Here is a 40924-nt window from a genome sequence, read left to right as displayed (position 1 = left end):
ATCTCGACGGCGTCGTTCGCTGGCGTCTGTGCGATCTGGCGCAATGGCTGTGGGAGGAGTTTCGCGTTTCGGTGAGCATATCAAACAGGGATTTGTCCAAACCATGAGCGACAAGGCTCAGGCGAGGGCGAACGAAGGCGGTGCGCTCTGGCGTTTGCTCCGATCTGGAGAAGCTGCAGAACCAACGGAAGGAAGCACGATCATCCAGAGCTTCAGCCCGTTTCATGTCCGACAGGTCCTACCTGATTGACACAGGGCGGTTACGATGCCTCCAGCTCCACCCGCTGGTAGCGCTCTTCCAGGAGAGAGAACAACCGGTCATGATCGACTTCCGTCATGACAAGGCAGTTCGGTGCCCGTCCTGCAAGCTCCCGCTCGGTCAAGCTGACGACGCTTTGGCCGATTGCGAGCGACGATACGCAATCCACCTCGACGAAGCCTTCGACGCCGGAGAAGATCTCCGGCTCGATGAGATAGGCAATGACGCAGGGGTCGTGCAGGCAGGGGTCGCCCGCACCGTAGGCGTTCAGCATGTCGGCAATGGTGCTGCCGATCCTGCCAAGGCGCTTCAACCGTTCCGTCCGTTCCTGTGTGATGATCGCCTTGTGCGTGACATCGAGACCGAACATGACCATCGGGATGCCGGACGCCATGACCGCCTGGGCGGCGTGGGGATCGAAATAGAAATTGAACTCCGCGCGTTCCTTGATATTGCCCGGGCAGAAGGCGGCACCGCCCATGAAGACAATGCGCTTGATCAGAGGCGCTATGCCGGGGTCGACCGAGAGCGCCACCGCTATATTCGTCATCGGACCGAGCACAGCCAGGGTCACATCGCCCGGCGCAGCATGAACCTGATCGATGATGAACTGGACGGCGGTGCGTGCAGCCGGCGCCGAGGCGGGCTTCGGCAAGCCGATATCGCCCAGTCCATCCATGCCATGCACGGTGACACCGGCGCGGGCCGGGTAGAGGAGCGGGCGCCCGCAACCCTGGAAGACGGGAATATCCGTCCGGTTGGCAAGCTCGCAGATCAGCCGGGCATTGGCCTCCGTCTTTTCGAGGGGGATATTGCCGGCAACCGCTGTGATGCCGAGGATCTCGACTTCGCTCGACCCGAAGGCCAGCAAGATAGCGGCCGCATCGTCAACGCCAGGGTCGCAATCAATGATAATACGTTCGGTCATTCAACGCTCTTTCGTATAAGGTATGCCGCCGGCCTTTGGGGGGATGGCGCGGCCCATGAAGCCGGCCAGCAGAACCACCGTAAGGACATAGGGGAGAGACTGGACGATTTGTGTCGAAAGCTCCGGCCCCAACCCGAAATCGAAGGCCTGGAAGCGGATCGAGAGGGCTTCCAGGAAGCCGAAGAGAAGGCAGGCGAAAAGGACGGGGACGGGACGCCATTTGGCGAAGATCAATGCCGCCAGCGCCATGTAGCCCTTCCCCGCCGACATTTCCCGGACAAAGCCCGCAGACTGGGCAACTGACAGATAGGCTCCTGCAATGCCGCACAGGATCGCACCGCAAAGCAGGGCCCTGTAGCGAAGCCAATCGACGGAAATGCCGGCCGTATCGACGGCCGCGGGGTTTTCACCGACGGCGCGCAGGCGAAGGCCGAACCGCGTGTGGTGGAACACCCACCATGTCACGGGCACCGCGGCGAAAGCGACATAGACAAGGATGTTATAGCCGGAAATCAGATCGGCATAGATCGTACCGATGACGGGAACCGAACGCATTTCTTCGGCAAATGGAAACACGATCGTGGGGAACCGCGCGCCCGGCTGCAGCTGCGGCGTCCTGCCGCCAAGCGCAAACCACCCTACCGCCAGAAGGACGGTCAGTCCGGACGAAATGAAGTTGATCGCGACCCCGGAGATTATCTGGTTGCCGTGATGCGTCACGGAGGCGAAGCCGTGAACAAGACTGAGAAGCACGGCAACGAGGATCGCGAAGAACAACCCCGCCCAGGCGGAATCAAACTGGTAGGCTGCGGCGGCGGCGGCAAAAGCCGCAAACAGCATTTTTCCCTCAAGACCGATATCCCAAACGCCCGAACGTTCGGAGAAGAGACCGGCCAGCCCACACAGAATGAGCGGCACGGACAGACGAAGCGTAGAACCCAGGAGAAGAATGACCGTGGACATGAACTCCTGCATCGCTCAGGCCTCCGGCTTCGAGAAACGAAGGAGATCGACCAGGGAATAGACCGAACTCCGGAACATCAGGCTCAAGGCCCCGGCAAAGAGAATGACGAGCCCCTGGATGAGCATGATGAGCTCGCGCGTGATGTTCGGCATCCAGAAGGAGATTTCCGCACCACCCTGATAGAGGACGCCGAAAAGAACCGACGCGACCATGATCCCGACCGGGTGGCCGCGGCCCATCAGGGCGACAGCGACCCCGACCAGGCCGATGCCTGCCGGGAAATCGAGCTGAAGCTTGCCGAGATCGCCCATCAGGATATTGATGCCGGCGAGCCCCGCGAGAGCCCCGGATATCAGCATGCAGACGATGGTGATCTTGACGTAGCTGATGCCTGCATTGCGGGCGGCTGCCGGATTTGCACCCGTCGCCCTGATCTCGAAACCCAGCTTCGTCTTCCAGATAAGCACCCAGACGAAAACCGCCGCGGCGATGGCGATGAACAGGCTGACATTCAGCGGCGCGGTTCCGATATTGACGGGCAGGACGTCGCCCAGCTTCGGCACAAGGCCACCGCTCTCGAAGAGGCGCGTCTGCGGCGCCATGCTGCCCGGTTCCTTGATCACGTTGACGAGCACGTAGATCATGATCGACGAGGCGATGAAGTTGAACATGATTGTCGTGATGACGAGATGGCTGCCGCGCTTGGCCTGGAGATAGGCAGGAATGAATGCCCATGCGGCGCCAAACAACATTCCGGCTGCGGCCGCCGGCACAAGTGTCACATACCAGGGGACGACGCGGTCGAGCGCCAGGCACACAAGCGCAATGCCGAGACCGCCGAGATAGGCCTGCCCCTCGGCACCGATCGTGAAAAGCCCGGCATGGGACGCTACCGCCACTGCAAGCCCGGTAAACATGAAGCTGGTGGCAAAGTAGAGCGTGAAGCCGATCCCTTCGCCCGAGCCCAGCGCACCACTGACGAGATAGCCCACCGCCTCCAGTGGGTTCTGCCCAACGAAGAGCACCACCAGCCCCGATATCAGCAGGGCGACGGCGACATTCATGAGCGGCAGGACCGCGAAATCGACGATCTGCTTTATGTTGAAAACGCTGGCCACCTAGGCTCTCCCCTGATCTTCTTGCGTGACACCGGCCATGAGCAGTCCCAGTTCGCGCTCCGAGGCATCCGGGCTCGCCTCCCCGACAATCGCACCATCGAACATGACGAGGATGCGGTCGGAGAGCGCTCTGATCTCATCGAGTTCCACGGACACGAGAAGGATCGCCTTGTTCTGCTCGCGCAACTCGATCAGCCTGCGATGGATGAATTCGATGGCACCGATATCGACACCCCGTGTCGGCTGGCCGACCAGCAACATTTCGGGATCGTGCTCGATCTCGCGCGCCAGCACGATCTTCTGCTGGTTCCCGCCTGAAAAGAGCGAGGTGCGAAGATCGGGATTGGGCGGACGGATGTCGTAGTCGGAAATGTAATCCTGCGCGTAGTGCTGGAGCTGCGACCGCTTCAGCATCGGATTCGTGCCGAATTCCGGGCGCCGATGATAGCCGAGACTCGCATTCTCCCGCAGCGGGAACGACAGGATGAGACCGATGGCATGTCTGTCCTCGGGCACATGGGCGACCCCAGCTGCACGGCGCTTGAACGGGTCGGCGGCAATCTCCCTGCCGTTGAGAAGGACCGTACCGGAATCCGGCACACGGTTGCCCGCCAGCGCTTCAAGAAGCTCCGTCTGGCCATTGCCGGCAACCCCCGCAATGCCGACGATTTCCCCGGCACGGACTGAAAGCGAGACATCCTTGACCATACGCACGCCGCGCTGATCGCGAACGTTCAGTCCCTTCACGTCGAAGACAACCTGTCCCGGCCTGGAAGGTGATTTGTCGACACGCAGGAGGACCCGCCGGCCGACCATAAGCTCCGCGAGGCTCTCCTTGGTCATGGTTGCAGTCGGGGCGGTGGCGATCAGCTCGCCACGCCGCATCACCGACACCGTGTCCGTCGCATCCATGATCTCGCGCAGCTTGTGCGTGATGAGGATGACACTCTTGCCCTCATCGCGAAGCCGCCGAAGGATCCGGAACAGATGATCGGCCTCGCTTGGCGTCAGCACACCCGTCGGCTCGTCAAGGATCAGGATTCTCGCCTGGCGATAGAGCGCTTTCAGGATTTCCACACGCTGCTGGACGCCGACGGGAAGGTCTTCCGTGATAGCCTCGAGATCGACCTGCAGCTCGTATTCCCTTGCAAGGCGCTGAAGTTCGAGGCGCGCCTTACGCCGGCTGGAGGGCAGAAAGGGACCCTCTTCCGCACCGAGGACAATGTTCTCCAGAACCGTGAAGTTCTCGACGAGCTTGAAATGCTGGTGGACCATGCCGATGCCATGGGCGATCGCCGCACGGCTGTCGGGAATCCCGACGTCCTTGCCATCGATGCGGATCGTACCGGAATCGGCCTGATAGAAGCCGTAGAGAATGGACATCAGGGTCGACTTCCCGGCGCCATTCTCGCCGACGATGCCATGAATGCTGCCGGTCTTGACCGAAAGGGTCACATCCTTGTTCGCAACGACCGAGCCAAAGCTCTTGGCGATACCGATGAGCTCCAGAACATTCTGCGCGGAGCTGATTTCTGCCTTCATGACTCCCTCCAGACGGCCTCGACCGGGCGAGCGCCGAGGCGCCCGCCCATTGCCCCTTAAAGGGGGCACTTGTCGTCCGACATGTAGTCGTGGACCTTGAGGGTGCCGGCGGCGATGTCTTCCTTCGCCTTCTTGGCCGCAGCCTCGACATCCGCAGTGATCAGGCCGCGGTTGTGCTCGTCCAGCGCCCAGTCGACACCGTTTTCCGCCAACCCCAGCGAGTGCACCCCGCCAGTGAACTTGCCGTCCTTGGCATCCTTCAATGCGTTGTAGACCGCAACATCGACACGCTTGACCATGGAGGTCAGCATGACGCCGGGATGCATGTAGTTCTGATTGGAATCGACGCCGATCGCGAACTTTCCGGCATCCGCGACCTTCTGGAGGACACCGATACCCGTTCCGCCGGCCGCAGCGAAGATCACATCCGCCCCCTGCCCCATCTGAGACGCCGCGATTTCGCCGCCCTTGACCGGGTCGTTGAAGGCAGCATTCGTCGTGCCGGTCATGTTGCGGATGATGTTCGTCGCACCACCGGCGGCCGCGCCCTGCGCATAGCCGCAGCCGAACTTGCGGATGATCGGGATATCCATCCCGCCGATGAAGCCCACCGCCTTGCTCTTGGAGGAAAGCGCCGCGATCAGGCCGACCACATAGGAGCCCTGCTCTTCCTTGAAGGTGATGGAGCGAACATTGGGCAAATCCACAACATCGTCGAGCATCACGAAATCAGTGTCGGGGAACTCCCTGGCGACCTTGGCCAACTGGTCCTTGTAGCCAAAATTCGTGACGATGACCGGGCTGAAGCCCCGGCTTGCGAAGTTGCGAATCCCCTGCTCCGCCTGGGAGTCCGCCTGCGCTTCGAAATCGCGATAGCTGGAGCCGGTGTCCGCCTTGAATTTCTCCGCACCTGTATAGGCCATCTCGTTGAACGACTTGTCGAACTTGCCACTCGTTCCGTAGACGATGGCCGGATTGAAGTCGGCAGCGATCACGCCGGTCGTCATTGCCGCCAATGCGACCGTCACCATCAGATGTTTCAGCATTGTCATTCCCCTCCCTGGAGGCCGGAGCATGCAGCACCGGCGAGGCTGATCGTAATGTCTATACAAATGACGACCAGGATATCTGTTGTCAATCAGATTCTGGTCGTTTTCGCTTTAGTTAAACGTGTACCTAAGCGTAGGTAAACGTGTACTTTGATGAAACCCGCCTCGTCAAGGTCTCCCAAAGCGCACGCTAAACAACCTTGTCTGGAACGGGAGAACGGCACGATTTCGCATTCGCCGCGGCCTGCACGGCGCCACCTCGGAACGGCTCCTGAACGCCGTCTCGATCTCCTGTACTTTCGGCTATGTCGTGGTCCGGCTGACGACCGTGGGCATGATCGTTATGGCATCGCCCTTGCGGTCCGGATTGTCGAGGAAATCGATGAGGGCATTGGTGGCGACGCGCCCGGAATGTGCGATGCGCCTGTCCACCGTCGAGAGCGGATGCTCAAGCAGCGGAGAGAGGTAGATGTTGTCGAACCCGATTACCGCGCAATCTTCCGGCACGCGCCTGCCGCGCTCACGCAATGCCACCATCGCACCAATCGCCAGCATGTCGTTCATGCAGCAGATCGCGGAGAAATTGGTGCGATCAAGCAGATCCAGCGTCGCCTGATGGCCAAACCGATGCTGGAATTCCTTACAGCGGATAAGTTCCGCATCGAAGGGGATGCCGGCCTCGGCCAGCGCATCCTTGTAGCCCGAAAGGCGGATCTGCGTGTTCGACCGATGCGGCGCGCCGCTCAGGAAGGCGATGCGGGTATGACCTTTCTCGATCAGATGGCGTGTCGCCTGCAATGCGCCGCTCCGATAGTCCGTATCGACCGTCGCAACGAGCCGCGCCACCGGACCGATCTCCCGGTCCATGCAGACAAAAGGGATACGAAGGGCATCGAGAAGCTCTGTATCGGGAATGACGTCGCTGGCAGCAAGCAGCACCCCATCCACACGATGCCCACCGAAGGAGGTCAGATGCGCCGTCTCGATTTCCGCTATGCCCTCGGAATTGCAAACGAGAGTCGTATAGCCGCGCAGGCGGGCCGCATCGTCGCACGCCCTCACCAGTTCGGTGAAATATGGATTGAGGATATCAGGAACGATGATGCCGATGACATGCGATTTGCGCGTGACGAGCGAACGCGCTAGCGAATTCGGCGTATAGTTCAGCTCCCGCGCAAGCGACAGCACTTTCTGGCGTGTCTCGTCCCCGATCACCGAATCCTTCCGGTTCAGGACCTTCGACACCGTCGCCGTCGAAACGCCGGCCTGCCTAGCAATGTCCTTGATCGTAACTGCCACGTGCCCCACCGCTGCCGGCCTATCGCATCCGCCATCGACGAATCCAGACACCCCGTCTAGCCCGCGACCGGCTTGAATGTCCAGCCGTAGGAGCGGCGACTGCGCTGGCAGGAACCGAAATGCTGGAGGCCGGTCCATCGCCGTCGGCAAGACGAAGGCGAGCTTCCGGAAGAGCCCGTGCTTCCACAGCCAGCGACCTATCGAGACAGGAACGCAACCTGGATTGCTGCGAGATTGGCGCACATCACGCTGGCGACATCGGCGGCCGCTGCCCCGGCAGTCGAAAGCCGGAGCGCCCCAAGCTCTTTCGCGACCTATGAAAGCCCAGGCTCCGGCTCGACATGAAGCGACACGCCTGGCACACCATTATCCTTCAGCCAGATTGTCACCACGTCCCGGGGAGGCAAGCAGCATTTGAAACGATGGAGGCGACCGCGCGAGGCGATGGAGCGCTATTCCACGAACACCCGGCCGTCGGAAAGCTTGCGAGCGGTACGCAGGAACGAGCACTCGCCCAATCCTCCGGGAGCCTTACCGTCCAGCCGCAGGAGAATTTCCATATTGCCGCTCGGGTGCTCGACGGCAACTGTCTTGGCGTCCCCTTCTGGCAGCACGGCAAGGGCGGCGGCAGGGCTTTCGGGGAACATGCAGGCCGTTGCCACGCTGAGTGCGCCGAACACTCCGATGGACGCATGAACGCGGTGGGGAATGAAGCTGCGCGTCATGATGGCTCCGCCACCCGTCGGCGGAGCGACGAGCGTCATCTTGGGTACGGACTTCTTTTCGACATCGCCGAGATTCATCAAGGGACCTGCGGCGAGCCGGATGCGTTCGATACGTGCTTTGGCGTCCACGTTCGCCTCCAGTTCCTCGCGGCTTTCATAACCCGTCAGGCCGAAATCCGCGGCACGCATCACGACGACGGGCATGCCGTTGTCGATTAGCGTGCAGGTGACGCCGTCGATTTCCGTCGCGGCCGAGCCGGTCGGCAAAAGGGCCCCACAGCTCGAACCGGCGGCATCCGTGAAGGCAAGGTAGACGGGTGCCGACGATCCCGGCACGCCGTCGATGCGCGCGTCGCCGGCATAGACGGGCCGGCCGGCCTTCGTGCGGATGCGCGCCACGGCGGATTGCGCCGTGTTCTCCATGTAGATGTGAACGGTGGTTTCACCTTCGTCGGCCTGCACCAACCCGCGCTCGACGGCAAAGGCGCCGACGCCGGCGAGGATGTTGCCGCAGTTCTGGCTGTCGCTGACGAGCGGCTGGTCGACAAAGACCTGAAGGAACAGGAAATCGACATCGAAGCCCGGCCGCGCCGAGGCCCGCACCACGGCCACCTTGCTGGTCAGGGGATCCGCACCGCCGATGCCGTCGATCTGGCGGGGATCGGGCGAACCCATGATGCGCAGAAGCAGCCGATCGCGCTCCGCCGGGTCCGAAGGCAGGTCATCGGCAAGGAAGTAGGCCCCCTTTGACGTGCCGCCTCTCATCATCATGCAGGGGATGCCATCCGGCGTCATGTCCGTTTCTCCTATCGGTCGAGGGCATCTCCAGCCGGAGCGGCACCGCTTCGGCGTCGGAGAATGCGGTAAAAATCAAGGAACCGGAGCACGCCCGGTCAGGGAAGCGGCAGCTCCAGCAGTTTGCCGAACAAGCCCCAGGCGATCAGCCAGAAGCCGCCCCCCGTCGCAACCGCCCGCACCAACGGCTTTTCACCGGGGAAAAGCAGTGTCGCAACGCCTGTGCCGATGCCGAGACAAAGGGCGAGCCCGATCCAGTTCGCGCTGAGCACCGCTGCGACGAAGAGGCCGAGCAGGCCTGTCACGCGCGCTATGTCGATCCGCTCGCTCGCCCCGCCGAGATCCACGCCGCGCAACACCTGCACGAGATAGACCGCCGAGACGACAAGACCGAAGATAGACACCTGCATCGGCAGCGAACCCGGCCCGACATCGCCCCGCGAATGGCCGGCCGGAAGCGCAAGGCTCATGAAGAGAAAGCCCGCATTCCACGCCAGTGACACACAAGCGGCCACGAGGTTCTGCCAGAAGTGCCGGCGGGGCGCCTCTCCCCCCGATGCGGGGGAGAGGTTCGAGCCCGGAACAACCGAAGCCTGGTTAGTCATTGGGCGTATCCGTTCGCCTTGAGGAATTCGAGCTGGTTGGCGAGATCGCTTTCCGCGCGCTTGGTGAATTCCTCCTCCTTCCAGTCGGGGCTATCCTGGAATTGTTCGGTCTGGAACTTCTTCCAGTCCTCGGAGGCCGTAACCTTGTCCACGGCCGCTTGGATCGTATCGACGACGTCATCCGGCGTTCCGGCCTTCACGGCGATACCGCGCCAGACCGCCCCCTCGATGTCGTAGCCGAGCTCCTTGAAAGTCGGCACGTCGGGCAGGAAGTCACTGCGCTTCTCGGTGGAGATGCCCAGAAGCTTGATGTCGCCGCTCTTGACCTGCGCCAGGCCGGTCGAGGGGGTCATCATCGCCGCGTCGATGTGTTTGCCAAGCAGGGCGAGCGTCACCTTGCCGGAAGCGTCGTGCGGGATCCAGCCACTCTCGAAGCCGCCCGCCTTCATCAGCTGGTAAAGCATGTACTGGTGGAAGCCGCCGGGCGCATGGCCGCCGACCTTCAGCCCGTTCGGATTGTCCTTCATGTGCTTCACGAAGTCGCCGACCGACCTGTAGGGACTATCGGACAATACGGCCAGCGAGGACGGCTCAGACTGCATGGCGCGCAGCATGCGGAAGTCCTTGAGTTCGAAGGGAATGAGTCCCTGGGCGATGCCGAAGGTCAGCGTTCCCGTAAAGACGAGGATGTTGTAACCGTCCGCCGGCTGGGTCATGATCTGGGACACGCCGACGGCACCGCTGCCGCCCGGCCGGTTGTCGACCTTCACGGTCCAGCCGGACTCCTTTTCCAGGAGTTCGGCAAGCTTGCGGCCATAGGTATCGAGCGCCCCTCCAGCGCCCGCCCAGACCACCAGTGTCACGGACTTTTCCGGGAAGCCGGCGGCGGCGGCAGGGCCCGGCAGGGCGACGCTCGAAAGCGCAAGCGCCAGTCCAAGAGCAGCCCCTGCCATGCGCGTGCCGAATGTTCTTCTGTTGATCGTCATGTCTTCTCCTCCAGTTTGTTGAGTATCTAGCGCAAGGCGCCGTTTGCGGTTTCGTCGAGCCGGCGCATGCGACGTGCCTGGAGCCGGCGCCACAGCGGTGTCAGCAGGCTGACGAGGCTGAGAACGAGGAACAGCAGGCTGACGGGATCAGTGATGAAAATCGTGTAGTCGCCCTGCGAGGACACCAACGCGGTCCGGTAGTTCGATTCCACGAGATAGCCGAGCACCATGGCAAGGATGATCGGTGCGACAGGGAAGCGCAGCTTCTTCATGAGGTAGCCGACGACGCCGAAGCCGAGCATCAGGTAGACGTCGAACATCAGGTTGCGGATGGCGAAGGCACCGAGCACGGCAAAGGCCATGATGCCGACGGCGATCACCGCATCCGGCAGGCGCATCACCCGCGCCATCAGGGGCAGAAACAGCGAGCCCGCGGCATACTGCACCAGCGATGCGATGATCGTGCCAAAGAGGATCGCATAGACCAGCGACGGCGCTTCGGTGAAGAGCTGGGGTCCTGGATGCAGGCCATGCATGATCAGCGCACCGACCATGATGGCGGTCGTGGGTGAACCCGGCACGCCGAGTGCGAGCAGCGGAACGAGCGCACCGCCGACCGTCGCGTTGTTGGAGGCTTCCGGGGCAGCAATGCCGTTGGCCGAGCCATGGCCATATTCCTCCGGGTGCGGATCGCGCGCCCGGGCATAGTCCCGCGCCACCCAGCAGGCGATGTTGCCGCCGACGCCGGGCAGGATGCCGAGCAGGGTGCCGATGATCGAGCCCGACAGCATGGAGCGCCAGGTCTCCTTCCAGAGCGCGCCCGACATGAAGACATGACCGACCTTGTCCTTGATGATGGGCGCTGCGGCAACGCGGCTCTCGATCATGACGAGCGCCTCAGAGACGGCAAAGAGGCCGATGAGCGCGGCAAGGAAGGGGACGCCTTCGTAGAGCTCGAACAGGCCGAAGGTGAAACGCGGCGTGCCGGCAATGGGATCGATCCCGATTGTCGCCAGTGCAAGCCCGAAAGCGGCGCAGACCAGGCCCTTCACCAGCGAACCACCGGACAGGGCTGCCACCGAGGTGAGGCCGAACACGCCGACGGCGAAGTAGCCCGCCGGGCCGAACTTCAGGGCGAGCGAGGCAAGCGGCATGGCCAGCAGCAGCAGGGCCAGCCCACCGAAGACACCCCCCACGGTCGATGCGGTCAGCGAGATCGAGATCGCCTCGTTGGCCTTGCCCTTGCGCGCCATGGCATAACCGTCGATGGCGGTGGCGGCCGCCGCCGCCGTTCCGGGTGTCGAAAGAAGGATTGCGCTGATCGACCCGCCATATTCGGCCGAGGTGTAGAGCGAGATCATCATGAGCATGCTCAGCTCTGGGCCGAGATTATAGGTGAAGGGGATGAGAAGGCTGAGCCCGATCGACGGGCCGAGGCCCGGTAGGGCGCCGATCACGATTCCGAGCAGAGCGCCGACGATGAGGACCGCCAGACCCGAAAAGCTGAAGATGACGCCGAGCGACTGGAAAATACCGTCCATCTCAGAGATCCTTTGCCATGCGGCGCGCCATCATCGGCACGAAACCGCGGTATCCGTCGGCCACGGCAAGGCCTTGGTCCTTCATCGCCGCATGGGCGGCGGCGATGGTCTTGCAGGCGGCCCGTGACATGGAAGCCTCCAGGCCGAACGATTCGATCGTCTCGGCCGCTTCGGTCATCTCGGTCACGCGGCGCGCGCCGTGCTCGAAGGTTCGCGACAGGTAGTAGTCCGCCACCTGTCGCCAGTCGAGCCCAGGAAAGGTTTCCTGCACGGAATCAAGGATGCGCTCGGTCACGCCCGCCCGCTCCGCGGAGGATAGCGCTTCGATCAACAGCGCTTCCACGCCCTTGATCATGACCGAACGAATCATCTTCAGCGACGAGGCCTGGCCCGTCGTCTCGCCGACGACCTCCAGATTCATGCCGAGCGCGTTCAGCCGTTCAGCCGCCTCGCCCGCCCGTGCGCCGGCGACGAGGATCGGCACCTTCTCGGCATAGGGAGGGACGCGAGCCATGACGGCCCCTTCGACGAAGCTTCCCCGGCCGGTCGCGATTTCCCCGGCGGCAAGCGCCTTGGTGTCGGGGCCCACCGAATTGAGATCGATGAAGATCGCCCGTTCGGAGAGATGCGGTGCTGCCGAAGCGGCGACGGCCCGTGTCGCAGAGCCGACGACGAGCGACAGGACGACATCCGCCGTGGCAATGCCCGCGATGTCGGCAAGCGGCTCCACACCGCGCTGCGCGGCCCGGTCACGCAGGCCGGCGGACGCCGCCGGATCTGCAAAGCGCAGATCATAGGCTGCAAGCTTTGCAGCCTTGCGACCAGCAAGGCCGCCGGCGATGGATTGCGCCGCCTCGCCGAAGCCGATGAAAGCAATCGTGGTCATTCGTCCTCCCTTGCGGAAAAAGGTTCCTCCCCCTTTCCCGGCTTCGATCAATCGAGGTAGGTCAGCCCCTTGGCCGCCAACGCCTCGCGCATCCTGTAGATGTCGAGCCCGAGTTCACCGGCAGCGAGCCGCACGCGTGTCTGCTGCTCCTTGTCGAGCCGCGCTCGCGAGGCCTGAAGCGCCGCCTCCGCCCCGGCCTTCGGAACGATCATCACCCCGTCGTCATCAGCGATGACGACGTCGCCGGGCGCGATCGCGGCACCGGCGCAGACGATCGGAACGTTGACGGAGCCCAGCGTCGCCTTGACCGTGCCTTGCGCAGACACGAACCGCGACCAGACGGGAAAGCCCATCGCCTCAAGCTCCGCAACATCGCGAACACCGGCCTCGATCACCAGGCCGCGCACACCGCGCACCTGAAGCGAGGTTGCGAGCAGTTCGCCGAAATAGCCGGCATCGCAGGGCGAGGTCGGGGCAACGACGAGAATGTCGCCCTCCCGGCACTGCTCCACAGCGACATGAATCATCCAGTTGTCCGCCGGTGGAATGGAGACCGTCACCGCCGTACCCGCAATGCGCGCGCCGCGCCAGATCGGACGCAGATGGGACTGCATCAGGCCGATGCGCCCCATGGCCTCGTGCACCGTCGCCACGCCGCATGCCGCAAGACCGTCGACGATGTCGAGCGGTGCACGCTCGATGTTGCGATAGACCACGCTCATGCCAGCGCTCCATGACCGAGCGTGCCCGTCACATGCGGAAACACCGCTTCATAAGCCTCGCCATGGACAATCTTGTGATCCGAATTGCGTGAAGCCTGCACGCCGCGCTGCAGGGCAACCCGGGTATAATATTCCCAGAGGTGCTCCTGCCCCTCCATGCACTTGATTGCTGCCAGTTTCCTCTCCCAGTCCGCACTGATATCCAGCAGGAAATTGGGCTTCCAGTTGCACTGTTCGGGCTGGTGCGGCTCGAAGAGGTAGACGGGCGGCGCGCCAAGCACCGGCACCTCGGGCTTGTGGCCATGCGCCTGCGCGATGACCCGCGCGTGCTGGGCGAACTCGGTCGCCATCGGATGGTCGAAATTGTACGGGTCCTGCCGGGAATGCGTCAGCATGAACTCCGGTCGGAGCGCACGATAGAGATCGACAAGCCGATCGAAGGCTTCCGGCGTGACCTGCATCGGATAGTCCCCGAGATCGTAGAACTGAATATCATGGACACCGAGGGCCCGCGCGGCGTTTTCCGCCTCGCGGCGGCGGTCCGCCTTAACGGCTTCGAGCGTCATGCCGGGCTTGCGCCAAAGCTTTGCCGACTCGCCCCTTTCCCCGAACGACAGGCAGACGACAGTGATGTCGTAGCCCTGCCTTGCGTGCGCCGCGATCGCGCCACCGGCCCTCCAGACGAAATCCGCCGAGTGTGCGCTGACGACGAGTCCGGTCTTGTTCTGCATATCCATGCTCCTCAAATTTTCGAGGCAACACTGGCATCGATCGTATCCCAAGTGCTAATACGAAAGCTGTGCCGTGTTATAGCTTTTTGCGAATCTGATTCTAGAGATTGCATGATCGCCACCGACCTCAACCTCCGCCACTTGCGCGTCTTCATGCAGGTCTGCGAGATGGGCAGCCTCAACCGTGCCGCTGCGCAGCTGAACGTCTCCCAGCCGTCTGTCACGGTGGCGCTGGCCGGCATCGAGGCCCGCTTTGGCGCACGGCTCCTCGACCGCTATGCCGCCGGCAGCCAGCCGACGCCGGCTGGCACGGTGCTGCTCGCCCGATTGCGCCGCATGGATGACCAGCTCACTGCCGCCCTCGGTCAGGCGCTCGGCGCCAGTTCACAGCGCGACCCGGCCCTGATCTCCAAGGCGCTGGTGCGCATCGGCTTTCGCCAGATCGAGGCGCTGATCGCGCTTTCCGGCCGCGGCTCCATAACGGAAGCCGCCCGCAGCGGCGGCAGCTCGCCGACCGCGCTGCACCGGATCCTCCACGAATTGCAGGCGAATGTCGGAAAGACGATCTTCGTGCGGGGTCCGAGCGGCGTGGCGCCGAACGCGGTCGGGCACAGGCTTGCCATGCGGTGGCGCGTGGCACTGACCGAACTCGAACAGGCCGTTGACGAACTGCGGGAACTCGAAGGCCGTATGGAGGGGCGCATCAAGATCGCAAGCCTGCCGCTTGCTCGCACCTTGCTGCTCGCCCGCGCGATCAACCCGCTGCTGGCAGCCTATCCCAATGCTCGGATCGAGATCACCGACGGCTCCTATGAACTCCTCTCCCAGCAATTGCGCATCGGCGCGAGCGACATTCTCATCGGCGCGCTGCGCTCGGGAAGCGATCTTGCCGGCCTGAGGACGGAGGCACTGTTCGACGATCCCTATGCAATCGTCGGCCGGCCGGGTCACCCGCTCCTCGCAGGTGGCGCGACGGGCGCCTCACTCGACGATCTCGCAAAACAGGAATGGGTGGCCCAGCGGCCGGGTACACCCATCCGCGCGGCCTTCGATGCCCTGTTCGAAGGTTCGTCCGCGCCGCCGCGCGCCAGCATCGAAACCAGTTCGCTCGTCCTGACCCGCGCCATCATCCTGGAAAGCGATCGCCTGTCCATGCTCTCCCGCCGGCAGATTGCCATCGAGGAACGCGAAAACCTGTTGAGCCTCATCCCCGTCGCAGAAGATGTGCGCGCACGGCTCGGCATGCGCACCATCGGCATCACGATGCGTGAAAACTGGCTGCCAAGCGGGCTGCAATCCCGCTTTCTCGAGCATCTAAGACGCCAGCCGAGTTTCCCCGATTTTTGAGATCAGAGAGGCGATGCCGGCTCGGCTATCCCCTCACTCACGGTCCATCGTTTTTCGCGATACGAACCGCCTCCAGGAAGGCCAGGATGATCGGGCTGGAACCGTTCTGCGTGCGGTAGGCGATGCGATGCATCGAGGAAAAATCGAAGCTCGCCGGCTTCAACGCGCGAAGACGGCCCTCCTTCACCCAGGGCGCGGCAAAGTGGCAGGGCAGGAAACCGATGAAATGGCCCGACAGGAGCATCATGGCCTGCCCCTCCATTTCCACCACCGAGGCGCTCGCGCGCGGATGGCCGACCAGATAGAGATCGTCGAAGTAGCGGTAGCGCCGAACGGAGAAGCGGCTGTTCTCGATATCACGCAGGTCGATGTCGCTGTCCTTCTTGCCAAAGAGCGGATGCTTCGCCCCGCAATAGAGCGAATGGGGCTCCGACGTGAAGTCGATATAGGTCACGCTCGGGGCTTTCTGGGAAAACGGGCCGATCGCAACGTCGAGCTCGCCATCGGCAACCATCTGCTCCAGTTCCGAAGGCGTTCCAAGCGTCAGCTCGATGAAGACATCCGCACCACCCGCCAGCAGGCGGTCGATGGCGCGATGCAGCCCCAGCTGCTCGCTCGTATAGATCCCGTCGGAAGCCCCGACCCGTAGCCGCCCCGAGAGATTTCCCGTGGCGGAACTGACGCGCAGCGTGAAATTGTCGAGGTCGAGGAACAGTTTCTGCGCCGCATCATAGGTCGCCTGGCCGATCTCCGTCAGCCGGAACTGCTGTTTCCCGCGAAAACACAGCTGTGCGCCGATGCGCTTTTCCAGCTCCGCGAGATGGGTGCTCAGCGTGGATTGCGAGAGGTTGAGCGCGATCTGCGCATCGGCAAAGCCCCGCGCATCCGCAAGGGCGACGAAGACCCGCAGCAGGCGGATATCAATATTGTCGAGGCGGCGCATTGCAAATACCCATACATCGGTAATTTTCAATGCAACATTGCAAACAATTTGATTTACTTCAATGCATGAAATGGCAAATCTGCCCCCATAACAAACAAGGGGATCGACAATGAACGCCATCTTCAAGCTGGCTGCAGCCACAGCCATGTCTCTTACGACTGTATCGGCGGCCCACAGTGCCGAGCAAATCAGGATACTCACGCCCACCTGGCTTGGCTTTGCCCCCGTGCATGTCGCCATCAAGAACGAGTGCTTTGCCAAGCGCGATCTCGACGTCACCATCCGCTTCGAAGACGACCTTGCCAATGTGATGGCCGCCATGACCCGGGGGGACATCGAGGTCCAGATGCGCTCGGTCGGCGAATATCAGGGGCGCCCGCGCGACAAGGACACGCCTGGCATCATCATCGGTATTATTGACGAATCCGTCGGAAGCGACGGCATCATTGCCGATGACAAGATCAAGACCGTCGCCGACCTCAAGGGCAAGACGATCGCTGCCGAACCCAACATCCCGGCGCGGCTGCTCCTGCAGATGGCCTTGCGGGAAGCCGGGCTGTCGCTCGCCGACCTCAGCCTCAAGGATATCGCCTCGGCGGACACCGCGGCGGTCTTTGCCGATGAAAGCATCGCCGCCGTCGCCACCTACGAGCCGTTCATGTCGCAGGCGATCGCAAATTCCAGCCGCCCCGGCGCCAAGCAGTTCCTGACCTCCAAGGACTATCCCGGCCTGATCGTCGACGCGATCATCGCCCGCAACGACGATCTCAAGGCCTCACCCGAGAAGTACGCGGCCTTCCTCGCCTGCATCTACGAAGCCGTCGATTTCATCCACGCCGAACCGCAGCAGTTCGCGGAAATGGTGGCTCCCGAGTTCGGGCTGACACCCGATGAGGTGACCGGCATCGTGAAGGGCAGCCTCGCCTACACGACCCTGGCACAGGCCCGGGACTATATGGGCACCGGCGGCACGCTCGGCAAACTCGGCACCGTCTTCGATACCGTCATGGACCTGAACCTGGAGAACGGCGCAGCCGACAACAAGCTCGTGGCAAGCGAGCAGATCGACAACTCGATCATCAGCACACTGCCCGCCACTCCGTAACGCTCCGGAAACCGGAAGGCCTTTACTCGGCGCCTGCCAAGGTGCCGAGGCCCCTTCTCTTTGCCCTGGTTTGCCCATGTTCAAGAACCTTTTCGTCTTCAGAGGCCGGGCCACGCCGTTCGTGGAAGCACTCGTCGGAGCCGCCGCGGCCATTCTGCTGCTGGCCATCTGGGAGATTGCCGCCCGAACCGGACTGATCAGCTCGCAGTTTCTCCCCGCGCCAAGCCGCGTCTTCACGGCCCTGTGGAGCATGTTCACGCAGCAGTCGCTGCTCTATCACACCGGGGTCTCCGCCGCCCGGGTCTGGGGCGCCTTCCTGATTGCGGCCGTGATGGCCATTCCGATCGGCATCCTGATGAGCAGCTACCGGATCGTCGGCGCCGCCCTCGAACCGATCGTCGACTTCATCCGATACCTGCCGGTCCCAGCCCTCGTACCATTGTCGATCATCTGGTTCGGCGTCGGCGAGCCGACCAAGATCTTCCTCCTGTGGCTGGGCACCTTCTTCCAGCTCGTTCTCTTCGTCGCCGATGACATGCGCCGCGTGCCGAACGAGTTCGTCGAGGTCGCAAGGACGCTCGGTGCGAACTCCCGCCACGTCATGACCGATGTCGCGCTGCGCGCCATGGCGCCGTCGCTGGTCGACAACCTGCGCATCACCCTCGGCTGGTGCTGGACATATCTCATCATCGCGGAGATCGTCGCCGCCGATTCCGGCATAGGTTACGTCATCTGGTCTGCGCGTCGGTTCGTCAAAACACCGGAGGTCATTGCGGGGGTCGTCGTCATCGGCCTGATCGGGCTCATCACCGACCAGCTGCTGCGCCTCGCGCACCGGCGCCTGTTCCGTTACCTGTGAGGCCGACCATGCAAGACTACCTTCAGTTCGACAACATCACGAAGGTCTTCGGGCCGGTCAACGTCGTCAGCCGTACGAGCCTTGCCATCGAGCGCACCCAGTTCGTCGTCTTCCTCGGCCCGTCGGGCTGCGGCAAGACGACCCTGATGCGCATGGCCGGCGGCCTCGATACCCCGACGGAAGGCTGTGTGCGGCTGGATCGGGAGATCATCGACAAACCCGACCGGCGGCGCGGCATGGTGTTCCAGTCCTATTCCTCCTTTCCCTGGTTGACGGTCGAAGGCAACATCGAGTTCGGCATGCGCTACAGGACCGATCTCACGAAAGAGGAAAAGACGGCCCGCACCCGGCACTATCTTCGCCTCGTCGGCCTCGAGGATTTCGCCGGCGCCTACCCGAACCGCATTTCCGGTGGCATGCGGCAGCGGGTGGCGATCGCACGGTCCCTTGCCGCTGGATCCGACGTGCTGCTGATGGACGAACCGTTCGGCGCGCTCGACGCCCTGACACGCGAGCGACTGCAGGTGGAGCTCCGGCGGATCCACAGCCGCGAGAAGAAGACAATCATCTTCGTGACGCACGATGTGGAAGAGGCCGTCTTCCTGGCCGACCGCATCATCGTGTTCTCGCGCCGCCCTGCCCGGGTGGTCGCGGATATCGATGTCGCCGCAAGGCTCGGCACCGATCGTACGCTCGAATCCCGCGAATTGCCCGAATTCTTCGCGCTGCGGAACCACGTTCTCCACCTCATCCGCAACGAAACGGGAGACATGATGTGAACCTTTCATTCCAGGGAAAAACCGTGCTCGTCACGGGGGCGAGCCGCGGCATCGGCCTGGGTGTCGCCAGGGGGTTTGCCGCCCGTGGCGGCGACGTCCACATTCTTGCAGACGACGACGGCGTGTTCGACGCGGCAAAGGAACTCGGCGCCCGGCCCTACAAGGTCGACATCACCGACGGCGATGCCGTGCAGGACGCGTTGTCGACCATTCCGCGCATCGATGTCCTCATCAACAATGCCGGCTTCGAGCGCATGACGCCGCTCGTCTCGGAGAGCGAGCGTGTCGAGGAGGTCTTCCGACGGATCATCGAGATCAATGTCATCGGAACCAGCACGGTAACCCGCCGGTCGATCGCCCGCATGCGGCCGGGCAGTGCGATCGTCAACACGGCATCGATCTGGGGACGCGTCGCCGAGGCGCAGTTCGATGCATATGTGGCCTCCAAGCACGCCATCATCGGCCTCACGAAAACCTGGGCGAAGGAACTCGGCCCGCTCGGCATCCGAGTCAATGCGGTCTGCCCCGGCTGGGTGCGCACGGAAGCATCCATGCGGTCGCTCAGCCTGATGGCTGCCGCGCGTGGCACGAACGAGGCGGCTCTTCTGGCGGACATTGTCGCCGGCCAGGCCCTCGCGGGCCTGATGGAACCCGACGACATGCAGGAGGCCTATCTGTTCCTCGCTTCGGAACGCGCCACCAACATCACGGGTCAATCCCTGGGGGTAGACCGGGGAGAGGTGCCATGGTGAAACCGCTTGCAGGAAAGAAAGCGATCGTCACGGGCGCAGCCAGCGGCATCGGAAAAGCGGCGGCGATCGCATTGAGGGAGGCCGGAGCCGAAATCATCGGCCTCGACCGCGCGACACCGAGCCTCGATCTGGAGATATTGCGCTGCGACCTGACCGTCGAGGCGGAGGTAATCGACGCGGTCTCGCGCGCTGCCGCCCGGCTCGGCGGCCTCGATATTGTCGTCAACAATGCCGGCATCATCGAGGAGGTCCCGCTCGCGGACATGTCCGCAGAGCACGCTGACAGGATGTATGCCGTCAATGTCCGCGGCGCGATCTTCGTCGCGCGTGAAGCCCTTCCCCACCTGCCGGCGGGCGGCAGGATCATCAACATCGTCTCGGAACTGGCCTATCTCGGACGCGCGAACGCCTCGATGTACTGCGCGACGAAGGCCGCTCTGCTGGCGTTGACCCGATCCTGGGCCCGCGAGCTGGCTCCGCGCATCCTCGTCAACGCCGTAGCCCCCGGCCCGACCGATACGCCGCTTCTCGATTTCGAGAACATGAGCATGGATATGAAAGCCGCCGAGACCGCCAATCCGCTCGGCCGGATCGGGCACCCCGCGGAGGTGGCGGCGAGCGTCGTCTTCCTCACCGGCCCCGGGGCGACCTTGTTTACCGGACAGTGCCTGGGGGCAAACTGTGGCGCGGTGATGCTGTGAAGGAGAGCACAATGAAGAATTCCGTATTCTGGGGTGAAATGACATGGTCCGAAATCGCCGAGAAGGTCGCCTCCGGCGCACCGGTCTTTCTGCCGCTCGGCGCGACGGAGCAGCACGGCCGACACATGGCCGTGAATGTCGACGTCGCGCTGCCGACGGCGATCTGCGAACGCGTCGCCCGGGCCGTTGGCGGCATCGTGCTGCCGACCATTCCCTACGGCAATCGCTCGCAGCCACGCTCGGGTGGCGGCCCCGCCTTTCCCGGCACGCTCAATCTCACCGCCAACACGTTCTCGCTCGTCGTCAGGGACGTGATCACCGAACTCTACCGGCAGAACATCCGGCGCATCGTCGTCCTCAACGGCCACTACGAGAATATCTGGCCGTCCGTCGAGGGGATCGAGCTGGCGCTCGACGCCATCGGCCGCGAAAAGGCCAGTGACCTCACGATCCTGCGCATGGACCATTGGGAACTGGCACAGCCTGCGACTATCGACAGGATCTTCCCGGACGGCTATCCCGGCATCGAGCTCGAACATGCAAGCGTGATCGAAACCTCGATGATGCTGGCGGTCCGCCCCGACCTCGTCGATCTTGACCGGGCGCTGCATGATGGTCCCGCGGCCTTCAAACCCTATGACCGGTACCCGAAGCCTGCCGAGGAAGTGCCGCCATCCGGGGTACTATCCCTGACTGCCGGATCGTCGGCCGAGAAGGGCGAATGGTTGCTCGCCGACTGCGAAAGCCGGATCGTCGACATCCTGCGCCAAGAGTTCAACTAGGAAACCGCCATGCAGAACGCCTTCCACCAACCCGTCGATGCGGCGAAGGTACCACGCTTCGCCGGCCATTCGACCTTTATGCGCCTGCCGGCGGTCGAGACCGCCGTGGGCCTCGACATCGCGCTTGTCGGCATTCCCTGGGACGGCGGCACGACGAACCGCGCCGGCGCCCGCCATGGCCCCCGGGAGGTGCGCAGCGCCTCAAGCCTGATGCGCAGCACCCATCACGCCTCGAAGACCCAGCCCTTCACAATCGCCAACATCGCCGATGTCGGCGATCTGCCGATCAACCCCATCGACCTCATGGATGCGCTGAAGCTGATCGAAGGCGGCATGCGCACCGTCATCGAGGCCGGTGCGCTGCCGCTTGCCGTGGGGGGTGACCATCTCATGACGCTGCCCGTCCTGCGCGCCGTTGCCGCGTCCGGACCGGTGGGCCTTGTCCATTTCGATGCCCATTCCGACACCAACGACACCTATTTCGGTGACAATCCCTATACGCACGGCACCCCCTTCCGCCGAGCCATCGAGGAAAGCCTCATCGATCCGCGCCGCACCGTGCAGATCGGCATCCGCGGCTCGATCTATGCCCCCGACGAACACGACTGGGCGGTGAAGCAGGGTATCCGCATCATCTATATGGAGGAGTTCGTCGAACGCGGCGTCGCTGCGGTGATGGCAGAGGCCCGCCAGATCGTCGGGGATGCGCCGACCTATGTCACGTTCGACATCGATTCCATCGATCCGTCGATGGCACCGGGCACCGGCACGCCGGAGCTCGGCGGCTTTTCGACCCGGGAGGCGCAGCACCTCGTGCGTCTGCTCGAGGGCGTAAACATCGTCGGCGCGGACGTGGTCGAAGTCGCCCCGCCCTTCGACCTGGCCGGGATGACGTCGCTTGCCGGTGCGACGATCATGTTCGAGCTTCTGTGCGTCATGGCGCGTCTCGTGGCGCGCAGGAGGGCAGGAGGCCGGGCGTGATCGTGCGTTTCCGGCCAGCCACACAAACGGGCGGTGCGCGACAGGCTCTGGACCATCGCCTGTTTCCGGGGCGAGAACCCCGGCCTAGTTGATGCGCAGACCCGTTGCGGTATCGAACAGGTGGATGGCCTCCATGTTCGGCCGCACATGGATTGTCTCACCGACGCGGATCGGTGTGTTGCGCGGAAATTCGACGGTCAGCATGCGCGCTTCGCCGATTTCCACATAGCCGTAGGTCTGGCTTCCCAGCCGCTCGGCAACGGCAAGCTCACCGCTGAACCAGGCCTCCTCCGGCGGACAGGCGACAAGGTCCTCCGGGCGGATGCCGAAAACGACCTCGCTGGCGGGCATCGGCTGTCCCCCCATGCCTGCCAGCGACAGGGTGCGCTCCTTCAGGCGCAGCGCACTGCCACTGCCGTCAGCAGCGATCGTGGCCGGCAGGGTGTTCATGGTCGGGCTGCCGATGAAGCGCGCGACAAACAGGCTTGCCGGGCGATGATAGAGCTCGAGCGGCGGGCCGATCTGCTCGATCCTGCCGGCATTCAGCACGACGATGCGGTCGGCCAGCGTCATCGCCTCCACCTGGTCGTGGGTCACGTAGACGGTCGTCGCCTTCATACGGTTGTGCAGCTTGGCGATTTCCAGACGCATCTCGACGCGCAGCGCCGCATCGAGATTGGAGAGCGGCTCATCGAAGAGGAAGGCCGAGGGTTCGCGTACGATGGCCCGGCCCATGGCAACGCGCTGGCGCTGGCCGCCTGAGAGCTGCGCCGGCCGCCGTTCGAGGAAGGGCTGGATCTTCAAGATGTCGGCGGCATGCGATACCCGGCGGTCGATCGTCTCGTCGGCCGTGCCGCGCATCTTCAGGCCGAAGGCCATGTTCTCGCGTACGCTCATATGCGGATAGAGTGCGTAATCCTGAAACACCATGGCGATGTCGCGGTCGGACGGCGGCAGCGCGTTCACCACCTTGCCGCCAATATCGAGAATGCCGCCGGAAATCTCCTCCAGGCCTGCAATCATGCGCAGGAGCGTGGACTTGCCACAGCCGGAGGGTCCGACGAGGACCAGGAACTCGCCGCTTGCAATGTCGATGTCGACATCGTGGATGACTTGCAGCGTGCCATAGGTTTTCCGGATCTGCCTCAATGCGATTGCCGTCACGGTTTTCTCCTCCAAAAGGCCAACTCGACCCTTGACCTTCATTATCGATATCAATATCAATAATGATAGCAGTGACGATTGGCAACTCCGAGAGCCCGCCGATGACGTATTTTTCTACAGCCCCGAATGCCCGCAGCCCGGCCAAGCCCGCCAAGTCGGCGGCCACCTTCAATGCGCTGAAGCGCGACATCATGCTGGGGGTGCTTCCGGCCGGCGCGGCGTTGACCGAGCTGGATCTGGCAGCTCATTTCGCCTGCAGCCAAGGCACTGTGCGCGAGGCCTTGCTGCAACTGCAGGAAGAGGGCCTGGTTCGCCGGCAGGGTCATCGCGGCACGCAGGTCTCCGAATGCACGGAGGCAGAGGCCGTCGAAATGTTCCGCGTGCGCCTGCAGGTCGAGTGCAGCGGCATCGTCCGGACACTCCAGGCACCCAGCCGCACGCTGGTCGGCGATCTCAAGGCGCTCTTTGCCGAAATGCTTGACGCCGCCAAGGTGGGCGACGAGCTGGAACTGGCCTCCTTCGACCGGGATTTCCATCGCCGCATCTTCCAGGATGCGCAGCTTCCGGCGCTCGATCCGATCCTGCATCGCTGCCTGGTGCACAATCACCGCTTCAAGATCTCGCGCAGCATCACCCCGCGCGATCTGGTGGCGACCGCCCAGCGGCATGGCTCGATCATCGAGGCGATCGAGAGCGGTGACGTGGCAAGGGCAAGCGCCGCCTTGCGCCATCACATCGCAACGATCGTCGATCTCGGCCCCGACGTCTTTCCGGACGCGACCCAATGAGCGCGATGCCGAACCCGTCGCAGCTGTCGCCGGAGATGGCGGCGCTGCTTGCGCGCGTCGCCGCTGAAACCGGGCCGCTGGTCGATCCGACGACCCTTCCGCCCGCCGAAGGCCGCGCACTTTCGGAAGAAGGCAACCGGCGCTGGAATGTCGACCTGCCCGCCATGGCGGCGATCGGTGAAACCTTCGTCGCTGATGACGCAGACCTCGGCACGGGGCGGGTACGCCTCAAGGTGCTGGTGCCTCCGGGTGCAGGCACCGGCGCGATCATCTTCGTACATGGCGGTGGTTTCGCCTTCTGCAGCCCGGAGACACACGAGCGTTGCGCCCGCGTCCTCGCGCTGGAATCCGGCTTGCCGGTGCTGCTGCCGGAGTATCGCCTGGCGCCCGAACATCCCTATCCCGCGGGCCTGATGGATGTCATCGCCACGATCCGCCGCGCCTTCGTAGCCTCGGCGCCGTTTGGCGTGGTGGCCGGCTCGCTCATCGTGTCCGGCGATTCTGCGGGCGCCAATCTCGCATTGGCCGCCCTGCTGCACGAAGCGAAGAACGGACGCCAGCCAGTTGCCGGCGCTCTTCTCTTCTACGGCACCTATGCCGGTGATTTCCGCACCGAGTCCTACCGGGATTTCGAGAACGGACCAGGACTGACGACGGCGAAGATGCAGCGCTACTGGCATTGGTATGTCGGCGATCGCGACGCCTCGGCCGATCCGCTCGCCTGTCCCCTGCTCGCCTCGGACGAGGCGCTTGCGGCCCTGCCACCGCTCCACCTGATGGCAGCGGGAGTTGACCCCCTGCTGTCCGACAGCATCGCACTGCACGAGCGCCTGAAGCATCTCGGACGCGAGGAAACACTGACGGTGGTGCCGGGCGTTACGCACGGTTTTCTGCAGAACACGCTCGATCTTGCCGCCGCGCGGGAGGCGCTTCGGGCGGCAGGATCGGATGCCCGGCGTATGGCCGGTGCAAACTGAATTCGATTTTCAAAGGAGGAGACAATGAAAATCTGGAAGACACTGGCCGTAAGTGCCGCATTCGCAACGTCGCTGCTGGCGAGCACCGCATCGGCGGAAACCGTTCGTTTCTGGTATCACTTCGACAATCCGGAAAATCCGATGGCGGATCTTGTCGCGAAGTTCGAAGCTGCCAATCCGGGCATCGAGATCGAAGCGGAAAACGTTCCGTGGAACAGCTACTACGACAATCTCTACACCGCGCTCGTTGGCGGCAATGCGCCGGATGCCGCAATGGTGAAGCTCTTCGCCCAGCCGCGCCTGCTTGAAATGGGCGCGCTGGAGCCGCTGGGCGCGAAGATCGACGGCTGGGTCGGCAAGGCCGACCTGCTCGACAACCTTCTCGAGCTCAACAAGGGGCCGGACGGCCAGCAATACTACCTGCCCATCCAGTATGTCGTGCTCTATCTCTACTATCGCGCCGACCTGTTCGAAGCCGCCGGCCTGACACCACCGAAGACCTGTGACGAATTCCGCGATGCGGCCATCAAGCTCACCAAGGCACCGGCGACCTACGGCTTCGGCCTGCGCGGCGGCAAGGGCGGGTGGGACCAGTGGGGCGCCTTCGTCCTGTCGCAGGGTGCCAAGCTCGAGCCGGGTGGCCTGACGACACCGCAGGCGATCGCTGCCAACCAGTGGCTGATCGACCTCTTCCAGAAGGACAAGGTCATTCCCGCGTCCGCGCCGAACGACGGCTTCCAGGAGATCACCGCGGCCTTCAAGAACGGCACGACGGCCATGACCATCCATCACGTCGGCTCGTCGAACGACATGGTCAAGGCGCTCGGCGACAAGGTCTCGGCCGTGCCGGTGCCGGAATGCGGCGGCGGCCACTGGACCTCCTATGGCGATGAATCCCTGGCGATCTTCTCTTCCTCCGAAGTGAAGGATGCTGCCTGGAAGTGGATCTCCTTCCTTGCCGAGGGCGAGAACAATGTCGCCTTCAACAAGGCGACCGGCCAGATGACCGTAACCAAGAGCGGTTCGGCCAACTGGACGCTGCATGAGCGCCGCTTCGTCGACGCCACCGTACAGTCCCTGCCCTTCGCCCATGTGCTGCCGCAGAACACCGCAACGTCGGAATTCGTCAACACGGCCTGGCAGACGGCCATGCAGCAGGCGCTGACCGGACAGATCACCTCCGAACAGATGATGCAGCAGCTCGAAGCCCTCTTCGCGCAGCAATGATCTTCCCTGGAGCGGGCGGACCTCCATCCGCTCCACCTTCCCATCCGCCCCGCCCGAACACCAGGGCGGATGGGATCTTTTGATTGCCAACGGCCGGGAACGACCGAATGACCGCGACAACCGCCCCCCTATCGACTGCCGTGACCATCCCCACGCCGTGGAGCGTGCGGCTGATGCCCTACATGCTGCTGGCGCCGGCAGTGCTCGTCACGCTCTTCATCGTCTTCTTCCCGATGGTGCAGGCGGTCTTCACCAGCCTCTACGACCTCATCCTCTGGAAGCCGAATGCCAGCCGCTTCGTCGGCTTCGGCAACTATGCGAAGCTCTTCGCCGATCCCGTCTTCTGGACCGCGCTCGGCAACACCGCGATCTGGATCGGCCTGACGGTTCCGCTCCAGATGGGCCTTGGCCTGCTGACGGCACTGCTGCTCAACCGGGAATTCCCCTGGCGAGGGCTGGCACGTGCGCTCATCATCATTCCCTGGGCGCTGCCGAGCGTCGTGATCGCGTTGATGTGGCGCTGGATCTACGATCCCAACACCGGCGTGCTGAACGATATCCTGCTCTACCTCTCCGTCGTGCAGTCTGCCGTGCCATGGCTTGCCGATCCCAACCTTGCACTCTATGCCATCATCGCGACGCTGACCTGGCAGGGCTTCCCCTTCTTCGCGGTCATGATCCTTGCCGGCCTTCAGGGCATTCCGAAAAGCCACTACGAGGCCGCCTCGATCGACGGCGCCTCGGCCTGGCGACAGTTCGTGCACATCACGTTGCCCGGCATCGCGCCGGTGCTGGCAACGGCAGGGCTGCTCCGTGTCATCTGGGTCGCCAATTCCATGGACGTGATCTTCGTCATGACTGGCGGCGGGCCGGGTTATGCCACGCACACCCTGCCGCTCTACGCCTTCGTTCGTGCCCGCCAAAACCTCGATTTCGGCTACGGCACGACGATCGCCGTCACCTTCACCATCCTTCTCGGCGCAATCGTCGCCGTCTATCTCGCCCGGACCATGCGGGAGGTCGAACGATGAACAAGCCCTCCACACTCCGCCGCATCCTGACGACCGACCTGCCGGTGCTCGTCATCGTTCTCTTCGCCATGGCGCCGTTTGCCTGGATGGTGCTGACCTCGCTGACGCCGACCGAAACGCTGAACGCGACCGGCGTCTCCGTCTCGCCCGCCGGCTGGAGCCTCGACAACTACGTGCGCTTGCTCCGGCAGACCTCGTTCCTCGGCAACATGCTCGACAGCCTCATCATCGCCTGCGGCACCGTCGTGCTCGGCCTTGCCGTGGCGGTAACGGCGGCCTACGCCTTCTCGCGCTTCCGCTTCGCCGGCCGCAAGCTCTTGATGCTGCAATTCCTGCTCATCAACATGTTCCCGATCGTGCTGCTCATCCTGCCGCTCTTCGTGCTGATGCGCAAAGCCGGCATCCTCGATACGCATTTCGGGCTCATCCTCGCCAATGCGACGGTCGCCATTCCCTTCGCCGTCTGGATGCTGACGAGCTATATCGGGGCGATCCCGAAGAGCCTTGACGAGGCAGCGATGATCGACGGCTGCTCGCGGCTGACGGCGCTGCGCCGCGTCGTCCTGCCGCTCACCATGCCCGGTATCATCTCCACCGGCATATACATCTTCATCACCGCCTGGAACGAGTATCTCTACGCCCTGACACTGGGCGGCAAGAACGTGCGGCCCGTCACCGTGGCGATCCAGACGCTGATTGGCGAATACCAGATCGAATGGGGCCTGCTTGCTGCCGGCGCCGTCGTCGGCGCCATGCCGGCCACCCTGCTTTTCCTTCTCGTGCAACGCCGCCTCATCGGTGGGCTGACCCAGGGCGCGGTGAAGGGCTGATTGCGAATGAAAGAGGACTGACCATGAACCCCGTCGGGTTGATCTCCATGCAATATGCGCGGCCCTTTTCGGCTGAACACTTCCCGCTGTTTTCCGAGATGCGAAGGCTCGGCTACGATTTCGTCGAGCTTCTCGTGCCCGAACCCGGCGAACTCGACCTCGCCGAGACGCGGCGCGCCCTGGATGCCGCCGGGCTCTCCGTCGTGCTCGCCGCCCGTGTCAATCTCCAGCGCAACCTCTCCTCGGACGATCCCGCCGCCCACCGTGCCGGCATCGATTATCTGAAATATGCGGCCGATTGCGCCGCCGCACTCGGCGCCACCATCGTCGGCGGCCCGCTCACCGGCAATCCGCTGGTCTTTGCCGGCCGCCCGCCGCAGCCGGTGGACGAGGCGGAGCGCCTCGCCCGCAAGGCGCGCTGCGTCGCCGGCCTGAAGGAGGCGGGAGACCATGCAGCCAGGCTCGGCGTCATCCTTGCCGTCGAACCGCTCAACCGCTTCGAGAGCGACGTGCTCTGCACCACGCAGCAGGCGATCGAGCTGCTCGACGCCGTCGATCATCCCGCCATCCAGCTGATGCTCGATACGTTCCACATGCACATGGAAGAAGCCTCGATCGCCGAGGCGATCCGGCTCGGCGGCAAGCGGGTCGTCCATTTCCAGGCCAACGAGAACCACCGCGGTTTCCCGGGAACGGGCGCCACGGACTGGGTCGCGGTGTTTCGTGCGCTGCATGAGATCGGCTATCGGGGGCCCGTGTCGCTCGAACCCTTCCGCCGCAACGACGACCGCTTCGGCGTCCCCTTCGCACAGTGGCGGCCGCCGCACGAGGACGAAAGCGAACGCCTCGCCGCCAGCTGCGAATTCATCAAATCCCACATCCTGCTTACGGAACATCGTCGATGACACTCAAGATCGGTTGGATCGGCTGCGGCATTCATGCCACCCAGATGCTGCTTCCGCAGCTCGTTCGCCATGACGTGCAGGTGACTGCGCTCTGCGATATCGACGGCGACAGGCTCACTGCCGCCGGACGGCAGTTTGGCGTGTCAAACCTCACAAACGATGCGGAGGCCCTCATCCGCCGCACCGATATCGACGCCGTCGGCATGGCCGTCGGGCCGGACCAGCACCTCATGTTCGGCAAGATGGCGCTGGAACGGGGTCTGCCCGTCTTCATGGAGAAGCCGCCATCCGGAAGCGCTGCGGGCGCCCGCGAACTGCTCGCCGCTTCGGAAAAATCCGGCAAGCCACTGCTTCTCGGCTTCATGAAGCGCTATTCGGCCGGCAACAAGATCGCGGCGAACATCCTGCGCTCCGGCCGCTTCGGCCCCGTCTACGGTCTCACCGGCTACTACATGACGGCACCCGGCTACTTCGCCGGCAATGTCGATTACACCGGCTTCTTCCTGCATCACTGCGTACACTACATGGACCTCGTCTCCTTCCTCGTCTCGCCGGTCACGAAGCTGACGGCGCGCAAGGTCGAGAAGGATCGCGGCAAGGTGCTCTTCCACGTGCATTTCGACTTCGAATGCGGCGCGATCGGCACGGTCGCCATGGGCACGGCGCAGTCACGCGGTGCGCCGGTCGAGCGGCTTGAAATCATGGGCGATCACCAGCGCATCGAGGTGGACAATGTCATCGACGTGCGCTGGAACCGAAACCCGCCCTTCAAGATCGACGACCCTGCCGGAACACTCGACGATGCGGTCGACACGCTGACCTGGAAGCCGAATTTTACCGCGGCCGCCAACGAGGACCCGAAAGGCTACCATTCGCTGCTCGCCGACGTCATCCCGGCGCTTGCCGGCCGGCAAACGTCGGCACCGACGATCCGCGAAGGCGTGATCGCCATGGAGCGGCTGGAAACGCTACGCCGCGAACTTGCTCTCTGAGGGTCGGACAGGTGATCCAGACATCCGTCATCCAGTTCGGAACAAGCCGGTTCCTGCAGGCCCATGCCGACCTGTTCCTGTCAGAGGCAGAGCCGAAGCGGGCGATCACCGTGGTGCAGACATCCGGCGATGCGGCCCGCAGCCACCGGCTTGCCGCGCTCGCCGCACCGGAGGGCTATCCGGTACGGATCCGAGGCCTCAAGGACGGCCGCCCCGTCGATGAAACAACGACCGTCACCTCCGTCCGACGCGGCCTGTCCGCGGCGAACGATTGGCCGGAAGTGGCGCGGGTCTTCGTCGAGGAGGCAGCTTTCGTCCTCTCCAACACCGGTGATGCCGGTTACCAGGGTCAGCCGGAGGATGCCGCGGCTGCCTATCATCCGGCCATGAGTTTCCCCGCGAAACTCTTCCACCTGCTTGCCGCGCGCCATGCCGTGGGCGGCGCGCCGATCATCGTGCTGCCGATGGAGCTGGTCGTCGACAACGGCAAGGTGCTGAAGGCTGCCGTGCTGGCAGTCGCGCGCCGGCAGACGAGCGATGCTGGGTTGCTGTCCTATATCGAAAACGACGTGGTCTGGGCGAGCAGCCTCGTCGATCGTATCGTGTCAGAGCCCATCGAACCGGCCGGTGCGATCGCAGAACCCTATGCGCTCTGGGCGATCGAGAAGGGACCGGGCGTCGTCGCGCCCTGCACCCATCCGGCCATCCAATTGGTCGACGATCTTAAAGAGATCGAGCGGCTGAAGCTGCATATTCTCAATCTCGGCCACACGGTTCTCGTCGATATTTGGCAGCGGCAAGGCGGCGCCGGCGATCCGATCGTGCGTGAATTCATCGCCCGGCCCCAGGTCGAGGAGGCACTGATGGCAATCTACCGGCAGGAGGTGCTGCCCGTCTTCGCCCGGCTGCCGGGCGGCGAAGGGGCCGAAGACTATCTCGCCGTCACCCTCGAACGTTTCGCCAATCCCTTCCTCAACCACAGGCTGGCCGACATCGCACAGAACCACGCCCGGAAGGTCGAGCGGCGTATCGGCGCCTTTCTCGATCTCGCCAGGCCTTTCGGCCTGCCCCTACCGCGCCTCGCCGCGATTGTGGCCGAAGCCGACCGTCCCGACGACCCTCCCAGCTTCAAATAGGGAGATGGTCTCCGCAGGCGGCGGCGTGACCGGATACACGACCTGCCCACGCGTCAGAAATTGCTCTGCAGGCGATAGCGCGAACCTGGATAGAGCAGCCGCACGGACGTGACCACCTGATCCTGCGACCAGGTGCGGCGGCGGATGCGGATGCAGGGTTCAAAACGGGCAATCGCCAATACCTTGCACTCCCAGGGCTGCGGCAGAACAGCCTCGATGAATTGCTCCGTCCTGGCGATGGGAGCGATCTTGGTGAGGAACGCGTTTGGCGTCGTCGCCGCGAAATCCTGTTCGAGATAGTCCGGTGCAATGGCCGGATTGACGAAGCGGTCCTCAAGCTGGATCGGCACGTCATCTTCGTGATGCACCATGACCGAATGGAAGCACTGCATTCCAACGCCCAGTTCCAGCGCCGCCGCCAGCTCATAGCCGCAGGTCTCGCTCTGAGCGAGGATCAGCTCGGTGCGATGAACCGAGCCGCGCTCCAGGATCTCGTCGGCAATGTTGCGCACGCCAAGCGCCGGAGCGCTGCGCTTCTTCGGCGCAACGAAGGAGCCCTTGCCCTGCACACGGGTAATCACGCCTTCATTGGCCAGTTCACGAAGCGCCCGGTTCGCCGTCATGCGGCTGACGCCGAGCGTTTCCACCAGCTCGTTCTCCGAGGGAATGCGATGATTGACCGGCCACTCTCCGGTTTCGATGCGCGTCCGGATCTCGGCCTTCATGCGCTCGTAGATCGGCGCGCCGCGATCCTTCGTATCCCTCGCCACAAGGCCGGTTTCCTCGTTCAACATCGCCACGGCACTCCGTATTTCAATCAGAACCTGCTTACAGACCATATGCGATCAAAGTAAGCGCGCCTTCTGATTCTTGTCACGTACTTGTCCACCAGAAGCACCAACTTGCATATACAACTTTGCCTTTCACGGTGTTTTTCACGATACAGCTTCAGGCAAAAAGCCCCACAAAGCAAGCGTTGCGGGACACAAGCCGGAGGGCAGGCATCTGGAGTCCCAGAATCCGCAAGGGTTCTATAATTCCTAGATCTCCTTGCTTGGAGCAATTTTGAATCCAAAAGACGCCCATCAGCGCAAGAATCACAATATCACGCTGATAGATCGATCTTACGGCGACAAAAAATGTCGCTTATAGGCACGCCCCGTAATGCATCGAGCGAGATAGTTGTCTACTAAGTTGTATAGTGAACTTTGCAAACGGCTCTGCTTGGCATGACCCGCCACGGGAGCGGCTTCGACAAATCTGGTTTTCAACATCACATCATCAAAACAGGGGAACTGACATGCTGAATTCCAAACTGAAATGTGCACTTCTTGCCGCCGCGGCGCTGTTCGGCGGCTCTGCCGGCACGGCGCATGCCTCCTATTGCGGCGATGGCAATACCGTCACCTTTGCGGGTATCGACTGGGAGAGCGGCGCCTTCATCACTGAAGTCATGAAGGAAATCCTCGCCAAGGGCTACGATTGCAAGGTTGACTCCATCCCCGGCAACTCAGTGACGCTGGAACAGGCCACCGCCAACAACGACGTACAGATCTTCGCGGAAGAATGGATCGGCCGTTCCGACGTCTGGAACAAGGCGGCTGCCGCCGGCCAGGTGAAGTCGGTCGGCAAGACCTTCGTCGGCGCGGCCGAGGGCTGGTTCGTGCCGGAATATCTCGTGAAGGGCGACGGGGCCAAGGCACCGGACCTCAAGAGCGTCGCGCAGCTTTCCGACCCGAAATTCGTCGAACTGTTCAAGGATCCGGAAGAGCCGGCAAAGGGCCGCTTCCTCAATTGCCCGTCGGGCTGGACCTGCGAGGGCGTCAACACGGCCAAGCTCGAAGCCTACAAGCTCGGCGAGAGCTACGTGAATTTCCGCCCCGGCACGGGTACCGCGCTCGACGCAGCGATTGCCGCCGCCTATCTCCAGCAGGAGCCGATGCTCTTCTACTACTGGAGCCCGACAGCGATCATGGGCAAGTACAAGCTCGTCCAGCTCGAGGAGCCGGCTTATAGTGAAGCCTGCTGGAAGGAGCTGACCAGCGCCGACGGCAAGCGCGACGCGGGCTGCGCGTTCCCCTCCGTCGAGGTGGCCTACGGCGTCAACAGCACCTTTGCCGGTGCGGCGCCTGAAATCATGGAAATCCTCGAAAAGGCGACCTTCCCGCTGGAAGAGGTCAATGCGAGCCTCGCCTACATGACCGACCAGAAGGTGGATGCTGCCGCGGCTGCCAAGAACTTCCTGCAGACCAAGGCCGACGTCTGGGGCGGCTGGGTCTCGGTGGACGCCAAGGCGCGCATCGAAGCCGCCGTCAAGTAACCCGCGAGAACCGCGCGCCGGCCTCCCGGCGCGCGGTCTTTCCCGTCAGGACAGGACCGGCCGCCGGATGGCGTCGCCACGCGCGAGGATTTCACCGATGTTTCCCGAAGCCTTCCATATCTCCATCCGTGGCCCCATCAACGATTTCGTTCAGTCGCTGGTGGTGAACTACGGGTTCGTCTTCAAGGCGATCTCGCAAACCCTTCTCCAGGCCATCCTCTTCGTGGAATGGATCCTGCGCGGCCTGCCCTGGTGGGCCGTCTTCATCATCTTCCTGGCGCTCGCCTGGTTCGCATCGAAGAAGATCTCGCTCGTCATCACCGTTGCCGTCATGCTCTTCGCCGTCGGTGCGCTCGGGCTCTGGGACCTGACGATGCAGACCTTGGCACTCATGCTGATCGCCAGTCTCATCTCCGTCGCCATCGGCGTGCCCATGGGCATCTGGCTGGCCAAGAGCGAGCTGATGCGGCGCATCACCCTGCCTGTGCTCGATGTCATGCAGACCATGCCGAGCTTCGTCTATCTCATTCCGGCGATCATGCTCTTCGGCCTCGGCAAGGTACCGGCGGTGCTCGCCACCATCATCTACGCCGTACCGCCGCTCATCCGCCTCACCGACCTCGGCATCCGCCAGGTGGACGGCGAAGTCGTGGAAGCGGCGACCGCTTTCGGCGGCAGCCCGCCGCAGATCCTCTTCGGCGTCGAACTGCCGCTTGCCACCCCGACCATCATGGCCGGCCTCAACCAGACGATCATGATGGCGCTCTCCATGGTCGTCGTCGCCTCGATGATCGGCGCGCGCGGCCTCGGCGAACAGGTGCTGAACGGCATCCAGACGCTTGACGTCGGCAAGGGGTTGGAAGCTGGCCTCGGCATCGTCATCCTCGCGATCGTGCTCGATCGCATCACGCAGGGGTTCGGCCAGATGAGCCGGAAGGAGCGCGGCAATGACTGACATCAAGATCCGCAACGTTTCCAAGATCTTCGGCGGCAACTGGAAGACGGCCCTCGCGATGACCCAGCAGGGCGCCGACAAGGGCGAGGTGCTGGCCAAAACCGGCTGCAGCGTCGGCCTCGACAATGTCAGCCTCGATATTGCGGGCGGCCGCATCTTCGTCATCATGGGCCTGTCGGGCTCCGGCAAATCGACGCTGGTGCGCCACATCAACCGGCTGATCGAGCCGACCAGCGGCGAGATCATCGTCGACGGCAGCAATGTGCTCGACCTCAAGCCGAAGGATCTGCGCGATTTCCGCAATCGCCGCGTCAGTATGGTGTTCCAGAATTTCGGCCTGATGCCGCACCGCACGGTGTTGCAGAATGTCGTCTACGGCCAGCGCGTGCGCGGGCTCACCAAGATAGACGCCAAGCCGATCGGCATGAAGTGGATCGAGACCGTAGGCCTTGCCGGCTACGAGAACAAGTTCCCGCACCAGCTTTCCGGCGGCATGAAGCAGCGCGTTGGCCTTGCCCGGGCGCTCGCTGCCGATACCGACGTCATCCTGATGGACGAGGCCTTTTCTGCGCTCGACCCGCTGATCCGCGCCGACATGCAGGACCAGTTGCTCCAGCTCGAAAAGAACCTGCACAAGACCATCGTCTTCATCACCCATGATCTCGACGAGGCCTTGCGCATCGGCGCGCAGATCGCGATCCTGAAGGACGGCAAGCTGGTGCAGGTCGGAACCCCGAACGAAATCCTCAACAGCCCCGCCAACGACTATGTCGCCCGCTTCGTGCAGCGCCGCGCCGGCGCAGGAGAGGCCCAGCATGCCTGAGACGATCGTTCTCGATCGCCCCCTCACCTGGCAAGAGATCGCCGCCGTCGCAAAGGGCGCGGCGCTCTCTCTGTCAGACAAGACCTGGACGCGCATCGCCAATGCGCGCGCCATCGTCGACGCGCTCGTCGAAAGGCGGGTGCGCGGCTATGGCATCAATACCGGCGTCGGTGCGCTCTGCGACGTCATCGTCGATATTCCCGAGCAGCGGGCACTCTCGCGCAACATCCTCTTCAGCCATGCCTGCGGCGTCGGCGAACCGCTTGGGCGCGAAGAGACCCGCGCCGTGATGGCCGCCCAGATCGCCAATTTCGCGCACGGCTATTCCGGCGTGCGGTTGGAGACGGTGACGGCGCTGCTGGCGCTGCTGAACGCCGATATCCTGCCCGTCATTCCCTCGAAGGGCTCGGTCGGCTATCTCACCCACGCCGCTGCCATCGGTCTCGTCCTGATCGGCGATGGCGAGGCGCGCCACGGAACGGAAACGATCACTGGCAGGCAGGCGCTCGAAGCGCTCGGCATCGTGCCGCTGGTGCTGGAGGCGAAGGAAGGCCTCAGCCTCGTCAACGGCACGCCCTGCGCCACCGGCCTCGCGAGCCTCGCGCTTGCCCGCGCGTCTCATCTTGCCGACTGGGCAGACGCCGCCGCGGCGATGACCTATGAAAATCTCGGTGCGCAAGCCGACCCCTTTGCGGCCCGCCCCCTCACGCTGCGCACCTCACCCGGCCTTCAGACCGTGGGCGAAAACCTGCGCCGCCTGCTTACCGGCAGCCGCCTGCTCGCGCACGCGGCGGGCTCACGCACACAGGATCCGCTCAGCTTGCGCGCGGTGCCGCAGGTGCATGGCGCGGTGCGTGACAGCATCGCGCAAATCGCCGCAGTGGTGGACCGGGAACTATCCAGCGTCACCGACAACCCCGTTGTCGCCGGCTCGCGCGAGGCGCCGGAAGTCCATTCGCAAGCCCATGCGGTCGGCGCCGCACTCGGCCTTGCCATGGACGCACTCGGCATCGCCGCAGCCGAGCTTGCGGCCATTTCCGAACGGCGCATCGACCGGCTCGTCAACCCGCTCGTCAGCGGGCTGCCTGCCTTCCTCGCGGATGGCAGCGGCGTCGCCTCAGGCTTCATGATCATCCAGTATACGGCTGCCGCCCTTGTCGCGGAAAACCGCCGCCTTGCCGCCCCCGCCAGCCTCGACGGCGGTATCACGTCGGCCCTGCAGGAAGATATTCTGACCCATGCCACCCCGGCCGCCGACAAGGCGCTCGCCATCATCGCCAATCTCGAAACCGTGCTTGCCATCGAAGTCATGGCCGCCGCCCAGGCCTACGACATGCGTCCTGGTCTGAGCGACAAGGCTTCCGGTACGAATGGCCTCTATGAACGGATACGCGGGATCGTGCCCATCTATCGGGATGACCGGCCGCTCAATGGTCTCCTCGCCATGACGCGAGAGTTCATCAGCACGAACGCGACCTGACACCAAAACCGCCTTGCGGTCGGTATGAAGCGATTGGTGGGCGTGTCCGTCCGGGCCAGTGCGGCAAGGGCGTACAACAAGGTGCCCACCGGCTGCTAGAACTTGTAGCCGACGATCGCCATGAACGACGGCTGCAGTTCTCGTTCAACAATCGGGCTATCCGCAGCATCGCCCAGCAAGGCGCCCATGCCAACTTCACCCCGCATAAGCCAGTTTTCCGTTGCCATATATGTCGCGGATACCGAGAAGTCGACGCGTTTCAGAGACGCCTGGGGCTTGAACGCACGCAAACCCGATGCCGCCGATTGCGCAGCCGTCACGCCGAAATAGGACTGCATGTGCTCCTCGTTGGCAACCGTGGCGGAAATGCCCGCCGATACGAAGAAACGGTCGGTTACGGGCGCGGTATATTCGGCACCGAATTTGCCGATAAGGCTCTCGCTCCCCCCGACCGTCTGATCGACCTCCGCATAGAGCTCCAGCGCCTCCCACCGGTAGGTGGCCCTTGCGCCGATGGTCGCGGCAAAGTCGATGTCGCCGAGGCCCTTCAGCCGGTCACCATCGTCTTCGTCACGCCCCATTTCATAGCCGACCTTACCGGCCAGCGAGAAGCCCTGATGCGTGAAAGCGGTGACGGAAATCCCGCGGGGATCAAGCGTTAGCCAGTCGCCGTAAGTGAAGATGACCGCCGGCAGAGGGCTGACCTTGAAGCCCCTGCTCCCCTCATATTCGGGAGCGTACAGCGCACCTGCGCCAACGATCAGGCTCCACACAGCTCCGTCAGCCGATGAGGGCTCGAACCGCGCCGGGTCGAACGCGGGTTCGGCAACGCTCCCTGATGCGGCGTCAGCTGCATGGCTTCCCGATGGTACGACCAACGGTATCAGCACCGCGCCGACTGCGAAAAGGAGCTTGAGTGTCTGATTGGCTTTTTTATCGGGCTGCATACCTGCTCCACACCATTGATCGCGCCGCGCCACAGAGAAACCGGCGCGGCGCTCGACACCTCCTTGTCCCTCCAAGGGAGCCCCCTTGGGTGTGTTGTTTTGTTGCGGTTTGTTACGGTGAAGGGTTGTTCACGCCGACAGGAGACAAGACGCCTGCTCCGGATGCAGGAATGTGTGCGTTGTAATAAATCTTAACACAACCGAGCGGTTTGGACGCACAAGCGGCCACACTGCTGTCCCTGATCGTCTTTAGCCTTTGCCACAGTCCCCTCCGGAGAAAGGCCGGTGAAACACGGGAAGCCTTGTTTACTCCTACCACAGTAACATTGCCGCAACGGCAACCGACACCCCGCCGGTGTCGGCTTTCACCCCCTTGAAATCGCCAGGGAGACGTTCGTGAATAGCGCGAAAAGAAGCCCGCACATCCTCATCGTCGAGGATGATACGGAGATCGGCCGGCTGCTGGTGGAAACCATGGTGGAAAACGGTATGCAGGCCACGACGGCGGATGACGGACACGCGATGTTCGCGCTGTTGCGACGGCAGGCATTCGACCTTGTCATTCTCGACGTCATGCTTCCTGGTGAAGACGGCATCAGCCTTTGCCGGCGATTGCGTGCGGACAAGACGATCCCCATCATTCTGCTGACCGCGCTGGGCGAGGAGGTGGACCGGATCGTCGGGCTGGAGGTCGGAGCCGACGACTACATCACAAAGCCCTTCAGTCCGCGGGAGGTCGTAGCCCGAATCCGAAGCATTTTGCGTCGTGCTTCTTACGGGCCGGCGGCTGGTGATCGTCAGATACCGCTGCGCTTCGACGGCTGGCGCATCGACCCGATACGCCGTCAGGTGCATGACCCTGCGAACACGCGGGTTGCCCTTACAACCACCGAATTCGACCTCCTGCTCGCCTTCTGCCGAAATCCCGGTCGCGTCATAACACGCGAGGAACTCTTGACGCTCACGCATTCCGGACTTGCCGGCCCCATCGAACGCAGTGTCGACGTGCACATTCGCAGACTGCGGCAGAAGATCGAAGTCGACGCGTCCGATCCCGTTCTTCTAAGGACGGTCCGGCTTGGCGGCTACCTTTTTACCGCCGCCGTCGAGGAGGCGTGATGCGCTTTCCAGGCTTCGGTGCGAGGACGATCCGCGGGCAACTCATGCTGGTCGTGATCCTTGCCATCGGCTCCGTCATTGTGGCCGGACAGGTAATCGAACGGATCAAAACCTTCGACTACGCTGATGCAGTGGACGTCGATCTCGTCGGTCAAAGGGCCTTGACCCTCGCCCTTCTGCTCGACGGCGCTGACGATGCCCAAAGGCAGCGCATCCTTGCGCGTTCGGCCGAGGTCGGCATCGAAATCGACATCGTGCCGCGCGACGCGCTCGAGCGCATTGCAGGCCCGGACGGGTTTCGTTCGAAAATCGGCTCGTTTCTGGCATACCTCTTCCCGCCGGATGGGAACTTGCCCGATGGATCGAAGATGATGCTGGTCGGGCGCAAGCCGATGCTGTCGCTCCCCATCAACGACAAAGAATTTCTCCTGTACAAGTCGTTCCCGGACAGCGTTCTGACGACGGACATCACGGGGCGCATCGTGTATTACTCCCTGGCGCTGGCGATTTTGGGGGTGCTCTTCTCCATTTTCGCCGTGCGGTTTCTGACCGCACCGCTCAAGGCGATCTCAAGCGAGATCCGCGATACCGACGCGTTCCTTTCCCGCTCCACGCTTGTGCCGGAAACCGGCAGCCTCGAGATCAAGGATCTGGCGCGGGCGCTCAATGAGCTCCGGACCCGCATCCACGAGATGATACGCAACCGGACAGGAATGTTGCGGAGCGTCAGCCATGACCTGCGCACGCCGTTGACCCGGGTGCGCCTTCGGGCAGAACGGATCGGGGATGCGGCGATCCGCGACCAGATCCTCGCGGATGTCGAACAGATCAATACCCTGATCGACATCACCCTGGACTACCTTCGCGACGATCGCGACAGGGAGGCGTGCGAACGTACCGACGTCGCCAGCATCATGCAGACCATCTGCGCCAATTTCACGGACATGGGCGCCCATATCAGGTATGCAGGTCCGCCCAGACTGGTCTGGCACTGCAAGCCCATGGCACTTTCGCGGGCGATCACGAACCTCTGTGAAAACGGCATCAAGTTCGGCGGCGAGGTCACGATGAGCCTGAAGTCCACTGACCAATACCTCAGCATCGGCATCCAGGATCGTGGCCCCGGCATTCCCGAGCAGTTTGCGACACAGGTGCTCGAACCCTTCTTCCAGATGGATCCTGCCCGTACGGGCAATACCAAGGCGAGAGGTTTCGGTCTTGGGCTTTCCATTGTCGACGAGATCGTCCGTGATCACGGCGGCCAACTGGAATTCGAGAACACCGCGCCTCGTGGACTATCGGTACGGATCATCCTCCCGAAGGCCTCACCGCGCACGTCGGATTGACCCGAAAACCGCCCGAACCTCTCCGGATCACTGCATGCCGGTGTCCTCCGGCGGGCAACGACAGGTCCCGGCGATACGCACGCGGGTTCACTCAAAAGTTTTCGCCTCTCCTCGCAACCGCCAAACTCCGTTGCCAAGCACTTCACGCGGCCTCGGCGCCCTCTAGCAGCACCATTTTTCTTTCTAGAACGCTGGTTTTTCAGATGTTTTCGGGTGCTCGCCCGGTTTCAATCCACCCCTAAATCCACCCTTTTGCGCTCGCTTAGCGCCTGTCCAACTCCCGTAAGCATCGCGCTGTTGTGGAAGCGTCAGCTCGGATGTTTTACGGGCTCGATGAGGGCTAGTAACGCGGGCAAGCCCATTTTAATATGAGCAACCCCGCGTAACGGTTGAATAGTTCGGATTTATGAGACCTGTGCGCGGAAATTTGTAGACGGCTGAATTTGCTGCGTTTTCGCATACTGGAAGTGGTGTGCGGCGATTTT

At 63.2% G+C, this 40924-nt stretch carries 40 protein-coding genes; 22 read left to right on the top strand and 18 right to left on the bottom strand.

The features are described from left to right. The 14 genes from AKG11_RS33880 to AKG11_RS28880 form a co-directional block, all read right to left on the bottom strand. A partial coding sequence (locus tag AKG11_RS33880; RefSeq protein ID WP_245290297.1) for a transposase occupies positions 1 to 226 on the bottom strand: 226 nt, incomplete at its 3' end. A gap of 34 nt (positions 227 to 260) precedes the next feature. Beyond that, positions 261 to 1187: a nucleoside hydrolase gene (locus AKG11_RS28940; protein ID WP_050746434.1), complete on the bottom strand. Its 927-nt coding sequence runs from the start codon at positions 1185 to 1187 to the stop codon at positions 261 to 263. After that, positions 1188 to 2150, bottom strand: coding sequence for an ABC transporter permease (locus AKG11_RS28935; protein WP_371260163.1), 963 nt, complete (start codon positions 2148 to 2150; stop codon positions 1188 to 1190). Positions 2151 to 2165: 15 nt separating this feature from the next. Further along, entirely contained in the window at positions 2166 to 3215 is a 1050-nt protein-coding gene (locus tag AKG11_RS28930) for an ABC transporter permease (RefSeq protein ID WP_050746436.1), read from the bottom strand. A gap of 54 nt (positions 3216 to 3269) precedes the next feature. Next, positions 3270 to 4811 carry an ABC transporter ATP-binding protein gene (locus AKG11_RS28925; RefSeq protein WP_050746432.1) on the bottom strand — a complete coding sequence of 514 codons (1542 nt, stop codon included), beginning with the start codon at positions 4809 to 4811 and terminating at the stop codon, positions 3270 to 3272. Positions 4812 to 4867: 56 nt separating this feature from the next. After that, complete coding sequence (locus AKG11_RS28920; protein WP_050746431.1) at positions 4868 to 5857, bottom strand: BMP family lipoprotein; 990 nt, start codon at positions 5855 to 5857, stop codon at positions 4868 to 4870. Between the two features lie 306 nt (positions 5858 to 6163). Next, on the bottom strand, positions 6164 to 7159 hold the full coding sequence (locus tag AKG11_RS28915; RefSeq protein WP_050746430.1) for a LacI family DNA-binding transcriptional regulator: 996 nt from the start codon (positions 7157 to 7159) through the stop codon (positions 6164 to 6166). A 452-nt stretch (positions 7160 to 7611) separates the two neighbouring features. Further along, positions 7612 to 8679: a 4-oxalomesaconate tautomerase gene (locus tag AKG11_RS28910; protein ID WP_050746429.1), complete on the bottom strand. Its 1068-nt coding sequence runs from the start codon at positions 8677 to 8679 to the stop codon at positions 7612 to 7614. Between the two features lie 98 nt (positions 8680 to 8777). Beyond that, the gene (locus AKG11_RS28905) at positions 8778 to 9284 is read right to left on the bottom strand and encodes a tripartite tricarboxylate transporter TctB family protein (RefSeq protein ID WP_023512339.1); all 507 of its coding nucleotides are present in this window, start codon (positions 9282 to 9284) and stop codon (positions 8778 to 8780) included. Beyond that, positions 9281 to 10270, bottom strand: coding sequence for a tripartite tricarboxylate transporter substrate binding protein (locus tag AKG11_RS28900; protein ID WP_023512340.1), 990 nt, complete (start codon positions 10268 to 10270; stop codon positions 9281 to 9283). Before AKG11_RS28900 ends, AKG11_RS28905 begins: the two co-directional genes overlap by 4 nt. A gap of 26 nt (positions 10271 to 10296) precedes the next feature. Beyond that, complete coding sequence (locus tag AKG11_RS28895) at positions 10297 to 11811, bottom strand: tripartite tricarboxylate transporter permease (protein ID WP_050746428.1); 1515 nt, start codon at positions 11809 to 11811, stop codon at positions 10297 to 10299. Position 11812: 1 nt separating this feature from the next. Next, positions 11813 to 12697 carry an NAD(P)-dependent oxidoreductase gene (locus tag AKG11_RS28890; protein ID WP_050746427.1) on the bottom strand — a complete coding sequence of 295 codons (885 nt, stop codon included), beginning with the start codon at positions 12695 to 12697 and terminating at the stop codon, positions 11813 to 11815. A gap of 47 nt (positions 12698 to 12744) precedes the next feature. Beyond that, a complete protein-coding gene (locus tag AKG11_RS28885) occupies positions 12745 to 13419 on the bottom strand; it encodes a 4-carboxy-4-hydroxy-2-oxoadipate aldolase/oxaloacetate decarboxylase (protein ID WP_050746426.1) in 675 nt (224 codons plus the stop codon). After that, on the bottom strand, positions 13416 to 14150 hold the full coding sequence (locus AKG11_RS28880) for a PIG-L deacetylase family protein (protein ID WP_024270746.1): 735 nt from the start codon (positions 14148 to 14150) through the stop codon (positions 13416 to 13418). The genes AKG11_RS28885 and AKG11_RS28880 overlap by 4 nt, the downstream gene beginning before the upstream one ends. 111 nt (positions 14151 to 14261) lie before the next feature. Between AKG11_RS28880 and AKG11_RS28875 the strand changes: the two genes are divergently transcribed. After that, positions 14262 to 15497, top strand: coding sequence for a LysR family transcriptional regulator (locus tag AKG11_RS28875; protein ID WP_050746425.1), 1236 nt, complete (start codon positions 14262 to 14264; stop codon positions 15495 to 15497). A 37-nt stretch (positions 15498 to 15534) separates the two neighbouring features. Here the strand turns inward: AKG11_RS28875 and AKG11_RS28870 are convergent, their stop codons facing one another. Next, positions 15535 to 16440: a LysR family transcriptional regulator gene (locus AKG11_RS28870; RefSeq protein ID WP_024270745.1), complete on the bottom strand. Its 906-nt coding sequence runs from the start codon at positions 16438 to 16440 to the stop codon at positions 15535 to 15537. 109 nt (positions 16441 to 16549) lie between these two features. Between AKG11_RS28870 and AKG11_RS28865 the strand changes: the two genes are divergently transcribed. From AKG11_RS28865 to speB, 7 genes are all read left to right on the top strand, one after another. After that, a complete protein-coding gene (locus AKG11_RS28865; RefSeq protein WP_050746424.1) occupies positions 16550 to 17545 on the top strand; it encodes an ABC transporter substrate-binding protein in 996 nt (331 codons plus the stop codon). Positions 17546 to 17621: 76 nt separating this feature from the next. Continuing rightward, positions 17622 to 18404: an ABC transporter permease gene (locus tag AKG11_RS28860; RefSeq protein WP_050746423.1), complete on the top strand. Its 783-nt coding sequence runs from the start codon at positions 17622 to 17624 to the stop codon at positions 18402 to 18404. A gap of 8 nt (positions 18405 to 18412) precedes the next feature. Next, a complete protein-coding gene (locus AKG11_RS28855) occupies positions 18413 to 19183 on the top strand; it encodes an ABC transporter ATP-binding protein (protein WP_023514963.1) in 771 nt (256 codons plus the stop codon). Next, positions 19180 to 19935, top strand: coding sequence for an SDR family NAD(P)-dependent oxidoreductase (locus tag AKG11_RS28850; RefSeq protein WP_050746422.1), 756 nt, complete (start codon positions 19180 to 19182; stop codon positions 19933 to 19935). Before AKG11_RS28855 ends, AKG11_RS28850 begins: the two co-directional genes overlap by 4 nt. Beyond that, positions 19929 to 20636 carry an SDR family NAD(P)-dependent oxidoreductase gene (locus AKG11_RS28845; protein WP_050746421.1) on the top strand — a complete coding sequence of 236 codons (708 nt, stop codon included), beginning with the start codon at positions 19929 to 19931 and terminating at the stop codon, positions 20634 to 20636. Before AKG11_RS28850 ends, AKG11_RS28845 begins: the two co-directional genes overlap by 7 nt. A gap of 11 nt (positions 20637 to 20647) precedes the next feature. After that, positions 20648 to 21418: a creatininase gene (locus AKG11_RS28840; RefSeq protein ID WP_050746420.1), complete on the top strand. Its 771-nt coding sequence runs from the start codon at positions 20648 to 20650 to the stop codon at positions 21416 to 21418. 9 nt (positions 21419 to 21427) lie between these two features. Continuing rightward, positions 21428 to 22399, top strand: a complete 972-nt coding sequence (speB, locus tag AKG11_RS28835; RefSeq protein ID WP_050746419.1) for an agmatinase — start codon at positions 21428 to 21430, stop codon at positions 22397 to 22399. Between the two features lie 84 nt (positions 22400 to 22483). On the opposite strand, the gene AKG11_RS28830 is transcribed toward speB, so the two are convergent. Further along, the gene (locus tag AKG11_RS28830) at positions 22484 to 23563 is read right to left on the bottom strand and encodes an ABC transporter ATP-binding protein (RefSeq protein WP_088016592.1); all 1080 of its coding nucleotides are present in this window, start codon (positions 23561 to 23563) and stop codon (positions 22484 to 22486) included. 101 nt (positions 23564 to 23664) lie between these two features. Here AKG11_RS28830 and AKG11_RS28825 point away from each other — a divergent pair, with 101 nt between their 5' ends. The 8 genes from AKG11_RS28825 (at position 23665) to AKG11_RS28790 (ending at position 31449) form a co-directional block, all read left to right on the top strand. Then, a complete protein-coding gene (locus tag AKG11_RS28825) occupies positions 23665 to 24351 on the top strand; it encodes a GntR family transcriptional regulator (RefSeq protein ID WP_023514957.1) in 687 nt (228 codons plus the stop codon). Further along, positions 24348 to 25328 (top strand): alpha/beta hydrolase, encoded by a 981-nt coding sequence (locus tag AKG11_RS28820; protein WP_050746417.1) that lies wholly within the window; start codon positions 24348 to 24350, stop codon positions 25326 to 25328. The genes AKG11_RS28825 and AKG11_RS28820 overlap by 4 nt, the downstream gene beginning before the upstream one ends. 24 nt (positions 25329 to 25352) lie before the next feature. Beyond that, positions 25353 to 26555, top strand: a complete 1203-nt coding sequence (locus AKG11_RS28815; protein WP_050746416.1) for an ABC transporter substrate-binding protein — start codon at positions 25353 to 25355, stop codon at positions 26553 to 26555. Positions 26556 to 26662: 107 nt separating this feature from the next. After that, positions 26663 to 27586 carry a carbohydrate ABC transporter permease gene (locus tag AKG11_RS28810; protein WP_050746415.1) on the top strand — a complete coding sequence of 308 codons (924 nt, stop codon included), beginning with the start codon at positions 26663 to 26665 and terminating at the stop codon, positions 27584 to 27586. Beyond that, a complete protein-coding gene (locus AKG11_RS28805) occupies positions 27583 to 28416 on the top strand; it encodes a carbohydrate ABC transporter permease (protein ID WP_023513551.1) in 834 nt (277 codons plus the stop codon). The genes AKG11_RS28810 and AKG11_RS28805 overlap by 4 nt, the downstream gene beginning before the upstream one ends. Positions 28417 to 28439: 23 nt before the next feature. Further along, a complete protein-coding gene (locus AKG11_RS28800) occupies positions 28440 to 29321 on the top strand; it encodes a sugar phosphate isomerase/epimerase family protein (protein ID WP_023513552.1) in 882 nt (293 codons plus the stop codon). Next, the gene (locus tag AKG11_RS28795; RefSeq protein ID WP_050746414.1) at positions 29318 to 30313 is read left to right on the top strand and encodes a Gfo/Idh/MocA family protein; all 996 of its coding nucleotides are present in this window, start codon (positions 29318 to 29320) and stop codon (positions 30311 to 30313) included. Before AKG11_RS28800 ends, AKG11_RS28795 begins: the two co-directional genes overlap by 4 nt. Before the next feature lie 11 nt (positions 30314 to 30324). Continuing rightward, positions 30325 to 31449, top strand: a complete 1125-nt coding sequence (locus AKG11_RS28790) for a mannitol dehydrogenase family protein (protein ID WP_245290294.1) — start codon at positions 30325 to 30327, stop codon at positions 31447 to 31449. 53 nt (positions 31450 to 31502) lie between these two features. Here AKG11_RS28790 and hutC read toward each other — a convergent pair whose 3' ends face one another. Further along, positions 31503 to 32243 carry a histidine utilization repressor gene (gene hutC / locus AKG11_RS28785; RefSeq protein ID WP_050746413.1) on the bottom strand — a complete coding sequence of 247 codons (741 nt, stop codon included), beginning with the start codon at positions 32241 to 32243 and terminating at the stop codon, positions 31503 to 31505. A 506-nt stretch (positions 32244 to 32749) separates the two neighbouring features. On the opposite strand from hutC, the gene AKG11_RS28780 reads away from it, so the two are divergent. The 4 genes from AKG11_RS28780 to hutH all read left to right on the top strand — a co-directional run bounded on the left by AKG11_RS28780 (position 32750) and on the right by hutH (position 37027). After that, complete coding sequence (locus AKG11_RS28780) at positions 32750 to 33769, top strand: ABC transporter substrate-binding protein (RefSeq protein WP_024270742.1); 1020 nt, start codon at positions 32750 to 32752, stop codon at positions 33767 to 33769. A gap of 97 nt (positions 33770 to 33866) precedes the next feature. Beyond that, the gene (locus AKG11_RS28775) at positions 33867 to 34724 is read left to right on the top strand and encodes an ABC transporter permease (protein WP_023516023.1); all 858 of its coding nucleotides are present in this window, start codon (positions 33867 to 33869) and stop codon (positions 34722 to 34724) included. Then, positions 34717 to 35547 (top strand): quaternary amine ABC transporter ATP-binding protein, encoded by an 831-nt coding sequence (locus AKG11_RS28770; RefSeq protein WP_023516022.1) that lies wholly within the window; start codon positions 34717 to 34719, stop codon positions 35545 to 35547. The genes AKG11_RS28775 and AKG11_RS28770 overlap by 8 nt, the downstream gene beginning before the upstream one ends. After that, the gene (gene hutH, locus AKG11_RS28765; protein WP_050746412.1) at positions 35540 to 37027 is read left to right on the top strand and encodes an HAL/PAL/TAL family ammonia-lyase; all 1488 of its coding nucleotides are present in this window, start codon (positions 35540 to 35542) and stop codon (positions 37025 to 37027) included. Before AKG11_RS28770 ends, hutH begins: the two co-directional genes overlap by 8 nt. A gap of 95 nt (positions 37028 to 37122) precedes the next feature. On the opposite strand, the gene AKG11_RS28760 is transcribed toward hutH, so the two are convergent. After that, positions 37123 to 37974 (bottom strand): MipA/OmpV family protein, encoded by an 852-nt coding sequence (locus tag AKG11_RS28760; protein ID WP_050746411.1) that lies wholly within the window; start codon positions 37972 to 37974, stop codon positions 37123 to 37125. Positions 37975 to 38370: 396 nt separating this feature from the next. Here AKG11_RS28760 and AKG11_RS28755 point away from each other — a divergent pair, with 396 nt between their 5' ends. After that, a complete protein-coding gene (locus AKG11_RS28755) occupies positions 38371 to 39093 on the top strand; it encodes a response regulator transcription factor (protein ID WP_023517401.1) in 723 nt (240 codons plus the stop codon). Beyond that, a complete protein-coding gene (locus AKG11_RS28750; RefSeq protein ID WP_050746410.1) occupies positions 39093 to 40439 on the top strand; it encodes an ATP-binding protein in 1347 nt (448 codons plus the stop codon). Before AKG11_RS28755 ends, AKG11_RS28750 begins: the two co-directional genes overlap by 1 nt. Positions 40440 to 40924 lie beyond the last annotated feature (485 nt).

This window comes from Shinella sp. SUS2 (assembly GCF_001262505.1).
Taxonomy (GTDB): domain Bacteria; phylum Pseudomonadota; class Alphaproteobacteria; order Rhizobiales; family Rhizobiaceae; genus Shinella.
The sequence above is the reverse complement of the archived record's forward strand: the minus strand, read 5'-3'. Positions and strand labels throughout refer to the sequence as shown.

Bases quoted from the DNA above. Each gene is read 5' to 3' on its own strand.
- AKG11_RS28905 (WP_023512339.1), bottom strand. From the start codon at position 9,284: ATGACTAACCAGGCTTCGGTTGTTCCGGGCTCGAACCTCTCCCCCGCA.
- AKG11_RS28815 (WP_050746416.1), top strand. From the start codon at position 25,353: ATGAAAATCTGGAAGACACTGGCCGTAAGTGCCGCATTCGCAACGTCG.
- AKG11_RS28825 (WP_023514957.1), top strand. From the start codon at position 23,665: ATGACGTATTTTTCTACAGCCCCGAATGCCCGCAGCCCGGCCAAGCCC.
- AKG11_RS28855 (WP_023514963.1), top strand. From the start codon at position 18,413: ATGCAAGACTACCTTCAGTTCGACAACATCACGAAGGTCTTCGGGCCG.
- AKG11_RS28840 (WP_050746420.1), top strand. From the start codon at position 20,648: ATGAAGAATTCCGTATTCTGGGGTGAAATGACATGGTCCGAAATCGCC.
- AKG11_RS28900 (WP_023512340.1), bottom strand. From the start codon at position 10,270: ATGACGATCAACAGAAGAACATTCGGCACGCGCATGGCAGGGGCTGCT.
- AKG11_RS28930 (WP_050746436.1), bottom strand. From the start codon at position 3,215: ATGAATGTCGCCGTCGCCCTGCTGATATCGGGGCTGGTGGTGCTCTTC.
- AKG11_RS28880 (WP_024270746.1), bottom strand. From the start codon at position 14,150: ATGCAGAACAAGACCGGACTCGTCGTCAGCGCACACTCGGCGGATTTC.
- AKG11_RS28920 (WP_050746431.1), bottom strand. From the start codon at position 5,857: ATGCTGAAACATCTGATGGTGACGGTCGCATTGGCGGCAATGACGACC.
- AKG11_RS28805 (WP_023513551.1), top strand. From the start codon at position 27,583: ATGAACAAGCCCTCCACACTCCGCCGCATCCTGACGACCGACCTGCCG.
- hutH (WP_050746412.1), top strand. From the start codon at position 35,540: ATGCCTGAGACGATCGTTCTCGATCGCCCCCTCACCTGGCAAGAGATC.
- AKG11_RS28940 (WP_050746434.1), bottom strand. From the start codon at position 1,187: ATGACCGAACGTATTATCATTGATTGCGACCCTGGCGTTGACGATGCG.
- AKG11_RS28860 (WP_050746423.1), top strand. From the start codon at position 17,622: ATGTTCAAGAACCTTTTCGTCTTCAGAGGCCGGGCCACGCCGTTCGTG.
- AKG11_RS28770 (WP_023516022.1), top strand. From the start codon at position 34,717: ATGACTGACATCAAGATCCGCAACGTTTCCAAGATCTTCGGCGGCAAC.
- AKG11_RS28760 (WP_050746411.1), bottom strand. From the start codon at position 37,974: ATGCAGCCCGATAAAAAAGCCAATCAGACACTCAAGCTCCTTTTCGCA.
- AKG11_RS28820 (WP_050746417.1), top strand. From the start codon at position 24,348: ATGAGCGCGATGCCGAACCCGTCGCAGCTGTCGCCGGAGATGGCGGCG.
- AKG11_RS28775 (WP_023516023.1), top strand. From the start codon at position 33,867: ATGTTTCCCGAAGCCTTCCATATCTCCATCCGTGGCCCCATCAACGAT.
- AKG11_RS28810 (WP_050746415.1), top strand. From the start codon at position 26,663: ATGACCGCGACAACCGCCCCCCTATCGACTGCCGTGACCATCCCCACG.
- AKG11_RS28890 (WP_050746427.1), bottom strand. From the start codon at position 12,697: ATGACCACGATTGCTTTCATCGGCTTCGGCGAGGCGGCGCAATCCATC.
- AKG11_RS28750 (WP_050746410.1), top strand. From the start codon at position 39,093: ATGCGCTTTCCAGGCTTCGGTGCGAGGACGATCCGCGGGCAACTCATG.
- AKG11_RS28935 (WP_371260163.1), bottom strand. From the start codon at position 2,150: ATGTCCACGGTCATTCTTCTCCTGGGTTCTACGCTTCGTCTGTCCGTG.
- speB (WP_050746419.1), top strand. From the start codon at position 21,428: ATGCAGAACGCCTTCCACCAACCCGTCGATGCGGCGAAGGTACCACGC.
- AKG11_RS28865 (WP_050746424.1), top strand. From the start codon at position 16,550: ATGAACGCCATCTTCAAGCTGGCTGCAGCCACAGCCATGTCTCTTACG.
- AKG11_RS28925 (WP_050746432.1), bottom strand. From the start codon at position 4,811: ATGAAGGCAGAAATCAGCTCCGCGCAGAATGTTCTGGAGCTCATCGGT.
- AKG11_RS28795 (WP_050746414.1), top strand. From the start codon at position 29,318: ATGACACTCAAGATCGGTTGGATCGGCTGCGGCATTCATGCCACCCAG.
- AKG11_RS28845 (WP_050746421.1), top strand. From the start codon at position 19,929: ATGGTGAAACCGCTTGCAGGAAAGAAAGCGATCGTCACGGGCGCAGCC.
- AKG11_RS28885 (WP_050746426.1), bottom strand. From the start codon at position 13,419: ATGAGCGTGGTCTATCGCAACATCGAGCGTGCACCGCTCGACATCGTC.
- AKG11_RS28800 (WP_023513552.1), top strand. From the start codon at position 28,440: ATGAACCCCGTCGGGTTGATCTCCATGCAATATGCGCGGCCCTTTTCG.
- AKG11_RS28870 (WP_024270745.1), bottom strand. From the start codon at position 16,440: ATGCGCCGCCTCGACAATATTGATATCCGCCTGCTGCGGGTCTTCGTC.
- AKG11_RS28875 (WP_050746425.1), top strand. From the start codon at position 14,262: ATGATCGCCACCGACCTCAACCTCCGCCACTTGCGCGTCTTCATGCAG.
- hutC (WP_050746413.1), bottom strand. From the start codon at position 32,243: ATGTTGAACGAGGAAACCGGCCTTGTGGCGAGGGATACGAAGGATCGC.
- AKG11_RS28780 (WP_024270742.1), top strand. From the start codon at position 32,750: ATGCTGAATTCCAAACTGAAATGTGCACTTCTTGCCGCCGCGGCGCTG.
- AKG11_RS28910 (WP_050746429.1), bottom strand. From the start codon at position 8,679: ATGACGCCGGATGGCATCCCCTGCATGATGATGAGAGGCGGCACGTCA.
- AKG11_RS28895 (WP_050746428.1), bottom strand. From the start codon at position 11,811: ATGGACGGTATTTTCCAGTCGCTCGGCGTCATCTTCAGCTTTTCGGGT.